General features: G+C 65.5%; 57 protein-coding genes and 6 pseudogenes (2 of these 63 running past the window's edge). 34 read left to right on the top strand and 29 right to left on the bottom strand.

Translation table 11 applies throughout. The features are described 5' to 3' along the window. The 7 genes and pseudogenes from G6N54_RS22640 to G6N54_RS22670 all read left to right on the top strand — a co-directional run. Positions 1-567: pseudogene (locus tag G6N54_RS22640) on the top strand (bifunctional 3-(3-hydroxy-phenyl)propionate/3-hydroxycinnamic acid hydroxylase) (it extends 1,158 nt beyond the left edge of the window). Beyond that, complete coding sequence (locus G6N54_RS22645; protein WP_232072925.1) at positions 515-1,432, top strand: 3-carboxyethylcatechol 2,3-dioxygenase; 918 nt, start codon at positions 515-517, stop codon at positions 1,430-1,432. The pseudogene G6N54_RS22640 and the gene G6N54_RS22645 overlap by 53 nt, the downstream one beginning before the upstream one ends. 11 nt (positions 1,433-1,443) lie before the next feature. After that, on the top strand, positions 1,444-3,141 hold the full coding sequence (locus tag G6N54_RS22650; RefSeq protein WP_163794903.1) for an FAD-binding protein: 1,698 nt from the start codon (positions 1,444-1,446) through the stop codon (positions 3,139-3,141). Positions 3,142-3,159: 18 nt separating this feature from the next. Then, positions 3,160-4,464, top strand: a complete 1,305-nt coding sequence (locus G6N54_RS22655; RefSeq protein ID WP_163792164.1) for an LLM class flavin-dependent oxidoreductase — start codon at positions 3,160-3,162, stop codon at positions 4,462-4,464. Positions 4,465-4,494: 30 nt separating this feature from the next. Then, positions 4,495-5,313: a coniferyl-alcohol dehydrogenase gene (locus tag G6N54_RS22660; protein WP_163792166.1), complete on the top strand. Its 819-nt coding sequence runs from the start codon at positions 4,495-4,497 to the stop codon at positions 5,311-5,313. A gap of 11 nt (positions 5,314-5,324) precedes the next feature. Continuing rightward, positions 5,325-6,317: a cyclase family protein gene (locus G6N54_RS22665; RefSeq protein WP_163792168.1), complete on the top strand. Its 993-nt coding sequence runs from the start codon at positions 5,325-5,327 to the stop codon at positions 6,315-6,317. 20 nt (positions 6,318-6,337) lie between these two features. After that, positions 6,338-7,135, top strand: coding sequence for an alpha/beta fold hydrolase (locus tag G6N54_RS22670; RefSeq protein ID WP_163794904.1), 798 nt, complete (start codon positions 6,338-6,340; stop codon positions 7,133-7,135). Here G6N54_RS22670 and G6N54_RS22675 read toward each other — a convergent pair. From G6N54_RS22675 to G6N54_RS22685, 3 genes are all read right to left on the bottom strand, one after another. Further along, positions 7,132-8,763: a multicopper oxidase family protein gene (locus G6N54_RS22675; protein WP_163792170.1), complete on the bottom strand. Its 1,632-nt coding sequence runs from the start codon at positions 8,761-8,763 to the stop codon at positions 7,132-7,134. The two genes, G6N54_RS22670 and G6N54_RS22675, sit on opposite strands and share 4 nt — an antisense overlap. Before the next feature lie 100 nt (positions 8,764-8,863). Next, positions 8,864-9,622 (bottom strand): SDR family oxidoreductase, encoded by a 759-nt coding sequence (locus G6N54_RS22680; RefSeq protein WP_163792172.1) that lies wholly within the window; start codon positions 9,620-9,622, stop codon positions 8,864-8,866. A 76-nt stretch (positions 9,623-9,698) separates the two neighbouring features. Continuing rightward, on the bottom strand, positions 9,699-10,574 hold the full coding sequence (locus G6N54_RS22685) for a hypothetical protein (RefSeq protein WP_163792174.1): 876 nt from the start codon (positions 10,572-10,574) through the stop codon (positions 9,699-9,701). A 137-nt stretch (positions 10,575-10,711) separates the two neighbouring features. Between G6N54_RS22685 and G6N54_RS22690 the strand changes: the two genes are divergently transcribed. The 8 genes and pseudogenes from G6N54_RS22690 to G6N54_RS22725 all read left to right on the top strand — a co-directional run bounded on the left by G6N54_RS22690 (position 10,712) and on the right by G6N54_RS22725 (position 19,785). After that, positions 10,712-11,521: an SDR family NAD(P)-dependent oxidoreductase gene (locus G6N54_RS22690; RefSeq protein ID WP_163792175.1), complete on the top strand. Its 810-nt coding sequence runs from the start codon at positions 10,712-10,714 to the stop codon at positions 11,519-11,521. 75 nt (positions 11,522-11,596) lie between these two features. Continuing rightward, on the top strand, positions 11,597-12,262 hold the full coding sequence (locus tag G6N54_RS22695; protein WP_163792178.1) for a TetR/AcrR family transcriptional regulator: 666 nt from the start codon (positions 11,597-11,599) through the stop codon (positions 12,260-12,262). A gap of 11 nt (positions 12,263-12,273) precedes the next feature. Next, complete coding sequence (locus G6N54_RS22700) at positions 12,274-12,468, top strand: ferredoxin (RefSeq protein ID WP_163792180.1); 195 nt, start codon at positions 12,274-12,276, stop codon at positions 12,466-12,468. A gap of 1 nt (position 12,469) precedes the next feature. Next, a complete protein-coding gene (locus tag G6N54_RS22705; protein WP_163792182.1) occupies positions 12,470-13,726 on the top strand; it encodes a cytochrome P450 in 1,257 nt (418 codons plus the stop codon). Between the two features lie 149 nt (positions 13,727-13,875). After that, positions 13,876-14,937, top strand: a complete 1,062-nt coding sequence (locus G6N54_RS22710; protein ID WP_179969254.1) for an amidohydrolase family protein — start codon at positions 13,876-13,878, stop codon at positions 14,935-14,937. Then, positions 14,937-16,190 carry a M24 family metallopeptidase gene (locus G6N54_RS22715; RefSeq protein ID WP_163792186.1) on the top strand — a complete coding sequence of 418 codons (1,254 nt, stop codon included), beginning with the start codon at positions 14,937-14,939 and terminating at the stop codon, positions 16,188-16,190. The genes G6N54_RS22710 and G6N54_RS22715 overlap by 1 nt, the downstream gene beginning before the upstream one ends. After that, positions 16,180-17,318: pseudogene (locus G6N54_RS22720) on the top strand (M24 family metallopeptidase). Before G6N54_RS22715 ends, G6N54_RS22720 begins: the two are co-directional and overlap by 11 nt. 94 nt (positions 17,319-17,412) lie before the next feature. Beyond that, a pseudogene (locus G6N54_RS22725) lies at positions 17,413-19,785 on the top strand (CoA transferase). Here G6N54_RS22725 and G6N54_RS22730 read toward each other — a convergent pair. Next, positions 19,782-20,621: an SDR family NAD(P)-dependent oxidoreductase gene (locus tag G6N54_RS22730; protein ID WP_372513295.1), complete on the bottom strand. Its 840-nt coding sequence runs from the start codon at positions 20,619-20,621 to the stop codon at positions 19,782-19,784. The pseudogene G6N54_RS22725 and the gene G6N54_RS22730 overlap by 4 nt on opposite strands. A 117-nt stretch (positions 20,622-20,738) precedes the next feature. Here G6N54_RS22730 and G6N54_RS22735 point away from each other — a divergent pair, with 117 nt between their 5' ends. Both G6N54_RS22735 and G6N54_RS22740 read left to right on the top strand, forming a co-directional pair. Continuing rightward, a complete protein-coding gene (locus tag G6N54_RS22735) occupies positions 20,739-21,230 on the top strand; it encodes a MarR family winged helix-turn-helix transcriptional regulator (protein WP_163792190.1) in 492 nt (163 codons plus the stop codon). Between the two features lie 21 nt (positions 21,231-21,251). Continuing rightward, on the top strand, positions 21,252-21,668 hold the full coding sequence (locus tag G6N54_RS22740; RefSeq protein ID WP_163792191.1) for a DUF5313 domain-containing protein: 417 nt from the start codon (positions 21,252-21,254) through the stop codon (positions 21,666-21,668). Positions 21,669-21,676: 8 nt separating this feature from the next. Here the strand turns inward: G6N54_RS22740 and G6N54_RS22745 are convergent, their stop codons facing one another. Together G6N54_RS22745 and G6N54_RS22750 are read right to left on the bottom strand one after the other, a co-directional pair. After that, a complete protein-coding gene (locus tag G6N54_RS22745) occupies positions 21,677-22,510 on the bottom strand; it encodes a mycofactocin-coupled SDR family oxidoreductase (RefSeq protein WP_163792193.1) in 834 nt (277 codons plus the stop codon). 171 nt (positions 22,511-22,681) lie between these two features. After that, positions 22,682-23,332, bottom strand: coding sequence for a TetR/AcrR family transcriptional regulator (locus tag G6N54_RS22750; protein WP_163792195.1), 651 nt, complete (start codon positions 23,330-23,332; stop codon positions 22,682-22,684). 238 nt (positions 23,333-23,570) lie between these two features. Between G6N54_RS22750 and G6N54_RS31720 the strand changes: the two genes are divergently transcribed. Then, positions 23,571-24,137 (top strand): acyl-CoA dehydrogenase family protein, encoded by a 567-nt coding sequence (locus tag G6N54_RS31720; protein WP_408632588.1) that lies wholly within the window; start codon positions 23,571-23,573, stop codon positions 24,135-24,137. A 174-nt stretch (positions 24,138-24,311) separates the two neighbouring features. After that, positions 24,312-24,737 (top strand): acyl-CoA dehydrogenase family protein, encoded by a 426-nt coding sequence (locus tag G6N54_RS31725; RefSeq protein WP_408632603.1) that lies wholly within the window; start codon positions 24,312-24,314, stop codon positions 24,735-24,737. Here the strand turns inward: G6N54_RS31725 and G6N54_RS22760 are convergent. From G6N54_RS22760 to G6N54_RS22795, 8 genes and pseudogenes are all read right to left on the bottom strand, one after another. Next, a complete protein-coding gene (locus tag G6N54_RS22760; protein ID WP_163792197.1) occupies positions 24,734-25,048 on the bottom strand; it encodes a DUF4190 domain-containing protein in 315 nt (104 codons plus the stop codon). The genes G6N54_RS31725 and G6N54_RS22760 overlap by 4 nt on opposite strands. Before the next feature lie 46 nt (positions 25,049-25,094). Then, positions 25,095-25,865, bottom strand: a complete 771-nt coding sequence (locus G6N54_RS22765) for an acyl-CoA dehydrogenase family protein (protein ID WP_163794905.1) — start codon at positions 25,863-25,865, stop codon at positions 25,095-25,097. A gap of 62 nt (positions 25,866-25,927) precedes the next feature. Further along, positions 25,928-27,043, bottom strand: coding sequence for an acyl-CoA dehydrogenase family protein (locus G6N54_RS22770; protein ID WP_163792200.1), 1,116 nt, complete (start codon positions 27,041-27,043; stop codon positions 25,928-25,930). Then, on the bottom strand, positions 27,040-27,474 hold the full coding sequence (locus G6N54_RS22775) for a nuclear transport factor 2 family protein (RefSeq protein WP_163792201.1): 435 nt from the start codon (positions 27,472-27,474) through the stop codon (positions 27,040-27,042). The genes G6N54_RS22770 and G6N54_RS22775 overlap by 4 nt, the downstream gene beginning before the upstream one ends. After that, positions 27,446-28,670 (bottom strand): annotated as a pseudogene (locus tag G6N54_RS22780) (amidohydrolase family protein). Before G6N54_RS22780 ends, G6N54_RS22775 begins: the two are co-directional and overlap by 29 nt. A gap of 3 nt (positions 28,671-28,673) precedes the next feature. After that, positions 28,674-28,997 (bottom strand): hypothetical protein, encoded by a 324-nt coding sequence (locus G6N54_RS22785; RefSeq protein WP_163792203.1) that lies wholly within the window; start codon positions 28,995-28,997, stop codon positions 28,674-28,676. Beyond that, a complete protein-coding gene (locus tag G6N54_RS22790; protein WP_163792205.1) occupies positions 28,981-30,258 on the bottom strand; it encodes an aromatic ring-hydroxylating oxygenase subunit alpha in 1,278 nt (425 codons plus the stop codon). Before G6N54_RS22790 ends, G6N54_RS22785 begins: the two co-directional genes overlap by 17 nt. A 21-nt stretch (positions 30,259-30,279) precedes the next feature. Further along, complete coding sequence (locus G6N54_RS22795; protein WP_163792207.1) at positions 30,280-30,804, bottom strand: carboxymuconolactone decarboxylase family protein; 525 nt, start codon at positions 30,802-30,804, stop codon at positions 30,280-30,282. 417 nt (positions 30,805-31,221) lie between these two features. Here G6N54_RS22795 and G6N54_RS22800 point away from each other — a divergent pair, with 417 nt between their 5' ends. The 9 genes and pseudogenes from G6N54_RS22800 to G6N54_RS22840 all read left to right on the top strand — a co-directional run bounded on the left by G6N54_RS22800 (position 31,222) and on the right by G6N54_RS22840 (position 38,919). Beyond that, a complete protein-coding gene (locus G6N54_RS22800; RefSeq protein WP_163792209.1) occupies positions 31,222-32,520 on the top strand; it encodes an amidohydrolase family protein in 1,299 nt (432 codons plus the stop codon). Between the two features lie 70 nt (positions 32,521-32,590). Then, positions 32,591-33,757: an acyl-CoA dehydrogenase family protein gene (locus G6N54_RS22805; protein ID WP_163794906.1), complete on the top strand. Its 1,167-nt coding sequence runs from the start codon at positions 32,591-32,593 to the stop codon at positions 33,755-33,757. Next, positions 33,754-34,566, top strand: a complete 813-nt coding sequence (locus G6N54_RS22810) for an enoyl-CoA hydratase/isomerase family protein (RefSeq protein ID WP_163794907.1) — start codon at positions 33,754-33,756, stop codon at positions 34,564-34,566. The genes G6N54_RS22805 and G6N54_RS22810 overlap by 4 nt, the downstream gene beginning before the upstream one ends. 4 nt (positions 34,567-34,570) lie before the next feature. After that, on the top strand, positions 34,571-35,719 hold the full coding sequence (locus G6N54_RS22815) for a thiolase family protein (protein ID WP_163792211.1): 1,149 nt from the start codon (positions 34,571-34,573) through the stop codon (positions 35,717-35,719). Between the two features lie 115 nt (positions 35,720-35,834). Continuing rightward, positions 35,835-36,464: a TetR/AcrR family transcriptional regulator gene (locus G6N54_RS22820; RefSeq protein WP_163792213.1), complete on the top strand. Its 630-nt coding sequence runs from the start codon at positions 35,835-35,837 to the stop codon at positions 36,462-36,464. Next, a complete protein-coding gene (locus G6N54_RS22825; protein WP_163792215.1) occupies positions 36,461-36,976 on the top strand; it encodes a hypothetical protein in 516 nt (171 codons plus the stop codon). The genes G6N54_RS22820 and G6N54_RS22825 overlap by 4 nt, the downstream gene beginning before the upstream one ends. A gap of 161 nt (positions 36,977-37,137) precedes the next feature. Then, positions 37,138-38,421: a cytochrome P450 gene (locus tag G6N54_RS22830; RefSeq protein ID WP_163792217.1), complete on the top strand. Its 1,284-nt coding sequence runs from the start codon at positions 37,138-37,140 to the stop codon at positions 38,419-38,421. Beyond that, a complete protein-coding gene (locus tag G6N54_RS22835) occupies positions 38,418-38,621 on the top strand; it encodes a ferredoxin (RefSeq protein ID WP_163792219.1) in 204 nt (67 codons plus the stop codon). Before G6N54_RS22830 ends, G6N54_RS22835 begins: the two co-directional genes overlap by 4 nt. Before the next feature lie 13 nt (positions 38,622-38,634). Then, positions 38,635-38,919, top strand: a pseudogene (locus G6N54_RS22840) (DUF1330 domain-containing protein). A 3-nt stretch (positions 38,920-38,922) separates the two neighbouring features. On the opposite strand, the gene G6N54_RS22845 reads toward G6N54_RS22840, so the two are convergent. From G6N54_RS22845 to G6N54_RS22885, 9 genes are all read right to left on the bottom strand, one after another. Then, positions 38,923-39,123, bottom strand: coding sequence for a ferredoxin (locus tag G6N54_RS22845; RefSeq protein ID WP_085223769.1), 201 nt, complete (start codon positions 39,121-39,123; stop codon positions 38,923-38,925). A gap of 12 nt (positions 39,124-39,135) precedes the next feature. Continuing rightward, a complete protein-coding gene (locus G6N54_RS22850) occupies positions 39,136-40,341 on the bottom strand; it encodes a cytochrome P450 (RefSeq protein WP_163792221.1) in 1,206 nt (401 codons plus the stop codon). Positions 40,342-40,473: 132 nt separating this feature from the next. Further along, a complete protein-coding gene (locus G6N54_RS22855; protein WP_163792223.1) occupies positions 40,474-41,274 on the bottom strand; it encodes an NAD(P)-dependent oxidoreductase in 801 nt (266 codons plus the stop codon). Continuing rightward, positions 41,271-42,053, bottom strand: a complete 783-nt coding sequence (locus G6N54_RS22860; protein ID WP_163792226.1) for an NAD(P)-dependent oxidoreductase — start codon at positions 42,051-42,053, stop codon at positions 41,271-41,273. The genes G6N54_RS22855 and G6N54_RS22860 overlap by 4 nt, the downstream gene beginning before the upstream one ends. Then, positions 42,050-42,937: an alpha/beta hydrolase gene (locus G6N54_RS22865; RefSeq protein ID WP_232072926.1), complete on the bottom strand. Its 888-nt coding sequence runs from the start codon at positions 42,935-42,937 to the stop codon at positions 42,050-42,052. Before G6N54_RS22865 ends, G6N54_RS22860 begins: the two co-directional genes overlap by 4 nt. Continuing rightward, positions 42,934-44,598: a thiolase C-terminal domain-containing protein gene (locus G6N54_RS22870; RefSeq protein WP_163792228.1), complete on the bottom strand. Its 1,665-nt coding sequence runs from the start codon at positions 44,596-44,598 to the stop codon at positions 42,934-42,936. Before G6N54_RS22870 ends, G6N54_RS22865 begins: the two co-directional genes overlap by 4 nt. Positions 44,599-44,708: 110 nt before the next feature. Then, positions 44,709-44,972 (bottom strand): hypothetical protein, encoded by a 264-nt coding sequence (locus G6N54_RS22875; RefSeq protein ID WP_163792230.1) that lies wholly within the window; start codon positions 44,970-44,972, stop codon positions 44,709-44,711. A gap of 117 nt (positions 44,973-45,089) precedes the next feature. Then, positions 45,090-45,386: a ferredoxin gene (locus tag G6N54_RS22880; protein WP_163792232.1), complete on the bottom strand. Its 297-nt coding sequence runs from the start codon at positions 45,384-45,386 to the stop codon at positions 45,090-45,092. Then, positions 45,383-46,681 (bottom strand): NADH-ubiquinone oxidoreductase-F iron-sulfur binding region domain-containing protein, encoded by a 1,299-nt coding sequence (locus G6N54_RS22885; RefSeq protein WP_163792234.1) that lies wholly within the window; start codon positions 46,679-46,681, stop codon positions 45,383-45,385. The genes G6N54_RS22880 and G6N54_RS22885 overlap by 4 nt, the downstream gene beginning before the upstream one ends. A 36-nt stretch (positions 46,682-46,717) precedes the next feature. On the opposite strand from G6N54_RS22885, the gene G6N54_RS22890 reads away from it, so the two are divergent. Then, positions 46,718-47,191: a hypothetical protein gene (locus G6N54_RS22890; RefSeq protein WP_163792236.1), complete on the top strand. Its 474-nt coding sequence runs from the start codon at positions 46,718-46,720 to the stop codon at positions 47,189-47,191. A 26-nt stretch (positions 47,192-47,217) separates the two neighbouring features. Here the strand turns inward: G6N54_RS22890 and G6N54_RS22895 are convergent, their stop codons facing one another. The 6 genes from G6N54_RS22895 to G6N54_RS22920 all read right to left on the bottom strand — a co-directional run bounded on the left by G6N54_RS22895 (position 47,218) and on the right by G6N54_RS22920 (position 52,346). Further along, positions 47,218-48,084, bottom strand: a complete 867-nt coding sequence (locus G6N54_RS22895; protein ID WP_163792238.1) for an alpha/beta fold hydrolase — start codon at positions 48,082-48,084, stop codon at positions 47,218-47,220. A gap of 17 nt (positions 48,085-48,101) precedes the next feature. Then, the gene (locus G6N54_RS22900) at positions 48,102-48,500 is read right to left on the bottom strand and encodes a Rieske (2Fe-2S) protein (protein WP_163792240.1); all 399 of its coding nucleotides are present in this window, start codon (positions 48,498-48,500) and stop codon (positions 48,102-48,104) included. A gap of 1 nt (position 48,501) precedes the next feature. Next, positions 48,502-49,647 (bottom strand): amidohydrolase family protein, encoded by a 1,146-nt coding sequence (locus G6N54_RS22905; protein WP_163792242.1) that lies wholly within the window; start codon positions 49,645-49,647, stop codon positions 48,502-48,504. 40 nt (positions 49,648-49,687) lie between these two features. Then, positions 49,688-50,779, bottom strand: coding sequence for an amidohydrolase family protein (locus tag G6N54_RS22910; protein WP_163792245.1), 1,092 nt, complete (start codon positions 50,777-50,779; stop codon positions 49,688-49,690). Positions 50,780-51,060: 281 nt separating this feature from the next. Next, complete coding sequence (locus G6N54_RS22915) at positions 51,061-51,960, bottom strand: NAD(P)-dependent oxidoreductase (RefSeq protein ID WP_372513292.1); 900 nt, start codon at positions 51,958-51,960, stop codon at positions 51,061-51,063. Between the two features lie 5 nt (positions 51,961-51,965). Beyond that, positions 51,966-52,346, bottom strand: a complete 381-nt coding sequence (locus G6N54_RS22920; protein WP_163792248.1) for a carboxymuconolactone decarboxylase family protein — start codon at positions 52,344-52,346, stop codon at positions 51,966-51,968. A 77-nt stretch (positions 52,347-52,423) separates the two neighbouring features. Here G6N54_RS22920 and G6N54_RS22925 point away from each other — a divergent pair, with 77 nt between their 5' ends. The 5 genes and pseudogenes from G6N54_RS22925 to G6N54_RS22945 form a co-directional block, all read left to right on the top strand. Next, complete coding sequence (locus tag G6N54_RS22925; RefSeq protein ID WP_232072927.1) at positions 52,424-53,143, top strand: TetR/AcrR family transcriptional regulator; 720 nt, start codon at positions 52,424-52,426, stop codon at positions 53,141-53,143. Then, positions 53,065-53,841, top strand: a complete 777-nt coding sequence (locus G6N54_RS22930; RefSeq protein ID WP_163792250.1) for an alpha/beta fold hydrolase — start codon at positions 53,065-53,067, stop codon at positions 53,839-53,841. Before G6N54_RS22925 ends, G6N54_RS22930 begins: the two co-directional genes overlap by 79 nt. 111 nt (positions 53,842-53,952) lie before the next feature. Further along, a pseudogene (locus tag G6N54_RS22935) lies at positions 53,953-54,273 on the top strand (nitroreductase family protein); the annotation flags it as partial. Positions 54,274-54,414: 141 nt separating this feature from the next. Further along, positions 54,415-55,410: an acyl-CoA dehydrogenase family protein gene (locus G6N54_RS22940; RefSeq protein ID WP_163792252.1), complete on the top strand. Its 996-nt coding sequence runs from the start codon at positions 54,415-54,417 to the stop codon at positions 55,408-55,410. After that, positions 55,394-56,299, top strand: partial view of an acyl-CoA dehydrogenase family protein gene (locus G6N54_RS22945; protein ID WP_163792254.1) — the 5' portion only. 270 nt of this gene lie beyond the right edge of the window; the window shows 906 of its 1,176 coding nt (coding positions 1-906); the start codon lies at positions 55,394-55,396; the stop codon falls past the right edge of the window. Before G6N54_RS22940 ends, G6N54_RS22945 begins: the two co-directional genes overlap by 17 nt.

A 56,299-nucleotide genomic window follows, 5' to 3' on the forward strand; every position in this document is an offset into this window, starting at 1 on the left:
ATGCGGTTCAAGCCGATGCCGCGTTACGAACACGGCGCGGTCGTCCATTCGGCGAATCCCAAAGGACCGCCTGGCACCGCATCGCCGGTCGGCACGCTGTTCATCCAGCCCAGGGTCGATACCCGGACCCAGCAGGATGTGCTGCTGGATGACGTGCTGGGCCCGTGGTTCGCCGTGCTGTGCTGGAACAACAACCCGCGCAAGATCCTCGGCGACGAGGCCTTCGCGAAGTGGAAAGCGTTGGGCGCCCGCTTCGTTGCGCTGCGGCCGCTGACGCAGCTGCACTGGCCCGGGCACGACGATCCGGATGTCGTCGTGGTGGGCGATCGCACCGGTGAGCTCAAGTCCTGGTTCGACGTGCATTCCGAATCGGTGGTGTTCCTGCGTCCCGATCGCTGCATCGCGGGCGCCTGCATCGCCCAGCTCTCGCCCGAGCTCAGCGCGTCGCTACTCGATGCCCTCACCCTTATCCCGGGAGGGGGTGATGTCGACAGTGGCAATGGCTCTGTGCTGTATGTCCCACAGCCCGCTCCTGAATCTTCCGGGGCCATCGCGGGACCTGCTTGACGACATCGAAGGCGCCATCGCGCAGGCTCGGGATTTCGTTCACGATTACAACCCCAAACTGGTCGTCATCTTTTCTCCGGATCACTACAACGGATTCTTCTACAAGGCGATGCCGCCGTTCTGTATCGGACTGAACGCCAATGGAGTTGGCGATTACGGAACCCAGGCCGGTCCGCTCGACGTCCCGACCGATCTGGGCCTGCAGTGCGCCGAGGCCGTCCTCGACGCGGGCATCGACGTGGCGGTATCGGCCAGCATGGACGTGGACCATGGGACCGTCCAGCCGCTGGAGAAGCTATTCGGGGACGCGACGGCGCGTCCCGTGATACCGGTCTTCATCAATGCGGTGGCGGTGCCGCTGGGACCGCTGGATCGATGCCGCGCGTTGGGCGCGGCGGTCGGAACCTATCTGGCGACGCTGGATAAGCGGGTCCTGGTGATCGGGTCCGGTGGACTCTCGCACAGCCCACCGGTGCCGACGCTGGCGACCGCGCCGGACGCGGTGCTGGAACGCATCGTGCAGGGCCGGCCGATGACGCCCGAGCAGCGGCAAGCCCGCCAGGTTGCTGTCGTCGAGGCGGCCCAGGCGTTTGCCGGGGGCGAAAGTGATCTGCAACCGCTCAATCCCGCGTGGGACCACCGCTTCTTGGAGATCATCGACGCCGGCCGGCTCGATGAGTTCGACCTCTGGTCGAACGCGTTCGTGCGCTACGAGGGCGGCACCTCCGCGCACGAAGTCCGCACCTGGATCGCGGCGTTCGCCGCGCTGGAAACCGCGGGCGAATACGAGACGGCGTTGCGGTACTACAAACCGGCCGAGGAACTGATCTCCGGATTCGCGATCAGGACGGCGATGCCGGCATGACGGGCGTGGAGATGAACGGCTTCGATCATGTGGTCGACGTGCTGATCGTCGGGTCCGGCGGTGGCGGCATGGCTGCCGCCCTGACCGCGCGCGCGTCCGGGCTCGACGCGCTGGTGATCGAAAAGGCGTCCTTTTTCGGCGGTTCCACCGCCTTGTCGGGTGGCGGCATCTGGGTACCCGGGGCGCCCGCACAACGCCGGGAGGGCTGCTCCCCAGATCCCGAGGGCGTGGTCGAATACCTACTCACGATCACCGAGGGTCTAGTCAGCGAGGCACGCATCCGGCAGTACGTCGAGTCCGCGCCGAAAATGCTCGAGTTCCTCGAAGGGCTTTCCGGATGGTTCGAGTTCGTCTGGAAGCCCGACTATGCCGACTACTACCCGGAATTGCCGGGTGCCTCCAAGCTGGGCAGCACGATCAACGTGCCGGCCATCGATCTGCGGAAGCTCGGTGTCGACGAGCGGCTGATGCTCAAACCGCTGGCACTTGCTCCCCGGGGAATCTGGCTGGGGCCCAAGGATCTTCGGACCTTCTACCGGATCAGGCAGTGGTGGGCCGGCAAGGGTGTGCTGCTGAAGCTGGTCTGGCGGATGTTCAAGGCGCGCGCCTTCAACGAGCGGATGGCCGCGATCGGCCAGTCGCTGGTCGCACGGTTGCGGCTGGCGATGCGGGAGAACGGCATTCCGCTGTGGCTGGACGCGCCGATGACCGAGTTGATCACCGATGCCGACGGATCGGTCACCGGAGTGGTGCTCGAGCGCGACGGTGCCAAGCAACGCATCGGTGCGCGCCGCGGCGTCATCCTGGCTTCCGGGGGTTTCGACCACGACCTTGCCCGGCGTAAGGAACAGCTACCCGAGGTGGACCAGGACTGGAGCTTCGGCAATCCCGTCGCGATGGGCGACGGCATCAGGGCCGGCGAAAAGATAGGCGCCGCAACCGACCTACTCGACGAGGCGTGGTGGTTTCCGGCCATTCAATGGCCGGACGGCCGAATGCAATTCATGCTCAACGAGCGGATGATGCCCTCGCAGTTCATTGTCAACGGCGACGGTAAGCGTTTCATCAACGAGGCCGCCCCGTACATGGATTTCGGCCACGCCATGGTCGACGGGCAGAGATCCGGTGTCACCCACATCCCGTGCTGCCTGATCACCGATCACCGGTCGTGGAATCGCTACGTCGTCGGCGGCCACCTGCCGCTGCCGAAGATTCCCGGTGCACCGGTGCCGACTGGGCGCAAGGTCCCCGCGGCCTGGCTGGAGTCTGGCGTGGTCAAATCTGCGACCACCTGGGACGAAATGGCCACCAAGATCGATGTCCCGGCAGCCGAACTTCGCTCCACCGCAGCTCGTTTCAACGAGCTCGCGCGCCGGGGTCACGATGACGACTTCAACCGAGGAGACAGCGTCTACGACAACTACTACGGCGATCCGACCCTGCCGAACCCCAATCTGTATCCGTTGGGTGACCCGCCCTACTACGCGTTCCGCATCGTTCTCGGCGACCTCGGGACGTCGGGCGGTCTACTGACCGACGAATACGCCCGCGTGCTGCGGCCCGACGGTGCGATCGTGCCGGGGTTGTACGCGGTGGGTAACACCTCAGCGCCGGTGATGGGCCGCAGCTATGCGGGCGCCGGGGCGACCATCGGGCCCGCGATGACTTTCGGCTTTGTCGCCGCGAAACACCTTGCCAGCCAAGACTAGTCTCTTGAGGAGGTAACAATGAAAATTTCACTGTTCTACGAGTTCGCTCTGCCGCGGCCGTGGGCACCGGATGATGAGCGGGAGGTGCTGCAGGACGCGCTGGACGAAGTGGAGGCTGCCGACAGGGCGGGGTTCTCCACCGTGTGGCTGACCGAGCACCACTTCCTCGAGGAGTACTGCCATTCCACCGCGCCGGAGATATTTCTCGCCGCGGCCAGCCAGCGCACCAAGAACATCCGGCTCGGCTTCGGCATCATGCATCTACTGCCCGCCGTCAACCACCCGGCCCGGGTGGCCGAGCGCGTCGCGACCATCGATTTGCTCTCCAACGGGCGTGTCGAATTCGGCACCGGCGAAGGTTCCTCCGTCGGTGAACTCGGCGGCTTTGATGTCGACCCCGCCGACAAGCGCGCGCAGTGGGAGGAGTCGCTCGAGGTCGCGATCCGGTGCATGATCGAGGAGCCGTTCACGGGTTTCAAAGGTGAGCAAATCCGAATGCCGCCTCGTAACGTAATCCCTAAGCCGTTGCAGAAGCCGCATCCCCCGGTCTGGGTCGCCTGCACCAGGCCGGCCAGCGTGCAGATGGCAGCCCAAAAGGCCATCGGTGCACTGAGTTTCGCCTACACCGGTCCCGGGCCCCTGAAAGAGCGGGTCAACGGCTACTACCAGGAGTTCGAGGAGAAGGGCGTGCCCATCACGCCGCAGATCAACCCCAACATCCTGGCTATCGGCGGCGGCCTGTCGATGATGGTCGCCAAGACCGAAGAACAGGCGTTGCAGCGTCTGGGCCAGGGCGGGGGATTCTTCTCGTTCGGCATCATGCACTACTACCTGACTGGGATGCACACCCCGGGCCGCACCGGGGTATGGAAGCGTTACCTCGAGGAGGTCGAGAAGGATCCGACGCTGGCCTACGGTCCCGGGCGCGGCGCGATCGGCACTCCGGACACCGTGCGCGAGTTCTTGCGCGGCTACGAGGAGAGCGGTGTCGACGAGATCATCCTGTTGCTCAACCCCCGCAGCCACGAGGGCACCATGGAATCCATCGAGCTGATGGGCAAAGAGGTGCTGCCCGAATTCATCGAACGTGACGAAAAGGCGGTCGCCGTCAAAGCCAAGCGGCTGGCACCGGTCATCGAGAAGGTCGAGGCGCGCCGCGAGAAGTCGAGCGCGCCGCTGTTCGACGAGACCTATGCTTTCGGGGGCCTGCCCGCCGGGCGCGATAAATTCACCGCCAGCGAGATCCCCGAGGCCATGGCCGAGATCAACGAGGGCCGCGTCCAGGCGGCGCGGCGCGCCAAGGAAGAGCAGAACAAGAAGTAGCACCGAAAGGCTCGTAGATTTAGGAAGAGCGTGGTCGCGATCGACGATTTGTGGCGATACCTCGGCTATCAAGGCCGCCGCGCCGTGGTCACCGGGTGTGCGTCGGGCATCGGCGAACACGTGGTGCGGCAGCTCACCGAACTCGGGGCGCGGGTCGTCGGGCTGGACAAGCGCCGACCACCGTTGGAGGTCAACGAGTTTCACGAGGTCGACCTCGCCGACCCCGAGTCCATCGACCGCGCGGTAGCGACCATCGGCGGACGGGTCGACGCGCTGTTCAACGTCGCCGGCGTCTCCTCCGGGATCGGTAACCCGTCGCTGGTGGCCACGATCAACTTCCTGGGTCTGCGGCAGTTCACCGAGGCGCTGGTCCCCACGATGGCGCCGGGGTCTTCGATCGTGAGCGTGTCCTCGCTCGCGGCGGCCGCCTATCGGGACCACGCGGCGGCGGTGGCGCCGCTGCTGAATACCACGACGATGCAAGAGGGCATCGAGTGGTGCCACGATAATCCCGACGCGTTGGGCAACGGCTACCAACTGTCCAAGGAAGCGATCATCTTCTACACCATGCGCAGCGCCACACCGCTGGGCGCCAAGGGTATTCGCATCAACTGCTCCGGACCCGGCGTCACCGAGACGCCGATTCTCGACCAGCTGCGCACGGCGTACGGGCAGGGCTTCCTCGACGACATCCCGAAGCCGCTGGGCCGGGTTTCCGAACCCGCCGAGCAGGCCGCGGTGCTGCTCTTCTTGAATAGTGAGGCAGCCAGCTACATCACGGGACAGATCATCTGGGTCGACGGTGGAAACGTGGGCGCCGCGATCGCTGGTGAACTCTTAAACGGATAGGAAGGAACCCCGTGGCAGACTTGACCGACTTCCGCCGGGTCGCGAAGGACGTCTCCAACTGGGGACGGTGGGGGGACGACGACGAACTGGGAACGCTGAACTTCATCACCACCGAGAAGGCGGCTCAGGCGGCGAGCCTGGTCAAGCACGGCAAGGTGTTTCCGCTCGGCGTCGACTTCGGTTCGTCCGGGCCACAGGGCGCCTTTGAATATCGGCATAATCCCGTACACGTCATGACCATCGACGGTGGCGACGCGAAGACGCTGGCCCAGTACGGACCGGGCTGGTCGAGCAACCCGGTGGCCAAGCAGCTCAGCAGTTACATGAACGACGACAATCCGTTCCGCTTCAACGACGACCTGATCATCATGCCGTTACAAGCGGCCAGCCAGTGGGATGCGCTGTCGCACGTCTACTACGACGACCAGCTCTACAACGGCTTTCCGGCGGATTCGGTGACCAGCTTGGGCGCGGTGCATTGCGGTATCGACAAGGTAGACGGCAAGGGCATTACCTCGCGCGGGGTGCTGCTGGACCTGGTCCGCCATCGCGGCGCGGAAGTCTTTCTCGAGCAGGGTAATCCGATCACGCCCGAAGAACTCGACGAGGTCGCGCGCGCCCAGGGCGTGCGGATCGAACGCGGCGACATCGTGCTGATCCGGACCGGCTGGTGGACGAGGTTCGCACAGACCGGCAACAAGACGCAGGCCTTCTCCGGGCTGGACTGGAGCTGCGCCTCGTGGTTGCACGACCACGAGGTTGCCGCCGTCGCGGCCGACAATCTTCAGGTCGAAGATCTGGTGTCCGGAGTCGACGGCGTCTTCCTGCCCCTGCACCTGCTCTGCCTGCGCGACATGGGCATGATGTTCGGCGAGTACTGGGATCTCACCGCGTTGGCGCAGGATTGCGCCGCCGACGGCGTCTACGAGTTCCAGCTTGTCGCCCCGCCCCTGCGGGTGGTCGGCGCGGTCGGTTCCCCGGTCAACCCGATCGCGATCAAGTGACGGATTTTGCGCGCAAGACGATGCTGGTGGACGGCCTGACCACCGGTTACCTGGAGGCCGGCGAGGGCGAGCCGGTGGTGCTGCTGCACGGCGGCGAGTTCGGCGCCAGCGCCGAACTTGGTTGGGAGCGCAACATTTCGGCGTTGGCCGCACACTACCGGGCGCTGGCACCCGACATGCTCGGGTATGGAAATTCGGCGAAGGTGATCGACTTCGTCGACGGCCGCGGGATGCGGATACGGCATGTGGTCCGCTTCTGCGAGCTTGTTGGTGTCGATTCGGCGCACTTCGCCGGCAACTCGATGGGCGCCATCAACCTGCTCAACGACACCACGTCGGAGGCGCCGCGGCTGCCGGTGCGCAGCTTGGCGATCATCTGCGGGGGTGCAGAGATCCAGCAGAACAAGCACTTTGAGGCGCTCCAGGAGTACGACGCCAGCCTGCCGGGCATGCGCCGCATCGTCGAGGCCCTGTTTCACGACCCCCGCTATCCGGCCGACGAGGAATATGTGGGCCGCCGCTACGAATCGAGCACCGCGCCCGGCGCCTGGGAGGCGGTGGCCGCCGCCCGGTTCCGCCGGCCCGGTTCGTCGCGACCCGCGACCCCGTCGGCCACCCGGGCCTACGAACGCATCCGGGTGCCGACGCTGGTGATCGAGGGGGGACAGGACAAGCTGCTGCCGCCGGGCTGGGCCGCCGAGATCGCCAAGCAGATCGACGGTGCCCGGTCGGTGGTCGTCGCCGGCGCCGGTCATTGCCCGCAGATCGAGCAGCCGTCGACGGTCAACGACCTGCTGGTGGAATTTCTGGCTTCTTAGAAGACGTATTCCAACCGGGTCATCATCCCGGCGACCTGGTGGTAGGTGTTGTGGCAATGCATCTTCCACACGCCGGGGTTGTCGGCCACCAGGACGGCCAAAATCTTCTGCTTCGGCAGCACCATCAGGGTGTCCTTGCGGGCACCGAGCGATCCGTCGGCATTGATCAGCTGGAATGTGTGTCCGTGCAAGTGGATTGGGTGATACATCATGGTGGTGTTGTCGAACGTGAGGGTGGGCCGCTGCCCCTGCTGAACGTGTAGCGGATTGGTCCTGCTGTAGGGCTCGCCGTTGATCGTCCAGTCGTATTGGACCATGTTGCCACCCAAGACGACCGGGAGGTTGAGTCCTGGTTCGGGCCGACTCAGCATGACCGACGTTGCAGCGGTGAACATCTCGATGGTGCCCACGCGTCGGGTGAGTTCGGCCGGTTGGAACAGCGGATCCGGTGGGCTACCTTTTCCGGTGGACAGCAGCGCGCGTGCGAGCGCCCCTTTGCCCTCGGCCATGGCGACCAATGGGAAGACTCCGTCGGCGGCGGTCACGATGACGTCGTAGCGTTCGGCCATCCCGATCAGCAGCGCGTCGACCTGGCGGGGCACGACGGCGTAACCATCGGTGTGGGTGACCGTCATGGGGTGGCCGGCCAGCGCGACACGGAAGGTGGTGTCGGAGCCGGTGTTGATGAAGCGGATCCGGATTCGCTGGCCCGGCTTGGCATTGAAAGTGGTGGGGGAGGCGGGGATTCGGCCGTTGACCAGGTAGTACGGATAGGCGATGTCTCCGGCGTCGCCGCCCAGCAGGTCGCTGTTTCCGACCCGGCCCGTCGGCGGTGCGGCCGCAGAGGTGGTCGGGCTGGTCGAGGTCGTCGGGCTCGTCGAACTGGTCTCGCTGGTCGAGGTGGTCGGGCTTGTCGACGTCGTCGACGTGGCCGAGGTTGTCGGGGTAGCCGAGGTTGCGACGGGCGCGCCGGGCTTGTTCGGGTTCGTCAGTTCCTCGTAGAGCCGCTGCGGGCTCGTTCCCACACCATCGGTCCAGTCGTCAAGGACCACGACCCATTCGACGTCGTAGTTGCCCTCGGTGGGGTCGTCGATGATGACCGGCAGGTACAGGCCGGTGTCTTCGTCGAGTCCGGTGTGCGGGTGGGCCCAGTAGGTGCCCGAATTCGGTGCGGAGAACTGATAGGTGAATTCCTGGCCGGCCTCGATGTTCGGGGTAGCCGGCTCCGCGCCATCCATGTTGTTGCGCAACGCGATGCCGTGCCAGTGCACCGACGTCAGACGGTCGAGTTGGTTCGTCACCTTGACCACGAGCTCGTCGCCGATCGTAGCCCGGATCAGCGGTCCCGGAATTGTGTCGCCGAAGGCCAGCGTCCGGACGACCGGTCCACCCAAATCGATCTGCGTCAACCGCGGTGTCAACGTGTAGTTCACCGTGCGCCCACTGTGCGGCCGCGCTGCCTCCGCGGCGGCAATCGCGGCCGCCATCTTGTCGGCGCTGGTCAGTTCCTGCGGTTTGGAGCTGCACCCCGCCAGGGTCAGCCCACCCGCGATGCCGGCCGCCATGAAGCCGCGTCTGGTAAGCCGCGCCCCGTCGAAGGAAATCCCACTGGTGGGTGGCAGCGGCATTGATTGCTCCTTGTCGTCGGCCGATATGTGTGCGGCGACTTATACCGTGCTAGGGAGTTAGCCAGAGCGCAACCATTAGCCCGGGATTGCCGGGCCGGTCTCAGGCGCCGTGCGCCCGGGAAGCCGTCCAGTCGCCGAAGCTGGTGGGGTACATGTCCACTTGCTCGCCGTCGATCGGAACGATGCTGCGCTCGTCGAGCAGCGCACCGTAATAGCGGGCCTGCGGGTCGGTCACTACCTGGCGTGCATCGCCCGTTGCGGCGAACCAGGTCCGGATGAAATCGTCCATGCCTTGCTTGTCGGGGCCGGCGATGTTGATCAGCCCGACCGGATCGCCGATCGCCGCGCGGGTGATGGCCGTGGCGACGTCCGCGGATGCAATGGGCTGGAAAGCTCCGTGTGGCGCGCGAACGGTGTCGCCGTCGGCCAGTGAATCGGCAATGCCGCCAACGAATTCGAAGAACTGTGTCGCCCGCACGATCGAATGCGGGAACCCCGAGTCGACGATCACCTTCTCCTGAGCGACCTTGGCCCGCATGTAGCCGCTGTCGGGCAGCCGGTCTGCTCCGACGATCGTGAGCGCGACGTGGTGCATCACGCCGGCGGTCCGCTCCGCCTCGAGGAGGTTGCGGGTGGAGGTGGTGAAAAACTCCAGCACGTCGTCGTCGGCCCACGACGGCGAGTTGGCCACGTCGACCACGGTGTGGACACCCGCAACGGCCTGGGCGACGCCTTCGCCGGTGATGGTGTTGACACCCGAGCGCGGCGACGCCGGGACGGCCTCGTGCCCCAGCTCGGTGAGCTTGGCGACAACCTGCGATCCGATCAGCCCGCTGCCACCGACGACCAAAACCTTCATGAGTACGCCTTTCAAGTTTCCGGACGAACTTGTCCCACTCAGCATCGCGCGTGCGCTCGGTGGCCGGAATCCCCAGTTAGCCCAAGTTCCGGCGGAGCCCCTCGTCTGTGCTGGCGACCGAATAGCAGGCCGCGGTCGAGATGATCGTCGGCACCAGCAGCGAGAGCAGGAAGACGAACGTGACGAACGCGCGGTTGGGAGCGGTCAGCCACCCGGTGGGCAGGCGCGCGAGGCTGACGGCGAGCCAGGACGCGGCGACCGCGAGGAACAGGGTTCCGACCGTGGCGACCTTGATCGACCGCAACGCCAATTGCGTTGGCTCGGCGTTGTTGGCGAGCGAGCGGTTGAGGTTTCTGGTGCGGATGTACACCACCACGAAGTCGAGCAGGATGACCAGCGCGCTGAACGTCACGATCGTCCCGGTCTGCCAGAGCGCGGGCGAGTGGCCGAGCACGAAATGCAGGTAGTCGATGTTGGTCTCGCTCATGATCAACGTCGTCGCCATCGCCGCGCCGAAGGTCAGCCACCCGCCGAGGTCGGCGAGGAAGCAGTAGGCACCGACATCGGCGGGATCATCCTTGGGGACTTTGTTCACCACATGGCTGGCCAGGATCCAGCCCAGTCCGGCGAACAGCCCCGTGGTGCCGGCCGCCAGCATGCCGGTCGCGAGATTGCCTTGGGTCCAAGCGATTGCGCAGATGACCTGACGGTCGCCGTTGTCGGGTGGATGGGTGCCGCTGATGAGGCTGAACAGGAAGCTGTCGAGCATCAGGATCAGCACCGCCGAGGAGAACAACGCCAGGGTGTGCACGCCTTCACGGCTGCTGCGGTCGAACAGCAAGGCGATCGCGGTGATCAGGAACCCGCCAAGTACACCGGCGAGCTGTGACGTCGACGGCGCCGACGCGATCATGCTCCATTGATCGGAAGTGCAGAAGGTATCGGGACTCATCGACGCCGCCCACTCATGGGCCAAACCTTAACCAGCGCGGGCGCCGACGACGTCGAAAGTTTGCTGTTTTCTTCCAAGGACGGCCCCCTTAAATCAAGTGCTTGACTTAAACCTTCGCACGCCGATTAACTCTTCGTGTGGTCAACGAATTGGATGGCAAGGTCGCCATCGTCACCGGCGGCGCGTCCGGCATCGGTCGCGGCATCGTGGAGCGCTTCGTTGCCGAGGGTGCCCGAGTCGTCATCGCCGATATCGAGGCCGACATGGGAGAACAGCTGGCCACCACGCTGGGCGCCGACGTCTTCTTCGTGCGTACGGATGTCTCCGATCCTGACCAGGTTCAGGCGCTGGTCGCGACAACCGTCGAGAAATTCGGCGGCCTGCACGTCATGGTGAGCAACGCCGCGGTGTCCAGCCCGCTGCGCCGATTGCTCGACGACGACCTGGCGGACTTTCACCGGATCATGGGCGTCAACGTGCTGGGCGTGATGGCCGGTACCCGAGATGCGGCCCGGCACATGGCCGAAGGCGGTGGCGGGTCGATCATCAACCTCACCTCGATCGGCGGGATTCAGGCCGGCGGTGGCGTGATGATCTACCGGGCATCGAAGGCCGCGGTCATCCAGTTCACCAAGTCAGCGGCAATTGAATTGGCGCGCTACGAAATTCGGGTCAACGCCATCGCACCGGGGAGCATCCCCACACCGATATTGGGCAAGTCGGCGGCCGGGATGGATCCAGACGAGCTGGCGCAATTCGAGGCGCGGATTCGTCAAGGGATGCGCGACGACCGTCCGCTGAAGCGCGAGGGCACCACCGACGACGTTGCCCAGGCCGCGCTGTACTTCGCGGGCGAGCGCTCCGGCTATGTCACCGGAACCGTGCTGCCGGTCGACGGCGGGACCTCGGCCGGCAAGGTCATCCCGTCCAAGAAGCGCGAGCGATGACCGCGACGGGCAAGTGCCCGGCCTTCTTTAAATCAATCGCTTGACTTAAACAGCCCCACGGGGTTGACTAAGCCAATGACCGCGGCAGGCCGGGCCGTTCGCACCGAACGAGCCACCTCCACCCAGGAAGCGATCCTGGTGGCGGCCGAGCGACTGTATGCCGAGCACGGCGTGTTCGCGGTGTCGAACAGGCAGGTCAGCGAGGCCGCGGGACAGGGCAACAACGCCGCGGTGGGCTACCACTTTGGCACCAAGGCTGACCTGGTGCGCGCTATCGAGGAGAAGCACCGCGGGCCCGTCGAGGAACTGCGCGAGCAGATGGTCGCCGACCTGTTGGCCTCAGGCGGATCGAGCGAATTGCGGGCCTGGGTGGCCTGCCTGGTGCGCCCGCTCACCGATCACCTCGAGGACCTCGGCAACCCGACCTGGTACGCGCGTTTCGCCGCGCAGGCCATGACCGATCCGGCCTACTACAACATCATCGTCAAGGGCGCGCTGAGCTCGCCGTCACTGGTCCAGGTCGTCGACGGTGTCAACCGCTGCCTGCCCAACCTGCCGGCCGCTGTGCACTTCGAACGCAACATCATGGCCCGAAACCTCTTGATGCACACCTGCGCTGATCGCGAACGCGCGCTCGCCGCGGGCACCGCGATGGCCCAGCCCTCGTGGCGCAAAGCCGCATTCGGCCTTATCGACGCGATCGTGGGCTTGTGGCTGGCGCCGGTCACTCCGTACGAATAACGAGCACCCCGGTGAAAGTGACTGTCGACCAAAACATTTGCGCATCCTCGGGCAACTGCGTGATGAATGCACCCGACGTGTTCGACCAGCGAGACGAGGACGGTGTCGTCGTCCTGCTCAACGAGCACCCGTCCGTCGAGCAGACCGACGGGGCCCGCCGGGCAGCCGCAGCGTGCCCAGCCCAGGCAATCAACATTGAGGAATGACATGTCAGACCCGCTGACGAGCATTGCGGCCGAGACCGTTTCCGAGATTCCGGACTACCCGATGGCCCGCAACAAGGGCTGCCCGTTCGCCCCGCCACCCGACGTGATGGCCCTGGCCGAAGAGCGGCCGCTGTCGCGCGTCCGGATCTGGGATGGCAGCACTCCGTGGCTCATCACCGGTTATGAGCAAGTGCGCGAACTGTTCTCCGATTCCCGGGTCAGCGTCGACGACCGGGTGCCCGGCTTTCCGCACTGGAATGAAGGCATGTTGTCGACCGTGCACAAGCGGCCGCGTTCGGTGTTCACCTCGGACGGCGACGCGCACACCCGCTACCGGCGGATGCTGTCCAAGCCATTCACCTTCCGCCGCGTGGAAGGTCTGCGGCCGACTATCCAGCAGATCACCGACGACCACATCGACACAATGCTCGCCGGCCCGCAGCCCGCGGATATCGTTGCTGCCATTGCCCTTCCGGTCCCATCCCTGGTGATCAGCCAGATGCTCGGCGTGCCCTACGAGGATGCCGAGATGTTCCAGGAGCACGCCTCGATGGGACTGGCACGCTATGCCACCGGCTCCGACACCGCCAAGGGCGCGATGAGCCTGCACAAATACCTGGCCCAGCTGGTCGAAACCAAGATGGAGAACCCCGCCTCGGAAACGGCGCCCGACGCGATCTCCGATCTCGCCGAACGCGTCAAGGCCGGTGAGCTCAGCGTCAAGGAAGCCGCGCAGCTGGGCACCGGACTGCTGATCGCCGGTCACGAGACGACCGCGAACATGATCGGGCTCGGAGTGCTTGCGCTGCTTGAGAATCCCGACCAGCTTGCCGTGATCCGCGATGCCGAAGACCCAAAGATCCTGGCCAGCGCGGTGGAGGAGCTGTTGCGCTACCTGAGCATCATCCAGAACGGCCAGCGACGCGTTGCCGTCGACGACATCCACATCGCCGGCGAGACCATCCGCGCCGGCGAAGGCATCATCATCGACCTGGCTCCCGCGAACTGGGATTCCGACGCCTTCCCCGAACCCGACCGGCTTTACCTGCACCGCGCCGGGGCAGACCGCAACGTCGCCTTCGGCTATGGCCGCCACCAGTGCGTCGGTCAGCAACTCGCGCGGGCCGAACTGCAGATCGTGTTCCAGACGCTGTTCCGCCGTATCCCGACGATGAAACTGGCCGTGCCGTTCGACGAGATCCCGTTCAAACACGACCGGCTCGCTTACGGCGTCTACGAACTCCCCGTCACCTGGTAAACGAGCAGCAGCCCAAGGCAGATCCGAATGGAGAGGCAATAATGTCAACGCCGACAACCACTTCGCTCTACCCGCCCGGAGGTTACGGGGCTCCCAAGGATCGCCGCGGTCATGCGGAGGGCGCCGACGTGGGCCTGCCCGAAGGGACGGTGGTCTTTTCGGCCGACAACCACATCTCCCTGGCCGACGACATCTTCTACGAGCGCTTCCCGGACGACCTCAAGGACAAGGCGCCGCGGATCTGGTACGAGGACGGCGCCTACCAAGTCGGGCGCAAGGGACAGTCGTTCCTGCCGGGCGACTTCAGCGCCGTGCTCATGCAGTACGACGACCTGCCCGGCGCTGCTAGCACCAACATCGAGGCCCGCATCCAGGAGCTGCGCGAGGACGGTGTCGAAAAGGAACTCGTCTTCCCCAATGCCCTCCTAGCGCTGTTCCACTACCCGGACAAGCAGCTCCGCGAGCGCGCCTTCCGGATCTACAACGAGTACATCGCCGATTTGCAGGAGCGTTCCAACGGACACTTCTATGGCGCGGGGCTAATCAACTGGTGGGAACCGGAAGGCGCCGAACGGACACTCGCCGAGTTGAAGTCATTGGGGCTCAAGACCTTTCTGCTACCGCTGAACCCAGGTAAGGACGACGACGGCAATATCATCGACTACGGCAGCGACAGTATGAGGCCGGTCTGGGACGAGATCGAAGCCGCCGGCCTTCCGATCAGCCACCACATCGGTGAGACCCCGCCGAAGACCCCGTGCCAGTTCAACAGCGTGGTCGTCGGCATGATGATCAACATCGACGGATTCCGCGAGCAGTTCGCCAAGTATCTCTTCACCCGGATCCTCGACGACCACCCGAGGTTGCGGATCGGCTGGTTCGAGGGCGGAATCGCCTGGGTGCCTTGGGCTTTGCAGGATGCCGAGCATTTGATGGGGTCCTACCAGCACATGTTGAATCGGCCGCTGCAGCACGACGTGCGCTATTACTGGGACACCCACATGAGCGCATCGTTCATGGTCGACCCGCTGGGATTGCAGCTGATCGACCAGATCGGGATCGACAAGGTGATGTGGTCCAGCGACTACCCGCACAACGAAAGCACGTATGGCTACTCGGAAAAATCGCTGAAGGCCGTCGTGGACGCCGTCGGGCCGGCGAATGCGAAGAAGATCGTCAGCGACAACGTCACGAAGTTCTTGGGCTTGTAGTGACGACGTTCGCGCAACTGGACACCAGCACCGGCAACGGACTGGCGATCCCCGAAACACCCGACTTGGGCCGGCTGCGCCGCGAGACCGGGGCCCGGCTGCGCTCGGCCATGGCCGACCGTGGCGTCGACGCGTTAATCCTGCTGGGCAACAACGCCGTCGTCTACGCGACCGGTGCCAGCTGGCCACTGGGCGACGCCGGCCTGTCCTACGTCGAGCGACCGGTGGCCGTGGTAGTCGCCGGCGACGAGTGGCCGCACCTGTTCCTGCCGTTTCGCGAGGGGGCTTCGCAGGAGTCCGACCTGCCCGCCGATCACCGGCACGGGCCCGTCTACCTCGAATTCGAAGAGGGCGTCGCCAATTTCGCGCGCGCTATCGCCGGACTGATGCCGCCCGGAGCGGTGATTGCCGTCGACGAGTGCACTGGCGCGATGTCGCGCGCCGCGAACCTGTTGTTCCCCGACGGCGCTCCAGGCGACGCGGCGGCCATCGTCAGTGCCGCCAAGTCGGTCAAGACACCCGACGAATTGTCGTGCATACGCACCGCGATCCGGATCACCGACGAGGCCATGGTGGAAGTCCAGAAGCGGCTAGCCCCCGGAATCCGTCAGATCGATTTGTCGGCAAGCTTTTTGCGCCGTGCCTTCGAGCTGGGCGCAACCGCCAGCATGCTCGAACCGATCTGGCAGGTGATGCCGCCGAGCAAGGCCGAGGGCGTGTGGACCACGCACGGCGACCTGGCGCTGCCACTGCTGAGCACCGAGCGCGAGCTGGTCGAGGGCGACGTGCTGTGGACCGACGTCAGCATCACCTACCAGGGTTACTGCTCCGACTTCGGCCGCACCTGGCTCGTCGGACGGGACCCGTCGCCGCATCAGCAGGCGCAGTTCGACAAATGGTTTGAGATCATGAGCGCGGTGCTGGGAGTCGCCAAGGCGGGCGCCACCGCCGCGGATCTGGGGCGGGCCGCGATCAAGGCCAACGGCGGCACCAAGCCGTGGCTGCCGCACTTCTACCTGGGCCACGGCATTGGCGTCAACGCCGCCGAAATGCCAATGATCGGAACTGATCTCGGCCAGGACTTCGATGAGAACTTCGTACTCAAAGAGGGCATGGTGCTGGTCCTGGAGCCCGTGGTGTGGGAAGACGGCACCGGCGGCTACCGCAGCGAAGAGGTGCTCGTAATCACCGAGGAAGGCTGGATTCGCTTGACCAACTACCCCTATGACCCTTATGGCTCCCATGTCAGTTGAAGTTCGCCCTGACGAGCGCACGCTGCGCTCGGGGCGTCGCCGGCGAGCCCTGGAGCAGATGGCGGCACACGACCTCGATGTCCTGGTGCTCGGCCGGCAAGCCAACGTCCGTTACGTGACCGGGGTGCCGCAACTGTGGGTCGCGGGCACCCGTCCGTTCGGCCCCAGCTGCGTGCTCGTTCGTGAAACCGGTGCGGTGCACCTGCTGAGCACGTGGGACGAGGGCATCCCCAACGACATCCCGCACGAGAACCTCTATGGCATCTCGTGGAATCCGATGAACACGATGTCGGCGCTGCGGCGCATCCCGGCCGCGGCCGCCGCCCGGCGGGTCGGAACCGATGCGCTCTCACCGGTTTTCGCCCAGCTTTTACCGACCGCGTTCCCCAACGCGCAGCTGGTCGACGGAGAGCTGGCGATGCGGGCCGCCCGCCGGATCAAGACAGCCGCGGAGATTGCCGCGCTGCGGGAGTCCGTCGCGGTGGCCGAGTCGGCGCTGGCGGCCGCGGTCTCGGAATTGCGGCCGGGTGTCAGCGAACAGGCGCTGGCCGGCGCGCTGTTGGAGGCCGCTGCGGCCGGCGGGGTGAGCACCCCTCGAATCAGGATGTCGCATGGGTGACGTCACGCACGCACCCGTGGCGCCGGGCCGACGGCGGTGACCGTCTCCAAGGCCGTATCCAGCACGGCGATCTGGTGGCTTTCTCCGCCGGGGTTCTGGCGGGTGGTTATGTCGGCGAGGTCGGACGGACCTGGCCCGCGGGCAACAGGCAGGGGGCTCGCGGTGTCGCACCACTCTATCGGCGCTGGGAACACCTGTGGGAGAAGCTGATCGCCAGCTGCCGGCCCGGCGCGAGAGCGAGCGAACTCCTGGTGGCCTACCAGGCCGCCGGGGAACCCGAGCCGCCGATGCCGGTAGCCCGCGGCCTCGGCATGGGGTTTGACCCGCCGGTCGTCTCCAAACACCTACCCTCGACCGCGGCCGACGAACGGTTGGAACCGGGGATGGTGCTCGCCGTGACGGGCTACGTGTGGGAAGAAGGAATCGGCGCGGTATTCGGGCGGGAGGCGGTCCTGATCACCGCCAACGGATCCGAAGTGCTTACCGCGAGCCCGTTCTGGCAGCCCTAGCCGAATGCGCGCTCAACAAAAAGGCCGGCAAGGACGCCAAAGCGAAGCGAAGCAAATAGTGGCGCATGTCGAACCGCCGCTGACCGGTTACACGGTGATCGATCTGTCCACCGGCATCGCGGGCGCTTACTGCACCAAACTGCTGGCCGACGGCGGTGCTCACGTCGTCAAAGTGGAAGCACCAGAAGGTGATCCGCTGCGCACATGGTCAGCTTCCGGTGCTGTCGTCGCGGCCGACGGCAACGGCGCCTTGTTCAGCTTTCTGGCCGGCGCGAAACACAGCGTGGTCGCCGACGTAGGCCAGGACGCCGAACTGGTGAACCGGCTGCTGGCATCGGCGGACGCGGTGGTCTGGTCGCGCGGTTCGAAAGTCGCCGAGCACCAGGACTTTACGGCACCTGCCATCCACGCCCGCTACCCGCATCTCACCGTCACCGCGATCACGCCGTTCGGCCTCGAGGGCCCCTGGCGCGACCGCGCCGCGACCGAGTTCACGCTGCAGGCATGGTCGGGCGGAATCGTCGGGCTCGGGCGCGGCGAGCAGGAGCGGGCCCCCGTCTTCGTCGGCGGGCAGGTCGGTGAGTACCTGGCCGGGGTCTAGGCAAGCGTCGCCACCCTGACGTCACGATTGCGCGACGGCGGTTCAGGGGAACTGGTGGACTTGTCGATGGTGGAAACCCAGATTCTGTGCCTCACCTATTACCCGGTCACCTACTTCGAGCTGCTGGGCCGACCGTGGCGAGACGCGCGGCGGCCCACCATTCCAGGAGTGGCTCAGGCGAAAGACGGCCTGGTGGATCTCGGATGTGGCACGGCGCAGCAGTGGTTCGACCTGTGCGCGATGGTGGGGCATCCGGAGTGGATCGACGCCGAGTCGCCGCTGTCGATCACCGAGCTGGCCAATGTGTACGCCGACGAGATCTTTGCTTGGATGGCCGCTACGCCGGTTGACGAAATCCGGGACTTGGCAACGGCGTTCCGCATCCCCAACGCACCCGTCGCCAACGGGGCGAACGTCACCTCGTTCGACCAGTTCGCCGAGCGCGGTTCGTTCGTGCGCAATCCGCGCGACGGCTTCGAGCAACCGAGCCACCCGTATCGGATGCGCCCCGCGCAATTGCGTCAGCCGCAACCGGCGCCGTTACTGGGGGAGCACACGGAGCACTACCGCACCGCGCGGCTGTCGCCGCGGCCCGAACCTATCGGTGCGACTAAGCCAGTGCCGTTCAACGGCCTTCGGGTATTGGACATGACGACGTTCTGGGCGGGCCCCTGCGGCACCCACTACCTGGCCATGCTCGGCGCCGAGGTGCTCCACGTCGAGTCCACCCGCCGCCCGGACGGCGCTCGGCTGATCGCCGGCGTACCGGTCACCGCGGATCAGTGGTGGGAGAAGTCGCCGATCTTCGGCGCGCTGAACACCAACAAGAAGGGCCTGACGCTTGACCTACAGAGTGCACGCGGCCGGGAGTTGTTGCGTGAACTCATCGCAACGTGTGACGTGGTCGTGGAAAACTTCACACCACGGGTGCTGGACCAGATCGGCCTGGATTTCGCTGCGGTTCAATCAATTCGGCCGGACGTGGTGATGGTGCGGATGCCGGGCTTCGGCCTCGACGGGCCGTGGCGTGACAACCCGGCGTTTGCTTACGTCATCGAAGCCGCGTCGGGCGTCAGTTGGCTCACCGGCTACCCGGATCGCACGCCGTACGATCCCTACTCGATCGGTGACCCGAACGCGGGTGTGCACGCGCTCAACGCGATACTGCTGGCGCTGGAACACCGTCGCCGCACCGGTGAGGGGATGTTCGTCGAAGCGGCGATGGTCGATGCGGCACTGAACATCTCCGCCGAGCAGATCATCGAGTACTCGGCCTACGGTGCGCTACTGGAGCGCGATGGCAACCGGGGACCGACGGCCGCGCCACAGAACCTCTACCGCAGCGCGGATCTCGACGAATTCGGTCGGCTCGACAGCTGGGTGGCCATCGCCATCGCGACCGATGAGCAGTGGGAAAAACTGTGCGAGGCGCTCGGATCGCCGTCCTGGGCAGCGGATCCCGCGCTATCGACGGCGACCGGCCGACGAGCGCACCACGATTCCATCGACGAACACCTCGCTGCCTGGTGCGAGAACCGCAAGCGTGACGACATCGTCGCAGCCCTTTGGGACGCTGGCGTGCCGGTGGCCAAGGTGCTGCAACCACATCGGCAGACCGAGCTGGAGCAGCTGGCGTTTCGCGGCTTCTTCGAAGAAGTCGAGCATCCGGTGAGCGGGCGGGCGCGGCTCAGCACCGTGCCGATGAGGTTCTCCGCCGGGCCAAAGCCGTTTCACGCCAAGCCTGCACCCACACTGGGACAGCACAACCATGAGTTGTTGACCGAGTTGGGGTTGACCCCCGCGGAAATCGCGGATCTGGAAGCCAGCGGAGTCATCGGCGCCACGCCCGCGATGCGGTCGGGCTAGTGCTTCCATCCTTCGGCGGCCTGGTCGTCGAAGGTGTGGTCGATGCGTTCGAACCTGCGCTGGACGGAGGCCCGGGCCGCCTCGTGCGGCAGGATGTACAACCGGTTGGCCAGAATCGCGTCGGCGGTCAACCGGGCCACCTCGTCGACTGTCACGCCTTGGTCCTGCGTCGGTGGCAGCGGCCCGAACCCCTCCGTCAGATCGGGCCTCGAGGCAAGCCCGTAGTCGGCGCCGCGGATGCGTTCGGAGTTGGAGACCAGCTTGGTTTCGATGACCATCGGGCACAGCACCGAGACGCCGATCCGGTTGTCCTTGACCTCGCGTGCCGGCGTCTCGGCCAAGCCGACAACGCCATATTTCGCAACGCCGTACGCCCCGAGGCCGGCGTTGGGCACCAGTCCCGCGAACGACGCGGTGAACGCGATGTGGCCGCCCTTGCCCTGCTCGATCAACCTCGGCACGAACGCCTCGACGGCGTGGATCGAGCCCCACAGATCGATGTCGATCACCCAGCGCCAGTCCTCGTGCGTCATCGCCACGAGCGGGCCCGCGACCACGATGCCGGCATTGCTGAAGACGACGTCGACCCGGCCGAGCAGCCGGAACGCCTCATCGGCGAGGTGAACCATCTCCTCGACATGTCGTACGTCGCACTCCACGCCGTGTGCCTCTACGCCCTCGCTGTTGAGGTGTGCCACTGCGTGTTCGAGCGCGGACTTGTCGACGTCGGCCAGCACGATGCGGGCGCCGCGGCGGGCGAACTCGGTCGCGGTGGCCAAGCCGATCCCGCTTGCCCCGCCGGTGATCACGGCACCACGTCCCGCGAAATCAGAGATGAATCCGTCCATGGATTCCGAGCGTATTCCTGCCGTTGCGCGGGCCCGATCGCGGTCCGGCCACGTGTGAGAGGCCTCATATAGATAGGGCACTAACTATTTGGCTACGATCGAAATATGCCTGGCCTGACCGCGCGCGAGATCGATCCTCTCGCCCTCGAACGCCAGGTGTGTTTTGCACTCGCGACCACCAATCGGGCCGTTCTCGCCGTGTACCGGCCGCTGTTGGAGCCGTTGGGCTTGACTCATCCGCAGTATCTGGTGATGTTGGCGCTATGGGATCACCGCAAGACGCCCGGGGCGAACGAGACTCCGTTGTCGGTTAAGCAGATCGCCGCCGCCTTGCAGCTCGATTCGGCCACGCTGTCGCCGATGCTCAAACGGTTGGAGGGACTCGGCCTGATCACCCGCGCCAAGAATGTCACCGACGAACGGGCCACCGACGTCAGGCTCACCGAACGCGGAATTGCGTTGCGTGAGCGCGCACTTGAGATTCCACCCGCCGTCGTCGAGCGGCTCGGTGTCGAGGTTGCCGAACTCGAGAACCTGCGTCAGGTCCTGACCCGAATCAACGCCGCCGCCGTGGCGGCGGGCGCACTAAAATCCTGACGTACCCCTAAGGAGCCCACCATGACCGCAGCGAAGCCAAACCTCTGGCAGCGCATCGCCTATTCCTACGGCAAGCGTCTGCCCGACTCGATGCGCAGCTGGGTCGCACACGACCTGGCCGGTCCGGGAGCCATCCGCCGGCACATGCTGCGGTGGGCGATCCCACCCCTATTCGTGCTTGCCCCGTTCTGGCTGCTGCCCGCCTCGCTGTACGTGCACACCGAGATGACCGTGCCGCTCTATGCGTGGGCGTTGGTGATCAACTTTGCGCTGAACAAGGTTTGGCGCCGGCACCGGTTAGCGGTGCACGGTCTGGACCCGAACCTGGTCGACGTGATCAATCGCCAGAAGAATGCCCGGATGCACGAGGACTACGCTCGACGGTACGGGCCGCGACCCCAAGAAGCGGAATGGCAGAGCAACAGCAGCCCGTTCTAGGGCCTACTTCAGGCAGCTGCCACCGTCACGGGCAGCGTGACCCCGGTGATGTAACGCGCCTCGTCGGACGCCAGGAACAACACTGCGTTGGCGATGTCCTCCGGCTCGACCCAGCCGATCGGCAGGGTGTGCATCAGCTGGCCGACGACCTTCATGTCCTCGGGTCCCGGGTTCTCCAGATCGGGGCGGAACAGCCTCATCGTGCCCTCGTTCATGAACAGCGGGGTGTTGACGTTGGTCGGGTGCACGGAGTTGACGCGGATGTTCTGCGCGCCGAGTTCGACGGCGAAGGTGCGCATCAGGCCCACCACACCATGCTTGGCGGCGACGTAGTGGCCGGTGTGCGGATAGGCTTTCAGCCCGCCGACCGAGCTGGTCAAGATGATCGAACCACCCTTACCGCCGGAAATAATATGCGGCACACCGGCTTTCACGGTCTTCCAGACGCCAGCAAGGTTGATGTCGATCATCGCGGTCCAGTCGGTCTCGCTGGTCTTGTCCAGTGTCTGGCCGCCGTTGCCGATGCCCGCATTGGCCACGATGATGTCGAGCTTGCCGAGCTGCTCGACGCCGGTGTCCACCGCGGACTTGAGCGCGTCGTAGTCGCGCACGTCGACCTCGGCGGTATAGATCCGACGGTTTTGTGCCTTCACCAGGTCCGCGGTCTCGGCCAGATCCTCCGGTGTGGATGCGGCGATCAGATCCACGGTGTCGATCTTCTTGCAGATGTCGACCGCGATGATGTCGGCGCCCTCCTGGGCCAGCCGCACCGCGTGTGCACGGCCCTGGCCGCGCGCCGCCCCGGTGACGAAAGCGACTTTGCCTTCAACACGTCCAGTCATCACTACCTCAATCTGTTAGTCGAACCGGCATCCGGCAACGAGTGTCAGCGACGAATTCGTTTCGGCTATTTGTAGTTCTAGATATTAGAGAACCTGATTCTCGCCAGGCAAATGACGTGCGCTATTTGCTCAGGTCAGGATGATGGACGGAAGCGCCCTGGGATGCGAGTGCTAGCTGACGAATCCGGCCGAGCAGAAGTCCCAGACCTCATCGGCGGTGATCGGGTGAATGGTCGCGTCGTCGTTACCCCCGCTGGACTGCGCGATGAACATGACCGTCTGCATCGTCATCGCCGCAATGCGGCGGGGGTTGAGGCCGTCGCGCAGCTTGCCGGCGTCGTAGGCCGCTTCCATGAGCTCAGTCAGCAACGCCAGCAGCGGCGCATGGGCAATCTTGACCTCGGCGGGGTGCGTTACCAGCAATCGCGGGGCGAAGTCGGTGAACAGCGGGTGCTTGGCCGTGGGGTCCGGCCGTGAAGCCTCGTACAACAGCTCGATGGCTACCTGCAGCCGTTCGAGCGGATCGGAATGGCTTTCGGTCGCGGCCCGGATCTGGTCGGCCGAACGGCTCAGCGCGTCTTCGAACAACGCGAGCAATAGCTCGTGTTTGCCGTCAAACTGCAGGTAAAAGCTCCGCAGCGATTGGCGGGAGCGGTCCACGACCTCCTGGACGGTGAAGTCCGTGCTGCCCTTTTCTATGATGATGGCCTGCGCCGCGTCGAGGAAGCGCTGAACGCGCTGCGCCGCACGCAGTTTGGCAGTCTTGATCGATCGCTCGACGGCGCGCTGTTTCCAGGCCGGCTCTTCGCTTGGATTGGTCACGGAAGGCTCGGACGATTGCCGCGAGGGGAGAACATGGTTGGACTCTACCGGAGAACGCCGTGACATCGCTGCGCTCGACCCCCTCACGGAGCATGTTTCGGAGATTGTAACTTTCTTGCTGCGAGAATACTATTCTCCTGCACGCGTGTATCGAAGCGGAATCGCAAGAGCGAACCCGCCGTCGACGGAAACCCGGATCTACCGAAGGTCCGCGCGCTAGCGAATCTCAGGGAGTGCTGTGCAGCTGACGTTTGACGCCGACGTCGAGGAGTTCCGCGCGGAATTCGCGGCCTTCCTCGACGCGCATCCCCTTGACGCCGCGGAGACGGGCGAACGGCCGCAATCGAGTTCGGACATTCCGGACTGGGCCCGCCGCTGGCAGCGGCTGCTGTTCGACAACGGATGGCTGCTGCCCGGGAACCCGCCGGAGTTCGGCGGGCGCAATGCCACCCTGCTGCAGCAATACGTGTACCTCGAAGAGTTGTCGCGGCGGCGGATCTATCAAAGTTTCAATCCGCAGGGCGTGGGCATCATCGCGGCGTCGTTGCTGTCGTTCGGCACACCGGAGCAAAAGCAGCGGTGGGCGGTGCCGATTCTGCGCGCCGAGATCACCGCATCGCTCGGAATGAGCGAGCCCGGCGCAGGTTCCGATCTCGCCTCACTGAAAACCCGCGCCGTGCTCTCGTGCGATTCAGCAGGCGACCACTTCGTCGTCAACGGGCAGAAGGTCTGGACATCGGGTGCCCATCATGCCGACGTTCTGCTGACGTTCGTCCGCACCGACCCCGATGCGCCAAAACACTAGGGCATCAGCGCGTTACTGATTCCGACCGACACCCCCGGTGTGGTCCGTCGTCCGTTCGCATCGGTCGGCGACATCGAAGACGTCGACGACGCGCGAGTGCCGGTCGAGAACCTGGTGGGGGAGCTCAACGCCGGCTGGCGCGTCGCGACCGGTTCACTCGGCCACGAGCGCGCGATGCTGTGGCTGGACTACGCCAACATGCTGCACGCGCTGACCGTCGAGTCCACCCCGTCGGGCGCGGTGCAGCGGGATCGCTACGCCACCCTGGTGATGGATTTCTTCGCGATGCGGCTGCTGGGGTCGGGGACCTTGGCCAAGGCCGTGCGCGGCGAAGAGGATGTGCCGGCCCAATCGGTGCTCAAGCTGCTCGGTTCGGAAGCGATGCAGCGCGCCTGCGAGGACGCGCTGAACGCCAAGGACGGCGCGGGACTGGTGCTGCGCGGGATCACCGCGCCATTTGCCCCGCTCAATCTGGACAGTCACTACGGCAGCTGGTTTGACCGCTATACCCGCACCTTCGCCGCGACCATCGCCGGCGGAACGTCCGAAGTTCAGCGCAACATCATCGCCGAACGAGTCCTCGGCCTGCCCCGGGGTTAGCAGTTGTTGGTGGCGGGATTGTCCAGGCACCGCTGCAAACGGCCCGGATCCTGGGAGTCCAGCCAGGAGTAGTAGCCGATGGCGATGAGCCCGGCGACGATCGCCACCGCCCCTAACACCATGCCGACCGTCGCGGCTCGGGGATTCGTCGCTTCACCGCGACTGGCTCGCCGCCGGGCGACGTCACCCGTGATCAGCGCGGCGATACCCAGCGGTACCCCGAGCAGCAACCAGCAGGTGAGCAGTGCCGCACCGCCCAATATCACCGCGGCGACGCCGGCCTGATTTCGAGGTTCGGTGGGGTAGCGCATGTGCGCCAATACTAGGCAGTACGCCGTCACGCGCGACCCGCAGGCGCTAGAGCTGGACCAGCCGTGGCGCAGATCCCTTGGCCCGCAACGCCGTTCCGGCCTGCGAGGTCAGTTGCCGGGCGCCGCCGAGCAGGCTGTCCAGAATCAGCGATCGTTTGACGTGGTGGTGCAGCTGGTGTTCGGCGGTGAATCCGATGCCACCCAGCACCTGCTGGCAGTGCCGGGCCGCGGTCAGCGCTGCCTGACCTGCGGCCGCCTTGGCCAGCAGGCTGGCCAGTTCGTCGGGGTCGTCGGACGCCGAGGTGGCGGCGTGCAGGGTTGCCTCGGCGCCCTCGATCGCGACGAGCGTCTCGGCCAGTCGGTGCCGGATCGCCTGAAACGAGCTGATGTGGCGGCCGAACTGAACGCGATCCAGGGCATGCTGGCGCGCCAGAGCAAGCATCGCACGGCTGGAGCCGACCAGCCACCAGCCCAGGGCCCGCCGCCCGGCGGCGAGCCCCGCTTGGGCCGCTGAATCACCCTCTGCGACAGGATGTATCGGTGACACATCGTCGATCGCCGAACTCGGAATGTCTTCGCGCTTCCACACCACCCAGGCGTCTCCCGCGAACGGAAGCGGGGTGACACCGCCGGGTTCCTTGCCGGCCGCACGCAGTACCACGTCGTTGAGCACCGGTGCGTGCGCGCCGGTTTCGCCGAGCAGTCGAAACACCAGAGGGATTGCGAAATGCGGGATTTCGTCGAGCATGTCATGCCAGCCAAGGTCGGTCAGCGCCGCGTCGAGCTGTGGCCCGGACGCCAGCGAAGGATCAGTCATCGCGGTGCGTACCGACTCGGACAACAGCCGCAGCTCCTCGGAGTCTGAGGTCAGGTCCACGATCACTCCTTGCCGAGGTCGAGCAGTCGGCGGGCGATGATATTGCGCTGAATCTCGGCGGTGCCGCCGTAAATGGTCGACGAGCGTGAGTACAGGTACTCGGAGCGCCACGGCGTGTCGTCGAGTTCGAGCACACCGGGCAGCAGATCGCGCACGGTGTCGTAGAGCTGCTGTTCGGCGGAGGCCAGCAGCACCTTGTCAATCGAGGTGTCGGGACCCAGGCGCGCTCCGTCGCCCAGCCGGTGCTGGGTGGCGCGGGAGCGGCAACGCAGCGTGTGCAACGCGAGATACGCTGCGCCCAACTGGTATTCGTCGTAGCCACCGTGTTTGCTGCCGCCGGACACCTCGGCGATCAGCGCATCGAATCGGGAGTACAGATACGCGATCCGCTGCCAGAAGCAGGTAGAGCGTTCGTAGGGGAGCAGGTCCATCGCGAGCCGCCAACCGTCGCCCGGCTTGCCGAGCATCCGGCTCGACGGGATCACCACGTCGTCGTAGTACACCTCGCAGAACTCGTCGAGGCCGTGCATCGTGCGCAGCGGTCGGACGGTGATGCCGGGGGTGTCCAGGTCGACGAAGAACGCGGTGATGCCTTCATGGTTCGGGTGGCCGGGCCCGGTGCGGGTGAGCAGGATGCAGCGGGTGGAGAACTGCGCGAAGCTGGTCCAGACCTTTTGCCCGTTGACGATCCAGTTGTCGCCGTCCTGCGTGGCGCGAGTGGTCAGCGACGCCAGATCGCTGCCCGAACCCGGCTCGGAAAAACCTTGGCACCATTGCTCTTCCCCGCGCAGCAGTCGCGGCACCATTTCGGCGGCGAGTTCGGTGGGGGCGTAATCGATCATCGTCGGTGTGAGCACTTCGAGCATCGAATACGGGCCGGGCTCGGCCAACCGCCGGCCCACCACCTCTTCGCCGACGATCGCGCGCAGCACCGCCGGCCCGCCCAGTCCACCGACCTCGACAGGCCACCCGTAGCGCATCCAGTCGGCGTCGTACAGCGCCCGGCTGACCCGGCGGTACTGCAGCATATGGCCCCGCAGCGAGTGGTCGGGTCCGGGCGTTAAGTCGTTCTCGTCGAGCCACTTACGCAGACCCGAGCGGAACTCCTCGACAATCACGGCTGCGGACGGCCGATGGCGTGCGGGCGCCCGGAGTCGTGCACGCCGCTGCGCCGAATGAAGGTCATGGCCCGAGTCTTGAGGCGCCATCCGTCCGCGGTCCGCGAGTAGGTGTCGCGGTAGTAGCCGATCCGCATGTCGTGCGTGGAACCGTCGATGAAGCATAACGGCTGGGTACCACTCGCCGAATCGCCGTCGAGGTTCTCGACCAAGGCGGTTTCGGTGAGGAACAGGCCTTTTGGCGCCGCGGCGACCAACTCGGGAAACCTGTCCAACTTGTAGGTGGAACCGAACGCGCTGTAGGTCCCGTCCGGCGTGAACACGCTGATCAGGCCGTCGATGTCTTCCTGGGTGATGGTGACCGCGTAGCGGGCGAGCAACTGCTGGATCTCAACCAGATCGTCAGTTCTGCTGGGCTGGTTTGTTGACATAGACCTTGCCGCCTTTCATGACAAAGCTGACGTTGCGGGTAACGGTGATGTCTTCCAACGGGTTTCCGGGTACCGCGATGATATCGGCCAGCTGACCGGACGCGAGCCGGCCCCGGTCGGTCGAGTTGATCAGCTCGGCCGCGGTCGCCGTGGCGGCCCGCAGCACCGCCAGTGGCGGCATCCCCCATTCGACCAGGGTGACTAGCTCGTCGGCGTTGCGGCCGTGCGGTATTGCCGGAGCGTCGGTGCCGACGGCGATCTTCACGCCGGCCTCGTAGGCGGCTTTGATCGATGTCTTCGCCTTCGGAAACATCTCGGCAGCCTTGTCCTGCAACTCCTTCGGGGCGCGGGACACGTCCATCGCCTGGGCGAGCCTGCGGGTGGTGACCAGGAACCGGTCGTTGTCGACCAGCATCTTGATCGCCTCGTCGTCCATCAGGAAGCCGTGTTCGATGCAGTCGATGCCGCAAGCGACCGCGTGCTTCACCGCTTCCGCTCCGTGCGTGTGCGCGGCGACGCGCAGCCCACGCCGGTGCGCCTCGTCGACGATCGCGCGCAGCTCCTCGTCCGAATAATGTTGTGCACCAGCCTCACCGGTCAACGACATCACGCCGCCGGAGACGCACACTTTGATCAGCTGGGCGCCGTGCTTGATCTGGTATCGCACGGCCTTGCGGATCTCGTCGACCCCGTTGGCGATGCCCTCTTCGACCGTGAGCTCGAGGGCGCCCGGCATGAATGCGGCGAACATCGTCGGGTCCAGGTGCCCGCCGGTGGGTGTGATGGCGTGGCCGGCGGGCACAATTCGGGGACCCTCGATCCAGCCGGCGTCAATTGCCTTGCCCAGGGCGACGTCAAGCAGGTAGCCGCCGGTCTTGACGAACAGGCCCAGGTTGCGCACCGTGGTGAACCCGGCGCGCAGCGTGCGCCGGGCATTGCCGACCGCGCAGTACCCGCGTCGGCGGATCATCTTGCACCTGGGACAACCCGGGCGTCTCGCCGCGCCCACCCATCAGGAGGTTGACCTCCATGTCCATCAGCCCGGGTAGCAGGATCTGATCGCCGAGATCGATGATGTCGCCTTCGGATTCGCCTGCGACACCGGCGATCCGGTCATCCTCGATCTTGAGGATGCCGGGCCGAACGATCTCACCGGCGTCGACGTCGAGCAGTCCGGCGGCCTTGAGCGTCAGCACCGCTCAGATCACCGGTTCCCGCAGGACTTCGACCCACGCCGCGCCGCTATCGGGAACTCGCGGTTGCTTCCAGGGCTCGATCGGGAAGGACACCATGACCAACGATTGAATGATGTGCATCAAGGTCTTTGCGTCGTCGGGCAGGTCGTCCAGCGAGAACTGGTCGCAGTAAGTGATGACGTCGTTCAGCAACGGGAAGGCGACGTCGTAGAACGCCTGCATCTGAGGCATCGTCGAGGCCAGCCGTTTGGCGTAGCGCTCGGGCTCGGTGGCCAGGTCCCAATCCAAAAAGGGCTCCAGGGCCGCGAATTCAGACGGTAACGCCATTGCGCTGGCGCTCCTTGACGTAGTTGGCGGTCGTGTGGTGCAGATGACGGATCAGGACTTCCTGATCGCAGAGCAGGAACTCCTTGACGGCGCGGGTGCCGATCATCGTCTGGGTGGCTTCCAGAGTATTGGCGTCCTGCAGCGCGTACTCCTTGAACGTCACGGCGGCTAGTTCCTGGGCCAGGCGTTCCCGCGCGTTGCGCGGCGGCACGAAGTACAGCGACGACTCGAAGATGTGTTTGTCCACCGCGGTCGGCCAGTAGTGGTAGGTCAGGTACCAGCCCGGCTCCCAGATCAGCAGCATGAAGTTCGGGTAGAACAGCCACGAGTCGATGCCCCACTGCGGCACCCGCTTCACGTTGACACCCGGTGGCAGCTCCAGGTTCTCGATGATCTCCGGCTTGTCCCACGGGCCGAACAGCCCGCTGCGCAGCACCTGGTCCATCGGTTTGACCATGGACATGTCGGTGGGCGGTGCCTGACCACCCCAGGTCGACTGCAGGTTGTGCGGGCCGGCCAGCTCGTAGTGCAGCGCCTCGTAGCCGTACTTCTGGATCTTGGCGGCTTCTTCCTTGGTGCACTGCCCCTGATGCAGGATCGGCGCGTGGTAGAACTCGACGAACGCGTCGATGAACAGCTTCCAGTTGCTGCCGACCTCGGCCCGGTAGGAGTAAGTCTCGGTCATCTCACCGAACGGGTAACCCTCGATGCTCTTGGCCAGCGGCCCGAGGTAGTCGATGAGCGGAGCCGCGTTGTCGTCGAAGTTGATGAAGATGAAGCCTTCCCACACCTCGCAACGCACGGGGGCCAGGCCGTAGTTCGCCTTGTCGAGGTTGAAGAACTCGTCTTCCTGCTGGACGAAGGTCAGGTCGCCATCGAGGCTGTAGCGCCAGGCGTGGTACTTGCAGGTGAACTGGCGGCAGGTGCCGGACGTCTCCTCGTTGGGAAAGTCGTTCCACACCAACTTGTTTCCGCGGTGACGGCAGACGTTGTGGTACGCCTTGACGGTCCCGTCCTTGGTCTTGGTGATGATTACCGACGTGCCCTTGCCGGCCGACGGCAGTTCCCGGGTGAAGTAGCTGCCGGTCTTCGGGAGTCGCTCGACCCGGCCGACGTTGAGCCAGGTCTTCTTGAACACCGCGTCGCGTTCGGCCTCGAAGAACGCCGGATCGATCGAGTCGGTGTAGTCGACCGGCGCGGTGCCCAGGTCGGGATAGTTTTCTGTCCAGCTGCCGGCGGCCGGCTTGGGGAAGTGAGCCACGGTTCTGCCTCTCTGGTCCGTCTAGTCGTGCTCGAGCTGTATGCCGAAAGTCTTGAAAGCCATGGCCAGCAGGGCGTAACAGCCGACCGTGAAAACGAAGTCCATGAGCTGCTGATCGCTGAGGCGTTCGCCGAGTGCCGCCCACGTTTCGTCGGACAGCCGCGATTTCTCGTCCAGCTCGTCGACGGCGGTGAGCACCGTGCGGTCGAACTCGTCCAGGTGGCCGGCGCCCTCGCCGGCAAAGGACTGCACCGCCTCGATCTGTTCGTCGGTGATCCCAGCGTCCTCGGCCATGCTGACGTGGTGCGACCACTCGTAGGCGCATTCGCGACGGTGCGCGACGCGCAGGATGGCCAGTTCGCGGATGCGCGTCGGCAGCGTGGACGTCGTCAACAGATGGAGGTTGAACCGGAGAAACGCCTTGGCCAGGGCCGGGTGGTGAGCCAGCGTGGACAGCGCGTTGTTGGTGTCCGCGCCACGCATCGCCGAGAGCGCCTGCTGGGTAGCCTCGTCCCACTGACCCGCGGGCAGCGGCGGCAAGCGCATCGACGGCTTCCTCTCGGCGAAAGAGAATCAGATTCTCATTTATAACTAACAGATTTGCATGATTAGTTCGGTTGGTCAATGCCGGCGGTTAGTCGTCGGAAGCTGGGCGGGCACGCTCGCCGCCGTGAGCCCGCCTGTCGCCGGTCGGCGTGAGCCCGCCCGTGCGTGCTGAACAAATGTTTGGTTTTATCTTCGGACTCGAGCCCGGTGATGACCTTTCCGCGATCGCGTAGTCGCACGTGAGAGGGCGATCCGCACCGAAGCGGTGTATACCGGAAGAGTGTCCGCATTTGCCCGACCGGCCTTGCGGATGTTGATTCTCACCTGGCGAGAAGCTAGTTTTCAGAGGTAGCGGACGACCCCACGGCCGGCGTTCCCGAAGCAGACTGCACGTGGATCCGATGGAGAGGGAAGCTCATGAATAAAGAAGACATGATGCTGATCAGCGTCGATGACCACACTGTCGAGCCGCCCGACATGTTCAAGAACAACCTGCCGAAGAAGTATCAGGACGACGCTCCGCGGCTGGTGCACAACGCCGACGGTTCGGACATGTGGAAGTTCCGCGACACCGTGATCCCGAACGTGGCGCTCAACGCGGTCGCGGGTCGTCCGAAGGAGGAGTACGGCATCGAGCCGACCGGGCTCGATGAGATTCGGCCGGGCTGTTACAACGTCGATGAGCGGGTCAAGGACATGAACGCCGGTGGCATTCTGGCGTCCATCTGTTTCCCGTCCTTCCCCGGCTTCGCCGGTCGCCTGTTCGCGACCGAGGACCACGACTTCTCGATCGCGCTGGTGCAGGCCTACAACGACTGGCACATCGACGAGTGGTGTGGCGCGTACCCGGCGCGGTTCATCCCGATGGCCATTCCGGTGATCTGGGATGCCGAGGCGTGCGCCGCCGAGGTGCGCCGGGTGTCGAAGAAGGGCGTGCACGCGCTGACGTTCACCGAGAACCCGGCCGCGATGGGCTATCCGAGCTTCCACGACGAGTACTGGAACCCGCTGTGGAAGGCCCTGGTCGACACCGACACGGTGATGAACGTGCACATCGGATCGTCGGGCCGGTTGGCGATCACCGCCCCGGACGCGCCGATGGACGTGATGATCACGCTGCAGCCGATGAACATCGTGCAGGCCGCCGCCGACCTGTTGTGGTCGCGGCCGATCAAGGAGTACCCCGACCTCAAGATCGCGCTGTCCGAGGGTGGCACCGGCTGGATTCCCTATTTCCTGGAGCGCGCCGACCGGACCTACGAGATGCACTCGGCCTGGACGCACCAGGACTTCAAGGGCAAGCTGCCCAGCGAGGTCTTCCGCGACCACTTCCTGACCTGCTTCATCAGCGACAAGGTCGGCGTGGCGCTGCGCAACATGATCGGCATCGACAACATCTGCTGGGAAGCCGACTACCCGCACAGCGACTCGATGTGGCCGGGCGCGCCCGAGGAACTCTGGGATGTGTTGTCGCTGAGCAACGTTCCCGACGACGAGATCAACAAGATGACTTACCAGAACGCCATGCGCTGGTACTCGTTCGACCCGTTCACTCACATCAGCCGCGAGCAGGCCACGGTGGGCGCGCTGCGTCAGGCCGCGGAGGGCCACGACGTGTCCATCAAGGCGCAGGGCCACGAAAAGGACGCCCGCGGCGGCTCGTCGTTCGCCGACTTCGCGGCCAACGCGAAAGCCCTTTCCGGCAACAAGGACTGAGGCCCCCACCGGAACCCTGGTGCACCGGCGCATGTCGACCTAAGGAGATCTAGCAGTGCCCGGCGTTGGGATGAGTTTCGAGCTGACCGACGACCAGGAGCTGATCCGCAAGTCGGTCGCCGAACTGGCGCGGAAATTCGATGACCAGTACTGGATGGAGAAGGACCAGGCGCACGAATTTCCGACAGAGTTCTATGCCGCCATAGCCCAGGGTGGCTGGCTTGGCATGACGATTCCGACCGAATACGGGGGCCACGGCCTCGGAATCACCGAAGCCACACTGCTGCTCGAAGAGGTCGCCAAGTCCGGCGGGGCGATGAACGCGGCCAGCGCGATTCACCTGTCGATCTTCGGCATGCAGCCGGTCGTCGTGCACGGCTCCGACGAACTCAAGGCGCGCACGCTGCCGACGGTCGCCAACGGTGAGGTGCACGTCTGCTTCGGGGTCACCGAACCCGGTGCCGGGCTTGACACTTCGCGCATCACCACGTTCGCCAAGCGCGACGGGGACCGCTACATCGTCAACGGCCGCAAGGTGTGGATCTCCAAGGCGATGGAGTCCGACAAGATCCTGCTGCTGACCCGCACCAAGAGCTATGACGAGGTCACCAAGAAGACCGACGGCATGACGCTGTTCCTCACCGACCTCGACCGCAGCCGCGTCGACATCCGGGCGATCCGGAAGATGGGCCGCAACGCCGTCAGCTCCAACGAGCTGTTCATCGACAACCTCGAGGTGCCGGTCGAGGACCGCGTTGGCGAGGAAGGCAAGGGTTTTCAGTACATCCTCGATGGCCTGAATCCCGAGCGGATGCTGATCGCGGCCGAGGCGCTGGGGATCGGTCGGGTGGCACTGGAAAAAGCGGTGAAGTACGGCAACGAGCGTGAGGTCTTCGGCCGGCCGATCGGCATGAACCAGGGCCTGCAGTTTCCGCTCGCGGATTCGCTGGCCCGTCTCGACGCCGCCGAGCTGATGTTACGCAAAGCCACCTGGCTCTACGACAACGGCAAACCCTGTGGGCGCGAAGCGAATACCGCGAAGTACCTTTGCGCCGATGCCGGTTTTGCCGCCGCGGACCGAGCCTTGCAAACCCATGGCGGTATGGGCTACGCGGAGGAATACCACATCACGCGCTACTTCCGTGAGGCGCGATTGATGAAGATCGCACCGGTCAGCCAGGAGATGATCCTGAACTTCCTGGGATCCAATGTCCTCAAACTGCCGAGGAGCTACTGACGTCCGCCGAAGGGCCCGTGCTGCTATCCGAGGACCGCGCCGGGGTGCGCACGCTGACCCTCAACCGTCCGCGCCGCAAAAACGCTATCAACCCCGAGCTGTGGGTCGCGTTGCGCGACGCGCTGCACGCCGCGGGCCGCGACGGCAGCGTGCGTGCGCTGGTGATCACCGGTGCGGGCGGGGCGTTCTGCTCCGGCGCCGACATCGGGATTCCGGATGACGTCCACCCGAAGTACAAGCTGGCGCGCCTGACCGACGTGGCGTTGGCGCTACACGAGCTGCCGATTCCGACGGTAGCCAAGGTGACGGGCGTCGCCGTCGGAGCCGGGTGGAATCTGGCGCTGGGCTGCGATCTGGTGGTCGCGACGCCGGAATCGTCGTTCTCCCAGATCTTTTCCAAGCGCGGCTTGTCGATCGACCTGGGCGGGTCCTGGCTTTTGCCGAAACTCGTCGGCCTACAACAGGCTAAGCGGCTAGCACTGTTGGCGGAGACCATCGAAGCCGCGGAAGCCCTGGCGATGAATCTGGTCACCTGGGTGGTGCCCCCCGACCACATCGACGCCTTTGTCGAGGACCTTGCCGGCCGGCTCGCGGCCGGGCCGCCATTCGCGCTCGCGCAGACCAAGGCGCTGCTGAACGAGGGCGCCGACAGCACCCTGCGCGACGCGCTGGCCAACGAGGCGCGCGCACAGATCGGCAATTTTGCGACAGTGGATGCGGCCGCGGCGTACGCCGCCTTCAGCGAGCGACGGGAACCGACGTTTACTGGTGGGTGGGCGCTATCGAAATCTGAGCGGGAATCGGAGTAGAGGTATGCGAGAGACGGTCATCGTCGAGGCGGTGCGCACGCCGGTCGGAAAGCGCAATGGCGGGCTGTCGAGCATGCACGCCGCGGACCTGTCCGCGATCGTCCTCAACGAGCTGATGGAGCGCGCCGGGGTAGGGCCGGACATCGTCGACGACGTGATCTGGGGATGCGTCTCCCAGGTCGGCGACCAGTCCAGCAACATCGGGCGCTACGCGGTGCTGGCCGCCGGCTGGCCGGAGAGCATCCCGGGGACGACGGTCAACCGGGCCTGCGGGTCCAGCCAGCAGGCCCTCGACTTCGCGGTGCAGGCGGTGATGTCGGGCCAGCAAGACGTCGTCGTCGCCGGCGGTGTTGAGGTCATGAGCCGGGTTCCGCTGGGTGCGGCCAGGGCAACCGGCATGCCCTATGGACCGAGAGTTCTAGCCCGCTACGACGACTTCTCGTTCAACCAGGGTCTGTCGGCGGAGATGATCGCCAAGAAGTGGGGCTTCTCACGCACCCAGCTCGACGAGTACTCCGCCCAGTCGCACGAGCGGGCCGCGGCGGCCCAGGACGCCAAAGCCTTCATCGAGCAGATGGTCCCGGTGTTCGTCGAGGACGGATCGATCGTCAACGCCGACGAGGGCGTGCGACGGGGCACCAGCGTCGAGAAGCTGGCCGCGCTCAAGCCCGCGTTCACCGAAGACGGCATGATCCACGCGGGCAACTCCTCGCAGATCTCCGACGGTGCGGCGGCGCTGCTGGTGATGACGTCGGAGATGGCGCTCAATCTTGGGTTGGCGCCCATCGTGCGTTACCGCGCCGGGGCTGTCACCGGAGCGGATCCGGTGCTGATGCTCACCGGCCCCATTCCGGCCACCGAGAAGGTGCTCAACAAGGCCGGCGTCCCGCTGGCGGAAGTCGGCGCGTTCGAGGTCAACGAGGCCTTCGCGCCGGTTCCGCTGGCATGGATCGTCGAGACCGGCGCCGATCCGAGCCGGGTCAATCCGCTGGGCGGCGCGATCGCGCTGGGGCACCCGCTGGGCGCGTCCGGCGCGGTGCTGATGACGCGGTTGGTGCACCACATGCGCGATAACGGGATTCGCTACGGACTGCAGACCATGTGTGAGGGCGGGGGCACGGCCAATGCCACTCTGGTCGAGCTGGTCGCCTGACGCCGAACGAAATCCTTTTTAAGAGTCCGCGTGAGACCCTTGTCACAGCGGCGCAAACCTACCTACTGTGTGTTCACTAGGTTGGTTCGGCCCGCCAATCTGTCAAAGGAGTCTGGTGCCCGACGCACGGCGTTACGACACACTTCTCGCCAAAGGTGAGGACCGCAAGGAGCGGATCCTCGCGGTCGCGCAGCGCCTCCTCACCCGCAACGGCTGGCGCAACACCACCTTGGCCCAGATCGCCGGCGAGGCCGGCGTCACCCCCGCGGGGCTGCTGCATCACTTCGCGTCCAAGGAGCAGTTGCTGCACGCGGTCCTGGACGCCCGCGACCAGGACGACGATTCGCACGCCGACCGGACCGGCGACCTGTTGGCCCAGATCTCCGCGGTGGCGGACCGATTCAGCCGGGCGCCCGAATCGGTCGGAGCGTTCACGGTGCTGCTGGTCGAGAACGTCCTCCCCGACGCCCCGCTGCACGACCGCATGCTCGACCGGCATCGGCAAGCCGTCGACATCGTCGCCGAGCTGATCCGTACCGGTCAGGCCGACGGCCGTTACCGCGCGGACATAGACCCCGCCATCAAGGCAGTGGAAATACTCGCCTTCGTCCACGGAATGGAAACCACATGGTTGCTCGATCCTTCGACACCTCTGGCCGAGGTGTTCAAGCAGTACGCCGAGACGCTGGCGCGGGACTTCGCTCCCTCGAAGACGACAGTGAGCAAACCGCCGAGCACGACATGAGGTACCGGCTCGACGTCGTCGCCTCCGGCGTGGTCGACGTGGTGCGGTACGCCGGGGGATGGCTGTTCGACCGGTCGATGGCCGGATGGGACGTCACCGTGCTGCTCACCGACCTGGCCGACCACCCCGATCTCCGTCCGCTGCAGATCATCGGGGCCCGCACCCTCGACCTGGAGCACGCGCTGGAATCGGTCGACGATCGTCCCCACCCGCAGGCCCTGGCGGCCGCGGCGGACCTGGTCGGCTGCGACTCGCGGGTCCGGCAAGGCGTCTTGCGGGCCCTCGACCATGGCGTCACCGAGGTCACGCTGTGGGGAAACACCTGGCCCGCGGAGCTCGACGGCAGCGTCGGCCTGGTGCAGCACCGACTGAGCACGGCCGCGCAGACGTTCAAGGGCAAGGCGCTGGCCGCCGCGGCCATGCCCGAACACTCGATCGGTCATACCGAAAACTTCCGCAGCGGGCTGCTGGCCTGCCCGTCGGTGGCTGCCGACCTGGTCCCAGCCGGCTGATTCCCGTCGCCGACCAGCTCGCGTCCCGGGTTCTGCCGGCAGTTCACTATCCAGTCCCCGCCCGGTAGCCGCACCCTCGTTGACGACAATCACGCCGTGCGGAAATCTAATACTCGCCTTCGAGAGGATCATTCTCACTGCTGAGATTCGAATGGAGCAAGATGACGAACGACTTCTCCAAGTTGGACTTCTTCCGCGGCAAGGAGCTCGTCGCGGACCCGTACCCCTACTACGAGTCGCTGCGCGAGCAGTGCCCGGTGGCCCGGGAAGACCACCACGGGGTCACGATGGTGACGGGCTGGGAGGAAGCCTGCGCGGTGCTCAATGACGCCGATACCTGGTCCTCCTGCATCTCGGTGACCGGACCGTTCCCGGGCTTTCCGGTCAGCCTCGCGGGCCTGGAAAACAGCGACATCACCGGCCTGATCGAAGAGCATCGCGACGAGCTGCCGTTCAGCGACCAACTGCCCACCCTCGACCCGCCGACGCACACCAACCACCGGTCCCTGCTGATGCGGCTGATCACCCCCAAGCGCCTCAAGGAGAACGAGGACGCCATGTGGGCGCTCGCCGATCGGGCGCTCGACGAATTCCTTGCGCCGGGGCACGGCGAATGGATCAAGGGCTTCGCCGGCCCGTTCACCCTCTTGGTCATCGCCGATTTGCTGGGCGTGCCGATGGAAGACCGTGACAAGTTCGTCAAGGGCATCGCCGAGCACGCCGGTGGCGGCATCGGGGGCACCGGCAAGGAGTCGCTGTCGCACAGTCCGCTGGAATTCCTGTATGGCCTGTTCTCCGACTATGTCTCCGACCGCCGCCGCGAGCCCCGCGACGACGTGCTGACCGGCCTGGCGACCGCCACCTTCCCGGACGGTTCGACACCGGAGGTCGAAGACGTCGCGCGCGTTGCCGCCAACGTCTTCTCCGCGGGCCAGGAGACCACGGTGCGGCTGCTCGGTGCCGCGCTGCAGACGCTCGGGGAGCGCCCCGACATCCAGGCCCAGCTGCGCAAGGACCGCAGCTTGCTGCCCAATTTCATCGAAGAGTCGCTGCGTCACGAGAGCCCGGTCAAGGGCGACTTCCGGATGAACCGGCGGCCCGTCAACGTCGGAGGCGTCGACCTGCCTGCCGGAACTACCGTGATGATCGTGCAGGCCGCCGCCAACCGCGACCCGCGCCGGTTCGAAGACCCCACCACATTCGATCCGGCCCGCAAGAATGCTCGCCAGCACATCTCGTTCGGGCGCGGCATTCACAGCTGCCCCGGCGCGCCGCTGGCGCGGGCCGAAACTCGCGTGGCCATCGAGCGGCTGCTGGATCGCACGACGGACATCAGGATCAACGAGGACGTGCACGGGTCGGCGAATGATCGCCGCTACCAATATGTTCCGACCTATATCCTGCGTGGTCTCGCCGAATTGCACCTGGAGTTCACGCTGGCATGAAGGTTTGGGTAGACGACCAACGCTGTCGCGGTCACGGTATGTGCCTGACGCTGTGCCCGGACGTGTTCAGCCTCACCGACGACGGCTACGCCGAAGCGATAGATTCCGATATTCCAACAGAATTGGAAGCGCCCATCCAGGAGGCCATCGAGTGCTGTCCTGAGCAGGCTATCAGCGAGAGACAACGAAATATACTGTGAGACAAGGAGATTAATGCCTAAAGAATACGTTATCCTCACCGAGGCCATCAAGGACCCGGAGGGCATGAAGGCCTATGCCCAGGCCGCCGGAGGCACGATGAGCGGCGCCACCGTGCTCGCGGTCGACACGGCGCCCAAAGTCGTCGAGGGCGACTGGCACGGCGACCAGACAATCGTGCTGCAGTTCGAGTCCGTCGAGGCAGCCCACGCGTGGTATGAATCCGAGGGTTACTAGAAGGCGGCGAAACTGCGCCAGGCAGCCGCCGACTGCAATGCGGTCATCCTCTGCGGATTCTGACCGCTACTCTCCGACGATCGCGATTGCCTGCCTTGGGCATTGACGGACGGCTTCGCGGACGTCCGCCTCGTTCTCCGGTGTGACTTCTTCTTGGTGGACGGTGAGCATGTCGTCGTCACCGAGTTCGAAGATCTCCGGATTGATGCCCATGCAGACACCGTTGCTCTCGCAGAGTCCCCAATCGACTTCGATTTTCCTCGTCATCACGGCCCCCTTTTATCGAAGGACTTTGACGGGCACGCTTTTCCAGCCCGCGACGTTTTGCATGTTCACTCGTTTGCACCCGGACCAATCCACCTCGTAACGCGGCATGAATTCGACCAGCCGCTCCAGCGCGATTCGGCTTTCCAGTCGAGCCAGCGCCGCGCCCAGGCAGCTGTGAATTCCGTAGCCGAGACCGAGGTGCTGCGCCTCGGTCTGGTCGCGCTCGATATCGAATGTGTCGGCGTCCGTGAAGGCTTCGGGATCTCGGTTGGCCGCGGCGCCGCGCAGGAACACCGGCTTGAACGGCGGAATCACACCGCCGCTGACGTGTGCTTCCTTCAGCGTGTAGCGGACGTTGTATTGCACCGGTCCCTCGTAGCGCAGCAGTTCCTCCACCGCGCCGGGAATCTTGCCGGGATCGTCCTGCAGCTTCTGCCACTGGTCGGGGTGACGGGCGAAGATGACTGCGGCGTTGCCGATCAGCTTGGTGACGGTCTCGGCGCCTGCCCCACCCAAAAGGGTCGCGAAGCCGGTGATTTCGATGTCGTCGAGTTTGCGGGGCTGACCGTCCTCGCCGGGGATCTCGGCCGCGATCAGCCTGCTGATCATGTCGTCCTGCGGGTCCGCCCGCCGCTCCTGGATCAGGCCGAAGTAGTACATCGCGGTCTCGATGTTGGCCTGCATGCCGGCTTCGCTGACCTCGATCTGCCCGGGTTCGTGATGCAGGCTGGTGTCGATCCAGTGGCGCACCTGCTGCCGGTATTCCTCTGGCACCCCGGCCATCCGGGTGATGACCTCCACCGGGAACGGTCCGGAGAAGTCCTGCACGACGTCGAAGTGGTCGGGATCGAGGGCGCCGAGGTACTTGTCGATCACCTCGTGGATTGTTTCCAGTTGCGATTGAATCGCCCGCGGCGTGAACGCCTTGTTGAGCAGGCTGCGCATGTGGCGGTGCTCGGGCGGGTCCATGAAGATGATCGACTTCTGCTCCGGGGAGATGCCTCTGCGCACCATCGCCAGGTCGCAGCCGCGCGCCGAGGAGTACGTCTCGAAGTCTTTGAATGCCGCCGCGACGTCCTCATGGCGAGTCAGTGCGTAGAAGTCTTCCTTCTCGTCGTAATACAACGGCGCGTCCTCGCGCATCCGTCGATATATGTCGAACGGGTTGTTGTAGTAGTCCTCGGAGTACGGGTCGAAGATGAGCTTCGGCTTTGTCACTGACATGCTCCTCAGCGGCGAGGGTTAGGGCGGGCTGGAACCGTTACGGTCGAATGCCTGACTGTAAAGCTAACGGTAGCGCTTTCGTCGCGAACCGGGAAGAACCTCGGAAAGAACGGGAGTGCCGTCATGTCAGACCTTTCCGCCGACATCGAGGGCATCGATGACGGTGTCGAGGGCACCGAGGTCGCTGCCGAGCTCTTCGGCGATGCTGCGCACGACCGCCACGTCTTTCCGGACGAATTCCCCGGCCACCTCGATGAACCCCGCGACGGAGCCGCTGGCCGCGACGATGTCGAGCACCCGGCTGGTCGTGCTGCCATGCGCGAGCGCGCCCAGCACCGTCGATTCCGGCACGCCCAGGCGCTCGCCCAGCCGGACTGACTCCGCGAGCAACCCGATGTGCCCGGCGAACAGCGCATTGTTGACCAGCTTGACCGTCTGACCAGCGCCGCGGGGGCCGACGTGCAGCACCGGATCGCCGTAGCAGGCCAATACCGGTTGCAGCCGTGCCACCGCGTCATCCGCGCCGCCGACGAACAGGGTGAGCGTTCCCGCCGCGATGTCATGCGGGCCGCCGCTGACCGGCGCATCGACGACCTCGACACGGTCGGTGTGGGCGGCGATGGCCTCGATCGTTGTGGGGCTGGTGGTGGTATGCACCACCAGCGTCGAGCCTGGCGGCATCTTGGACAGCAGGGCGCCGTCCAGGCAGACCTGGCGTACCTGCTCGTCGGTGAACACGCACAGCACCACCACGTCGGCCCCCGCGGCCGCGTCGGTCACCGCGGTCACGGCGGTTGCCCCGAGTGCCTCGAGCTTGGTTGGGTCGCTCGCCCCGCGGATCAACACCCGGACGTCGTGGCCGGCCGCGGCGAGACGTGCGACCATCGGGCGGCCCATCCGCCCGGCGCCGACGAACCCGACTTTCACCGCGGGTGATTCATCATGGTCAGTGCGGCGTCGGCCGCCTCGGCGAGGTCGACGACCAGCCGCACGTCCTTCTGCAGCAGTGTGCCCGCCAGGCCGGCCAGCCGGTCCAGAGTGCCCTCATCGCCAATGACGTTGAGCGCGAAACTGTTTCCGCTGCCACGCGAGATTACTTCGACGAGCCGTTCCGGAGAAACGCCCAGGGACTTCGCCAGCGATAACGCGGTGGCCGCGGTTCCCAGGTTGGCGGTGAACAGCAAGTTGTTGAGCAGCTTGGTGGTTTGGCCGGTGCCTAGTTCGCCGAGATGGACGACCGGATCGCCATAGGTTTCGAAGACCGGGCGGCAGCGGTCGACGGCGTCAACATCACCGCCGACCATCACCATCAGACGGCCCTCGGCGGCGGCCGGACCGCCGCCGCTAACCGGCGCGTCGATCACCGAAATACCTTTGCTGCCAACCTCTTTAGCCAGTCCCTTGCAGGTGTTGGGATGCACGGTGCTGTGCACCGCGATCACGCTGCCGGACTTGAGGCCGGCGAGCAGCCCGTGCTCACCACTGACGATCTCCTCGATATCGGCGTCGCCGACCACGCAGAGGCACACCAGATCGCTGGCCGCGGCGAGTTCGGCCGGCGAAGAAGCGATTTCCGCCGAGGTGTCGGCGAACGGCTCGACCGATGTGGGTCGGCGCGCCCACAGTGTGGTTGCGAAGCCGCCCTCGACGATCCGCCGGGCCATGGGGCCGCCCTGGCTGCCCAACCCGATGAACCCGACTTTCATCCGGCAGCCTCTTCCTCCGTCGAATGCGCGGTCACGCACTCGTCGACGAACCCGAGAACCTCCGCGTGGTATTGCGGGGCAGAGTGACCCAGGCTGATGTTGTGGCCGGGATCGAGTTGCCGGTGCACGGTGAAGCGCGGCGCGGAGGAAAACATCGCGGTGATCTCCTGCACCGCCGAATCATCGTCCTGCCAAACCTTTTCGTGTTCGGCGATGCTGAAGTGCACCGGCACCCGCACGGCGGGGGCCAGCGACGGGAAGGTTTGACGGGCCCAGTCCGACACCATCTGGTCCTCATACGCCGGCGCCGATGGGGATACCGTCGCACCGCCGAGGACCTCGGGCGGATACATGTGCTCCGGGCTCCACAGCAGGTCGCGCATGCCCGACGGGCGGCGTTCGCGGGTAGCCGTCTTGAGTATTTCCTTGGCCTCGGGGTGGTAATGCCGCCCGGTGCCGGCCAATTCGATGCCCAGCAGATCGGCGCCGCGGTCGTCGGCGGCCATCCGCATCGTCAGCTCACAGCCGCCCGAATGACCCATCACGAACAGGCCCGCGCCGCTTGGTCGTTCGCCGATGATGCGGTCCAGCGCACCGTATGCCAGGTTGACGCGCTGGTCGCCCTCGACCATCGCCTCCGGGTAGGGCGCCGAGCTACCGTAGCCAGGCCGGTCGAGCGCCACCGCGGTGAATCCCGCTGCCGCGCCGGTGCGTAACAGCGAATACGACGGGTGGCCCGGGCAGTCGAAGTAGACGGCGGTGGTGCCACCGCCGTGGACGGCCACGATCACGGCCTTGGGGTCGGGGGCTTCGCAGACCAGCGCCGACATCGGCACCCCGTCGACGATCACCAACCGGGGGCGCGGAGTCGGCGCGCTACTCATGTGTCGGACCGGAGCAACAGCACGCCGCTGGGAGTGAGGCCGCCACTGCTGACCACGCCGACGCGGGCTCCGGCGACCTGACGATCTCCTGCCTCGCCACGCAGCTGCGTGATCGCCTCGTGCAGCAAGCCCATGCCGTGGGTGCGGCCGTGCGACAGTTGGCCGCCGTGAGTGTTCAGCGGCAGCGGGCCGTCGCGGGCGATGTTCTTGCCGCCGTCCAGAAAGTCCTTGGCCTCACCGATTCCGCAGAAGCCCAACGCCTCGATCCAGGACAGGCAGTTGAACGAAAACCCGTCGTACAGCTCGGCCACGTCGACGTCCGCCGGCCGTAGCGAGGTCCGCGTCCACACGTGCGCGGACTGACCCAGCACCTGAGGCTCATGAGTCAGCGTGCTCTGGTCCCAGTCGAGTCGCTCGATGATCTGCGTCCCGACCGCTTCCACCAGCACCGGCGGTTTGGCCAGGTCGCGGGCGGCGTCGACGGCGGAAACGATGACGGCTATCGCGCCGTCGCACGGCACGTCGCAGTCGTACAGGCCGAACGGCGTGGTGATGGGACGCGCGTTGAGGTAGTCGTCCATCGTCATCGGGGTCCGGTAGATAGCGGTCGGGTTGAGTTCGGCGTTGGCGCGCTGGTTCAACGCGATCCAGCCCAGCGCTTCTTTGGTGGTGCCGCACCGGTGGAAGTGGCGCTGCGCGTTCATCGCCAACGTGTGTGCCGCCGAGGTGGCGCCGAATGGCATCTGCCAGCCCGACATCCGTCCCGCTGAACCATGGGCGGGGGCGATCTTGCCCTGCTTCATCAGCTCGCTGTTGGTGGCTTCCCACAGCGTGCGGAAGCACAGCACGTGACGCGCCAGTCCACAGGCGACCGCGAGCATCGCGGCGATCACGGAGCCGCCAGGGCCGAACGTCTCCATGGCGCCGTTGTGCCACGTCGGCCTAATGCCCAGCGCGCCCTCGAGAGCCGTCACGCCGCCCTCCCCGATACCAGCGACATTGATCGCGCCGGGGTAGGTCGACAGCCCATCGATGTCGGCGTACGTCAGTCCGGCGTCGGCGATGGCCGCCTCGCAGGCCAGCACTGTCAGCGCCAGCGGCGGCTGCATCAGCCGGCGCCCGATCGGCGACATGCCGATCCCGGTCAGCGCGACCTTGTCCTCGAACTTCTCCGCGGTGAGTTTCGGCCGGACGTATTCGCCGAAGCGTTCTGGCGCGATCTCGTCGACGGGCGGCGCGGCCGGCTGGGCGTCCGAAATCGGCCGAAACAGCGGAAACCAAACGTCCTCGACCTGTTCGAAGACCACCTCGACCTGTTGACCCAGCTCGAGTCGATCGGGGTCGCAGTCGACGACGTTGGTGGTCAGCCGCACGCGGGGGTCCTCGGCGATCGCCACCTGCGCGATCACATAGGGCGCCACCAGCCCGGGCAGACTGAACCGCTCGTTGATCGTGAATCCCGCGAGCGACGCCTTGCCGGAGACCGCGCGCACCCCCACATCGAGCGAGCGGCAGTAGCGGCATACCGGCGCCGGCGGATGAATCAGGGATGCGCAGGCCTTGCATTCCTGCAGCCGTAGCTTTCCGTCGGCACCCGAGGTCCAGAAAAACTCGTTCTCCAGCGTGACTTGGGGCAATGGACGGCCCGGCGCTGCTGACACGTCACCTCCGCGAGTCCCGGTAGGACCATTATGCAAATTGGAGAATTACGTTATCACCGGGGCCGGGCGCGATCCAGACGCCTGCACATCAGGTGAGGCGGGGTCCGCCGTCAGTACGGCACCCAGACGCCGTCGAAATAGGCGCCCCACTGGTGAAAGCCGACACTCCACATCGGTGCGTTCGGTGACCACCAGGGCCGTGGCGGTGGCGGTGGCGGCTGCGTGCACTCGCCGGTCCCCTCATTCCACGACATGTTCATGGATTGGCACTGCGCCGTACCGATACCCGGCGCCGCGATGCCAATTGCCGGCATCGCCAGCGCGGCGAAAATGACCGCGATGGCGACGGTCGAACCACGAATAAACCACCCCATGGTGGGCCTCCCGTTGGGCATCCCGACCCTGATTCGTCCAGCTTATTTCGTTGACACCATCCGTGCCATTGCCGATCGGGCGGGCAGTCATGCGCCCAAAAAAGCACGAACCAAAGTTCAGCGCGTGAAGCCCCATTCGGCTTCGTTGTCTTCGGTTTTGAGACGCTCGGCCGGATCGTCCGCGTCGGTGAGTGGCGGCTCGGGGGCGGGGAATCTGCGCTCGCCGAGCTCGGTGATCGCGTGCACCGGGCAGTCCAGCAGTGCCCGCATCACCGCGTCACGATCCGCTTCGGCGACGCTGCCGTCCCCGATCAGGGATGCGTATCCCCAGTCGTCGAGCGAGAAGTATCCGGGCGCGTGCTTCGCGCAGACGCCGAAGCCGTCGCAAATGGTGCGGTCCAGGCGGATTTTCATGCGCGCCGCACAGCTTCTGCCTCGTACGGTCGGTCGGCGCGGAACGCGCCGCCGGCGCAGTCCGGGCAGGTGCCGTCGAGATGTGCGGTGACTTCGGCCGGGAACTGATCGAGCAGGCTGGCGGCGATGTTGGTGGCGGCATCCAGCGTCGCGCAGGCCCCGCGACCGCGCAGCAGCACAGACCAGCGGCGCAACCGGTCGACGTCCTCCGTGGTGGCGGCGCCGTCGCGCAGGGCCCCGGCGGCGGCCGCCATCGCCGCCGTGCCGTTGAAGCACGACCCGCACTGCCCGGCGTTTTCGCGATCGAAGTAGGCCAGCACCGCGGCCGCGACCGCGACCGGGCAATCGTCGGTGATCAGCGATACCGCGCCGCAACCCAGACCGCTGCCGAAGCGCCGCATCGTCTCGTGGTCCAGCGAGGTCTCCAGCACGGTGCGGTTGAGCAGGCCCGCGAAATAGCCGCCCATCAGCGCTCCGCGCAGCTGCTCGGGAGAAATCCCGTGCAGGGCAAGCAATTCGGTGAAGGTCAGGCCGTGGGGGAGCTCGTAGAGAACCGGCGGCTTGCCGCCACCGGTGATGGTGGCCAAAAATGTGCCGGGCGACAACGACGTGCCTTGCGCTCGGAACTCCGCCGCGCCGTGGCCCTGCAGGTGGGGCAGATTGGCCAGCGTCTCGACATTGCTGACCAGCGTGGGCCGATCATCGACGCCGGCTTCGAAGGGGCGCGGCGGCTTGTCGGTCGGTTTGGCCTGGCCGCCGTTGATCATCCTGACCGCCGCGGTCTCTTCGCCGGCCACGTATCCGGGCGCGACGGTCGGTACCTGCACGCCGACGCCGAGGGTATCGGGCTCGAGCTCGCCGAGCGCGGCTTCGACGCTGTGCGCCGATTCGGGGTCGGACACATAGACGTAGGCGCGTTCGGCGGCCACGACCGCGGCGGCCAGCCGCAGTCCATCCAGGATCAAGTGAGGGCGGTTGCGCAGCAGCCAGCGGTCCTTGACCGAAGCCGGTTCTCCCTCTTCGCCATTCGCGATGACGACGGGGCCACCGGTGACCAGGCGCCCGTTGTCGCGCACCGTCCGTAATTTGACCGCAAGCGGGAAGGCGGCACCGCCGCGGCCCACGAGCCCGCTGGCGTCGACTTCGCTCAGCAATGCCTCGGCGTCGGCGAGGGGTCGGTAGCCGCCCCGCCGTTGATAGGCTGCGAGGTCCTCGCGGCCTTCTTCGATGAGCAGCCGCGGCGTGCACCCGGGCAGGGTGGCGGTGGTGATGGGCGTGGACTGGGTGGTGTTCAAAGCTGGCCTGCCACTGTCTTAGTTAGGCTTGCGCACATGCGAACCGCCGTGGTGCGTGTCAACGTTGACCCGGACAGCGTGCTCACGCCGGCGCAACTACGTGATGGCATGGCAGCGCTCCTTACGCTCGCGGCCGAGGTCGGCGCCGGCGTGGTCTGCAACGATCTCGCGTCGATGCCGGTCAGCCGCCGCGAAGTCGAAGTGCTCGTCGCGGCCGAAGACGGCGACAGGGCCCGGGAAACCGCAATCATGTTGTGCACCAAAGTATTCAACGTCATACCAGCCCCGGGTGTGATCACCTTCGTCAGCCGCGGGACCGACGAGGACGCGCACGGCGTACTGTCCGCGTTCGGCCTCACCGGTGATATTGTGCGTACCCCCGGCGAGGACGGATTCGACATCGTTCACGTGACGCTTCGGGAGGCGGACCTCGAACGCATTCCGGAAAGCCGAGTCCACACCGCGCTGGAAGCGTCGCTCAACTGCGAGGTCCAGATTCGCACGCGGTAGGAAAACCGAACGACGACGTAGCGCCATTACGAGCTCAGGAATTCCAGAATCGGGGGTGCCGCCTGCACCCAGGTGTCGAACATGTTGAAGTGCTTCACCCGGCCGGCCGCGCGGTCCTCGGATGCACGCTCCCAGGCGTCCTCGGGCCAGGGCGGGTCGATCAGCTTCGACCCCTTGATCAGGCAGCTGACTTCCAGCGACGTCCGCTTCGGGTGATCCATGTCGTTCTCGCCACCGCGAATGATCAGCGTGGGAACCTTTATCCGGTCGAACATTTCGTCCTCGACACCGGGAATCGTCTGCCCCGGCTTGGAGACGAAAGCGTTGAGCCAGCGCAGCATGACCTTGAGAAAATCGTCCTTGTCGAAGTCGAGGAACCGCTGTTTGTTGGCCGGGTTCTCCGCGATCCGGTCGCGCCATTCCTGCACCTGTACCACGCCGTCCATCCCGGTGCCGCGCACCGCGAGAATGCTCGGGATGATGTAGAAGGAGCCGAGCACGAAGCTGCCATAGATGCCGCCGACGATATTCCACACCACCAGCTTGGTGACCATCTCGGGGTAGAGCATCGTGGTCAGCATGGAATCCCTTGCGCCACCGGATCCGCCGGCGAGGATGCAGCGCGCGAAACCCAGTCCGGTCACCAGCTTGTGCAGGGTCTCGGCGCGCATGTGTGATTCGCTCTGCCCGTAGAACTGCACGTCGGAGGCACCGCAGTTGGGCCGGTCCCACAGCAGCACTCGGTAGCCGCCCGCGGCCAGCGCGTCGGCGAGTGGGCGCAAACCCTCGATCTCCTTGCTGAATCGCCCTCCGGGCGTCAATGCAATGAGATCTCCTGAGTCGCCGAGGATTTCGTAAACGACATTTCCCCCGTTGATCTCGATTGAAGGCACGCGATTCTCCTGTGTAGTTAGGCCTGTACCAGAATGTCGTTGCCGACGACTCGCACCGGATAGGTGCGGATACTCCACTCCGGCTTGACCGCGGTGGTGCCGGTCGCCAGTTCGAAACCCCATTGGTGCCAAGGACAGTAGATGAACTCCAGGTCCCGCACCATCACCGCGTCGCCGGGCACGCTCTCGTCGACGACCGTCCGGCCGCGGGGGCGCCCCGAGCACAGCGGACCGCCCTCGTGCGGACAGTAATTCGCGATGGCGTAGAAGGTGCCGTTGACGTTGTAGACACCCACGCCGTGCCGTCCGATCGGTACCAGCTTGTGCTTGCCCGGCGGAATCTCGTCTACGGTGGCGACAACGTGCTCGCGGCCCTGGGCGAGACGTGGCTCGGGCCGTTTCGCTTCTTCTGACAATTCAGAGCACCCGGGTCTGACCCTCGAGCACCGGGACGGTCTCGGGCAGGTGGTAGGTCGCGATGCCGTTCTTGTACATCACCGCGTCGCGGGCGTGCTTGGGCAGGTGCTTGACCAACCAGCGCGGGTCGTCGAACGTCCAGTGCGGGTAGTCCGAGGAGAACAGCAGGATCTTCTCGCACTCCATCCATTCCAGCGCGCGGGTCAGCTCGGTCTTGTCTTCCGGGTAGTCCAGCGGTTGGGTGGTGAACTTGATGTGGTCCTTGACGTACTCGGATGGTTTGCGCCTGATGTCGACCCACGACTTGCGGGCGTCGTAGATCGCGTCCATCCGCCACATCAGCGGCAGGATCCAGCTGAACGCGTGCTCGACGAAGACGATCCGCAACGTGGGGAAGCGGTCGAAGACACCGTCGAAGATCAGGCTCATCACCTGGTTCGCCGCCAGCAGCGAGTAGGTCACCATGAAGTCGTGGTTGTAGCTGGGGAATCCGACCGGCGGGATCGGCAGCTCGTCGAACTGACTGCGCGACAGGTGGCAGCTCACCGTGATGTCGTGCTTCGTGGCGGCGGCCCAAATCGGGTCGTATTTCGGGTGGCCCCAGGACGGCCGCGGCTCGGCCTTGATCAGAATCTGCGCCATGAAGGGGTGCCCGGCCCATTTCTCGATTTCGCGCGCGGACTCTTCGGGCTCTTCGATGGCGGCACAAATCGAACCGCGCCACCGCTCGTGCCAGTTGTTGTGACTGTCCAGCCAGTGATGGGCCTGCCAGTCGTTCAATGCGGCCGACATCGCGTGCTGCGCTTCGGGCAGCCGCGCCGGGTAGGCGGCCGGTTCCAGGATCGCGATGTCGGAGCCCGCCTCCATGATCAGCTGACGAAACGCCATATCCGGGTCACTGCAAGGGAATTCGCCGTTGGCGGGAAAGGCGTCCACGCGCATCGCGTAGGAGTGCGCGTAGTCGGGCGCGTCGTAGTAGATCTGCTCACCCACGGCGCGGGTGAGGAAGTACTTGCTGCGCCACGGCTCGGGGATGTACGGGACCAGCTCGCCGCGCTTGGGTGCCGGGTGGACATCCGAGTCGACGCATCGCACGGCTATGCGCTCGGTAGCGGGAACCCGCTCCTGCGAATGGGTCAACGTCATCTGGGTCTCCTAGCCCTTTTAGGTCTGCCCGCTTCTGGTTCTACTGTGCGCCCACCCCGGCGGGGATGTCTATGCCGTAGAGCCGCGCCGCGTTTCGCCAGCACAGCTTGTCGCGCTGCTCGGCCGACAGCGCGCTGGGCAGCTTCTTGACATCGCCGCATTGCCAGTGTGGGTAACTCGAGCCGAACATCGTCATGTCGTCCTTGCCGGTGAAGCCGAACCATTCGCTCGCGAACTCGGTGTCACCGGGACCGTCGAGGCTGCCCTGTACGAAAAAGACGTGGCCGGGCAGGTAGTCGCTGGGGATCCGTGGCGCCCACGGCGTCTGCTCGAGGTGTGGCCGGCCGAATGTGTCCATCCGCCAGATGAACGGTGTGACGAAGTCCGCGGCGCCGTCACCCCAGACGAATTTGAGGCCGTCGAAGCGCTCGAACACAACCTCGGCGATCATGTTCATCAGGTGGTATCGGTAATTGAGCGCCATGAAGCTGACGTACTGCTCGTAGGTCCGCGTGTTTCCGGACGGTGTTGGCGGAAACGCGATGCCCGAGCCGACCTCGATGTGGGCGGCGACCGGCAGCCCGGCATCAACCGCGGCTTCCCACAGCGGCCAGAACTGCGGCTTTCCGTAGACCTCGCGCGATTGCAGCGGAACGCCGATCTGCACCACGCGTGGATGATCGCGCCATTTCTCGATCTCGCGCAGTGCGCCGGAAATGTCGTCGGGGTTCACCCGGATGGTGCCGCGGAACCGCTCGCCGTAGTGGCTGGACTCAAGCCAGTTGGACACAATCATCTCGTTGTGTGCGGCGTGCAGCGCGCTCCCCAGATGGCGGTCCGGCATGATGCCGCGGGCCGCCGGGTGTAGAACCGCAATGTCGACGCCCCGCTTCGAAAAGAGCTCGTGGCCAACGAATTCGGGATCCGAACCGGGGTACTGCCCGTCCGGGCCCTCGGTGTCGGGCGCGTACTCGCCGCCGGGGGCGCCGTACCAGTCCATCTCGTAGTCCGGGAAGCCGCGGCTTTTGAACGGCTCGCGCAGCGTCTTGCGCAACGCTTTGTTGGACGGAAAGAAAATATGCACGCTCGCATCGATCAGCGGTGTGCTTGTTCCGTCAGCGTGTTCGATCACGACGGCCACCCTTCAGTTCCGGTAGCCAAAGTGAGCCAAACCCGATCATAAGATAAATAATCTAACATTCTCATGGGCTGTCGATCAATGCGTTTTCGGTAAGCGTCTCGGTTAACGATATGCCTGGTAGTCGCGGGTATTGCTACCATCAGAGCAATCGACGTTCTTCGATCCGGATAATACCATTCTCAGCATTCACCGGAAGGTGGCGTCGGTGCGGCCGAGATTGCCTCGCCGCGGCCGGGCTCGCTAGGCGGTCATTACAGAGTCGGCAAACAGTGTCACGCCGTCCGGCCGCCGCCGACGATGACGCCGGCCGCCTTTTCGAACGGTTTGATCACGGCCGTGAAATCGGAATCGGGGCCCTCGTCGAGTGCGGCCGCCTCCCAGAGCCGACCGATGGTCTCGGCAACGTCGACCGGCACGCCGAGCGTCTTGGCCTCGGCTAAATACAGGCGCACATCTTTGACCATCAGGCCGGTGGCAAACCCGTAGTCGAAGGTGCGGGGCAGCACCGCGCGCGGAAACTTGTCCCGGCTGGCGCTCGTCGCCCCCGAGCCCGCGTTGAGCACTTCGATCATCACGGCCGGGTCGAGACCCGCCTTGACCCCCATCACGACGACCTCCGATGTCGCGACCAACACGTTGGCCGCCAAGATGTTGTTGGCGAGCTTCATCGTTTGCGCCGAACCGGGTTTCTCCCCGATGTAGTACGGACGGCCGATCGCCTCGAGCACCGGCTGTACGACGTCGAATTCGCTGCGCGGGCCGGACACCATGACGGCCAGCATCCCCTTTTCCGCTCCGCCGACGCCGCCGCTGACCGGGCTGTCCAGCGCGGCGATGCTCCGTTGGGCCAGCAGGTCGTGGATCTGCACGGCGGTTGGGCTGCCGACGGTCGACAGGTCGACGTAGCGCTTGACCCGGGAGCCCGCAACCACACCCGTGGGTCCCGTGGCGACCTCGAGCGACGCCGCCGGTGACGGGAGACTGGCCAGCACCGTTTCCGCACGGTCGGCGACGTTCTTGACCGATGCCGCGGCGTGGGCCCCGAAGGAGACGATGCGGTCGAGTGCCGCGCCGCTCGTGTCGAAGGCGATGACGTCGTGACCGTCGCCGATCAGGCGGCGCGCCATGGGAAAGCCCATGTTTCCCAACCCGATAAACCCGACCTCGGCCACGATTGCTAGGCCTGGTCCAGTTCGGCGAACACCTCGCGGGCGATGCGGAAGCTGTCCACCGCGGCCGGGACGCCCGCGTAGATCGCAACTTGCAAGAAGATCTCACAAATCTCTTCGCGGGTAACGCCGTTGGTCAGCGCGCCCTTGATATGCGTGCGTAATTCGTTCGGCCGATTCAGGATTGGGATCATCGCCAGGTTGAGCATCCTGCGAGTCTTGAGAGGCAGACCGTCTCGGCCCCAGACTGCGCCCCAGCAATACTCGGTGACGAGATCTTGTAGGGGCGTAGTGAATTCGTCCGCGTCGGCGAGCGCGCGATTGACGTAGGTCTCGCCCAGTACCGCGGTCCGGATTTCAAGTCCGCGCTGGTATGTCTCGCGATCCAATGTCTTCTCCTTAATGACTGAACCCTTTGACTCGATCGGTCGTCCCAACGGTTATCTGCAGGTTAATGTATATTTCCGTGGTCGCTACAACGCGGCGTGGACGCCCGACGCATGCCGAATCCAAGAAACTGCAACACAAGCTGCGCAACGCGGCAGTGGCGACCTTCGTGAAGTCCGGATACGACGGCACCAGCATGGAAGCGATCGCCAAGGCGGCCGGCATCACTCGGCGCACGCTCTACGCGCGCTACCCCGACAAGCGTGCGGTCTTCCTCGACGTCATTCCCGGGGCGCTCACTCGCAGGACGGAAAGTGTGGACACCGAGGAATTCGAGTACGGCGACCTACGCGCCGCCCTGGTCGCGGTCGGCCGCGCCGGCCTCGCGCGGGCGGTCGATCCCGACGTCGTGCGCCCGAAGCGGATCGCGATGAACGAGTCGGCACGATTTCCCGAATTCGCGGTCAGCGCGCACTCGATGACCTGGTCGGCTCGCCACCGGCAGGTGATGGAGCTGCTTCGTCGACACCAGGACGCCGGAGCCATCGAGGTGGACGATGTCGAGCTGGCCGCGGGCCACTTCATTGCGGCGGTCGAACATTCTACCCGCTCGGCTGGCCGACAGTGGCATCTACCGCAGTCCCGACGAGGAGGAGCGCCACTTGCAACACGCCGTCGACCTGTTCCTGCGCGGCGTCCTGCGACGCGGCTGAGGGCGCGATGGCCCGGCCGGGCCTGGTGCTCGTGCACAGCGGCGCGCATGCCGCCGATTGCTGGGATCTCACGATTGCCGAATTAGACCGGCTTGCACCGGAATTGCGGGTCCTCGCGGTCGAGCTGCCGGGGCGCGGCAGCAGTCCGGCGGATCTGGCGGCCGTCACGGTCGCCGGCTGGGTGGACTCCGCGGTCGCCGATATCGACGCCGCCGGTCTGGACGACGTTGTGGTCGTTGGGCATTCGATGGGCGGGCTGACCGTGCCGGGAATCGTAGCCAAGTTCGGTGCCGCGCGAGTGCGCGAGATGATCCTTTTGGCGGCGTTCGTGCCGCCGCAGGGGGCTTCGGTGATCGATACGCTACGTGGGCCCCTGGCCCCGCTGGCGCGATCAGCGCGCCGGATGCATGTCCCGCTCCCAATATTCAGGGCCGCAGCGCCTTTCGCGTTCTGCACTGGCATGACACGTGCACAGCGTGCGCTCACCCGATCCAGATTGTGCATGGAATCGCCGAACGTCGTTTTCGAACCCGCCGACCGCGGTGACCTACCTGCCGAGGTGCCGCGGACGTGGATCATGACGCTGGCCGACCGGGCGTTGTCACAGCGCCAGCAGCTCGGCGCGATCGAAGCCCTCGGCGGAGTCGACACGATGGTCTGCGTCGACGCCTGCCATGACGTGATGTTCTCTTGCCCAAGCTGGTTGGCCACCACCCTCGCCGACCGGTGCCGGGAGTATCGGTCTGTACCCTCCGGCGGCACCAATACAACGATTTGTACTTAACGACGACGCCGTCCGCCACGTCAACATCGCCGCCCAGACCATCGGGGTGTATCCCGCCGAGCAAGACCCAGCTGTGCGACCGCCTGGGTAGCCAAGGGGCACAACGGTTATGCCGTCTGGGAGACGGCATCCGAACTGCTGCTGGGCGGATCGATCTTTCCCGCCATGCAGAACTTTTTGTTGGCCGCACGCGCTCAGGGGCTGGGGGCCTGCATGACGAGCTGGGCCTCCTACGGCGGTGAGCAACTGCTGCGGGAAGCCATCGGGGTGCCCGACGGCTGGTTGGTCGCCGGCCACATCGTGGTGGGGTGGCCCGAGGGCAATCACGGTCCCCTTCGTCGGCGCCCGCTCGCCGAGTTCGTCAATCTCGACCGCTGGAACGAGTCCGCCGGCAGCCTCTTCGCAGCTCCCGCGGTCCCACCGGCGAGCTAGGCCGTCTCGCCTCGGTTCGAGTCCCCAGCTGGCCGGGCGCTTGGCGCAGCTACGCGTACGTCATACGCCGAATGCGAGATTATCACTTCCGACGGCGAGAATGATATTCTCGCGGAGCGGTGACGACAGGAGGCAGCCCCGATGCTGTTGGAGTTCGATGCTGATCAGCGACTGTGGCAGGACACGGTGCGTGACGCCGTTGCTAAGCAATGCCCACCCTCGCTGGTGCGCAGCGTGGCCGAGGATGGCGTAGACCCGAGTCCGCTGTGGAAGTCGTATGTCGACCAGGGCTGGACCGAGCTGAATGAATCGGACAGCGCAGTGGAGCTGGCCATCGTGCTCGAAGAGCTGGGCCGCGCAACCGATCCCACGCCGTTCCTGGCGACGATGAGCCAGTTCGCGCCGCTCGCCGCGGACCGATTCGACCCACACCAGTCGGGTACGGCGGTGTACGGGGTTACGGCGCACCGCGACGCCGACGGGTGGGTGCTGGATGGAACGGCACGCCACGTCCTGGACGGCGATCGCGCCGACCGGCTGGCGGTCGTGACCGACGCCGGCGTGTTCCTCGTCGCGGCCAGCCAGGTCTCCGCCCGGCGCGCGTCGGTGTTCGACCCGGTGCTGCACGTCGCCGACCTGTCGTTCGCCGGGGTCCGGGTGCCCGACACCGAACGACTGACCGTCGACGCGGAACGCGCGCACCATCTCGCGCTGACCGGCATGGCCGTCACGATGGTCGGCGCCTGCCAACGGATCCTCGACCTGGTGCTCGAGCACGTCAAAAGCCGTCAGCAATTCGGTGTCGCCATCGGCTCCTTCCAGGCCGTGCAGCACAAGGCCGCCGACATGCACGTCGCGCTCGAACGCGCCAGGGCGCTAGCCTATTTCGCCGCGTTGACGATCGCCGCCGACGATCCCCGCCGCCGGCTGGCGGCCGCGATGGCCAAGGCATCTGCGGGGGAGTGTCAGTGGCTGGCGTTCCGCCACGGCCTACAGCTGCATGGCGCGATGGGCTTCACGTGGGAGAACGACCTACAGTTCGCGCTGAAACGGGCCAAAGCGGGTGAGCTGATGCTCGGTGGCGCCGCCGAGCACCGGGCGCGGATCGCGAAGGAATACCGTGCAGCTGACTTTTGATTCCGACGTCGACGAGTTCCGGGCGGAGTTCTCGGCGTTCCTCGACGAAAACCTGCCTCCCGCAAGCGAAACACTCGAGCGTCCCCGCTCGGTGTCGCACATGCCGCAATGGGCACGCGACTGGCAGCGGCTGCTGTTCGACAACGGCTGGCTGCTGCCCGCCCAGCCCTCGGAATTCGGCGGTCGTAACGCGACGGTCATTCAGCAGTTCGTCTACTTGGAGGAACTCAGCCGCCGCCGGATTTACCACAGCTTCAACCCGCAAGGCGTGAATATCGTTGCCGCTTCGCTGTTGTCGTTCGGCAGCGACGAGCAGAAGCGGCGTTGGGCGGTGCCGATTCTGCGGGCGGATATCACGGCTTCACTCGGAATGAGCGAGCCCAGCGCGGGTTCCGACCTCGCCTCGTTGCGTACTCGGGCGGTGCTGGACGGCGATCACTTCGTGGTCAATGGGCAGAAGGTGTGGACCTCCGGCGCCCACGACGCTGACGTCTTGTTGACGCTCGTACGGACGAATCCAGATGTGCCCAAGCACAAGGGAATCAGCGTGCTGATCATCCCGACCGACACCCCGGGAGTCGTGCGACGCCCGTTTCCGTCGATCTGCGGTGCCGACGATGTGGATTTTAACGAGGTCTTCTTCGAAGACGTGCGTGTGCCCGCGGAGCGTCTGGTCGGCGAAATCGACCAGGGCTGGAAGGTGGCCAACGGGTCGCTGGGCCACGAGCGCACGATGATGTGGCTCGGCTTCGCCGATCGACTCGACAACATGATCGACGACTTCCGCCCCGGCACCGAGGTCGAGCGCGACCAGTACGCATCCACGATCATGGACAAGCAGGCGTTGCGCTTGTTGGGTTCGGCTGCCCTAGCTCGCGCGGCACGTGGT

It is taken from the genome of Mycobacterium stomatepiae, from assembly GCF_010731715.1.
Taxonomy (GTDB): domain Bacteria; phylum Actinomycetota; class Actinomycetes; order Mycobacteriales; family Mycobacteriaceae; genus Mycobacterium; species Mycobacterium stomatepiae.

Bases quoted from the DNA above. Each gene is read 5' to 3' on its own strand.
- G6N54_RS22880 (WP_163792232.1), bottom strand. From the start codon at position 45,386: ATGAAAATCCGCCTGGACCGCACCATTTGCGACGGCTTCGGCGTCTGC.
- G6N54_RS31725 (WP_408632603.1), top strand. From the start codon at position 24,312: ATGCTGTGGCTGGACTACGCCAACATGCTGCACGCGCTGACCGTCGAG.
- G6N54_RS22775 (WP_163792201.1), bottom strand. From the start codon at position 27,474: ATGTCAACAAACCAGCCCAGCAGAACTGACGATCTGGTTGAGATCCAG.
- G6N54_RS22835 (WP_163792219.1), top strand. From the start codon at position 38,418: ATGAAGGTTTGGGTAGACGACCAACGCTGTCGCGGTCACGGTATGTGC.
- G6N54_RS22875 (WP_163792230.1), bottom strand. From the start codon at position 44,972: ATGGGGTGGTTTATTCGTGGTTCGACCGTCGCCATCGCGGTCATTTTC.
- G6N54_RS22800 (WP_163792209.1), top strand. From the start codon at position 31,222: ATGAATAAAGAAGACATGATGCTGATCAGCGTCGATGACCACACTGTC.
- G6N54_RS22745 (WP_163792193.1), bottom strand. From the start codon at position 22,510: ATGACTGGACGTGTTGAAGGCAAAGTCGCTTTCGTCACCGGGGCGGCG.
- G6N54_RS22860 (WP_163792226.1), bottom strand. From the start codon at position 42,053: ATGAAAGTCGGGTTCATCGGGTTGGGCAGCCAGGGCGGCCCCATGGCC.
- G6N54_RS22735 (WP_163792190.1), top strand. From the start codon at position 20,739: ATGCCTGGCCTGACCGCGCGCGAGATCGATCCTCTCGCCCTCGAACGC.
- G6N54_RS22785 (WP_163792203.1), bottom strand. From the start codon at position 28,997: ATGGCGTTACCGTCTGAATTCGCGGCCCTGGAGCCCTTTTTGGATTGG.
- G6N54_RS22930 (WP_163792250.1), top strand. From the start codon at position 53,065: ATGGCCCGGCCGGGCCTGGTGCTCGTGCACAGCGGCGCGCATGCCGCC.
- G6N54_RS22940 (WP_163792252.1), top strand. From the start codon at position 54,415: ATGCTGTTGGAGTTCGATGCTGATCAGCGACTGTGGCAGGACACGGTG.
- G6N54_RS22830 (WP_163792217.1), top strand. From the start codon at position 37,138: ATGACGAACGACTTCTCCAAGTTGGACTTCTTCCGCGGCAAGGAGCTC.
- G6N54_RS22695 (WP_163792178.1), top strand. From the start codon at position 11,597: ATGACCGCGGCAGGCCGGGCCGTTCGCACCGAACGAGCCACCTCCACC.
- G6N54_RS22805 (WP_163794906.1), top strand. From the start codon at position 32,591: ATGAGTTTCGAGCTGACCGACGACCAGGAGCTGATCCGCAAGTCGGTC.
- G6N54_RS22765 (WP_163794905.1), bottom strand. From the start codon at position 25,865: ATGACTGATCCTTCGCTGGCGTCCGGGCCACAGCTCGACGCGGCGCTG.
- G6N54_RS22675 (WP_163792170.1), bottom strand. From the start codon at position 8,763: ATGCCGCTGCCACCCACCAGTGGGATTTCCTTCGACGGGGCGCGGCTT.
- G6N54_RS22705 (WP_163792182.1), top strand. From the start codon at position 12,470: ATGTCAGACCCGCTGACGAGCATTGCGGCCGAGACCGTTTCCGAGATT.
- G6N54_RS22890 (WP_163792236.1), top strand. From the start codon at position 46,718: ATGCGAACCGCCGTGGTGCGTGTCAACGTTGACCCGGACAGCGTGCTC.
- G6N54_RS22815 (WP_163792211.1), top strand. From the start codon at position 34,571: ATGCGAGAGACGGTCATCGTCGAGGCGGTGCGCACGCCGGTCGGAAAG.
- G6N54_RS22865 (WP_232072926.1), bottom strand. From the start codon at position 42,937: ATGAGTAGCGCGCCGACTCCGCGCCCCCGGTTGGTGATCGTCGACGGG.
- G6N54_RS22760 (WP_163792197.1), bottom strand. From the start codon at position 25,048: ATGCGCTACCCCACCGAACCTCGAAATCAGGCCGGCGTCGCCGCGGTG.
- G6N54_RS22655 (WP_163792164.1), top strand. From the start codon at position 3,160: ATGAAAATTTCACTGTTCTACGAGTTCGCTCTGCCGCGGCCGTGGGCA.
- G6N54_RS22645 (WP_232072925.1), top strand. From the start codon at position 515: ATGTCCCACAGCCCGCTCCTGAATCTTCCGGGGCCATCGCGGGACCTG.
- G6N54_RS22825 (WP_163792215.1), top strand. From the start codon at position 36,461: ATGAGGTACCGGCTCGACGTCGTCGCCTCCGGCGTGGTCGACGTGGTG.
- G6N54_RS22685 (WP_163792174.1), bottom strand. From the start codon at position 10,574: ATGAGTCCCGATACCTTCTGCACTTCCGATCAATGGAGCATGATCGCG.
- G6N54_RS22680 (WP_163792172.1), bottom strand. From the start codon at position 9,622: ATGAAGGTTTTGGTCGTCGGTGGCAGCGGGCTGATCGGATCGCAGGTT.
- G6N54_RS22845 (WP_085223769.1), bottom strand. From the start codon at position 39,123: ATGACGAGGAAAATCGAAGTCGATTGGGGACTCTGCGAGAGCAACGGT.
- G6N54_RS22905 (WP_163792242.1), bottom strand. From the start codon at position 49,647: ATGACGTTGACCCATTCGCAGGAGCGGGTTCCCGCTACCGAGCGCATA.
- G6N54_RS22670 (WP_163794904.1), top strand. From the start codon at position 6,338: ATGCTGGTGGACGGCCTGACCACCGGTTACCTGGAGGCCGGCGAGGGC.
- G6N54_RS22795 (WP_163792207.1), bottom strand. From the start codon at position 30,804: ATGCGCTTGCCGCCGCTGCCCGCGGGTCAGTGGGACGAGGCTACCCAG.
- G6N54_RS22650 (WP_163794903.1), top strand. From the start codon at position 1,444: ATGAACGGCTTCGATCATGTGGTCGACGTGCTGATCGTCGGGTCCGGC.
- G6N54_RS22740 (WP_163792191.1), top strand. From the start codon at position 21,252: ATGACCGCAGCGAAGCCAAACCTCTGGCAGCGCATCGCCTATTCCTAC.